A 56616-nucleotide genomic window follows, 5' to 3' on the forward strand; every position below is an offset into this window, starting at 1 on the left:
GATTGTAACAACAATGTGATGCACAGTTGTTTTTAAACCAAAGTGGCTTGGTGTTTGTCCAAATTTCGCCTTCTAAATTATAAAAAGGAAAAGGGTTTTTGTGTGTGTTATAATAGCTCATAATAATTAATCAAAATCAAAGTCAAAATCTTCGTCAAAGTCTCCATACTCAAATGTGTAGGTGATATCCTGTATTTCGTTGAGTAAAAGTTCTAGGTTAAAATTGCAGTTCATTAAATTAAGTTCGGCAGTTTGCACAAATCCCCAACCAAGAGCTGCTCTTATTTGGTCCAATGGGTTAAATAGTTTTATTTGGCTACAAGGCATAATCACATTAAACTTGTCTTGCTTAATAGTAGGAAGTGTACTTTCAAAAACAACGTCTTCGTTATTTAAGTTGCCTTCAGGCAATACCCTAGCATGTCTAAATAATTTATCGTGAAGATGAGCCCAACCTAGAATATTGTTCAAAGATGTGTTAGCTTCAAGAATTCCGTTTTCAAAATATACGTTGTTAGATTGGTCGCATGCTACCAATACAAAACCATCATCTGAAACTAAATCACTTTCAGACTCAGGGTTTTCAAGACAAAACACTATATCTGTTGTAATGTTATTAATAACAGTTTCAGATTTGTTTTCTTCATTATTGTTAGTGCAATTCGAGTCATAAATAATATCTGTGCCAACAAAATCAATAGATCCTGATTCCATAAATTGAAACTTTTCTACATTAGGTAATTTCGTTTCATCATAGGAATATTTTCTAGTGCCTTTTAAATATTTTTCCTTATTGGATGGTGTAGCAAGGTTTAAGCCTAAATTACTCTGAAACCAACTAACATGTTCTATCCTTAAATAATCATCAATAATCGTATACCAACAGTTGAAAATGTTGCAAATTTCCTCTAAAAGCTCAATGAAATTAGTTTCTGCCTTTGTAGCATTGTTTGATGTGTTAGGTCGTTTTACATCTGATTTTTGAAACAGAATTAAGTTTCTGTATTTGTTTGTTTCACCAGTAACATAGTTAATGTTGGTTTCATTTTCTGGGTTCCATTGAAAGAAGTCCGATTGTAAAGTATAGGAGTTGCATGAAACATTTAATAGTTCCTGCATTACTTCTATTAATTTCATTCCATTATCTACTTGGCTGATTGGGTCAAGGTTTATATCTAGAGAAAAATATGATGTACCACCACTTGGATAAGTTTGTTCAAAAGGAACATAACTATAAGTTTTAGCATATTTAATAATACCATTTGTACAGGGTTCAACTACAATCCATTCAGAAGATGCTATATAGTCGCAAGGAGCATTAATTATTTGCCTTAAATAGCTTTTACCACTTCCTAATGTATACCAAAGAACCCATTTATCTTCTATCAATTCTTCATGGTCAATACAATCTCCTCCAACACATAAATATTGTTCAAACTTATATTCAAACCCCAAACTAATTATTTGTTCAGTCAAACCTAAATCTAGAACATTCACATCGTCATCATTATCATCGATACATTGATAACTATCTACAGTATCTACTTTAAATTTAACAGTGCATTTATCCAAATCCCAACTACCATTTGCCATAGAAAAAGTACCAACAAAAAGTTCTGTGTCTTCAGCATCCATTCCACAGTTAATAAGTACTCTTAGAGTTTGAAGATTACATCTACTATCTGATTGTTCTAATGATAAAAAGTATTGAAAATCTTCTTTTATGAAAGTTAAATCCTTAAGTTTTTTTTGAAAATCATATCTAGGCAACTCTTCCTTTTCCCAGGATAATGGCAACTCTAGTCCTGAGTATGGTGTTACATACATTGGATCTATTAGTTCATCATTGGTTAATTCAAATAAAACGTTCATCTATATCTGCTTTTTAAAAGATATTTTTAATTATCCGTTCTTTTTAGGATATTTTTTAGTCACATTCCCTTTCTTTACAAAGAAGAAATTAGAGGTTTCCCAAAACTCTGTTTGATCATCACGCTCTTTTTTGTAGCCTTCAAATTCATTTTTAAAAGCATTCTTAAAGTCTTTAAATTCCTTAAGCATGTTATCATCTGTTTTTGAAGCTTCTTTTTTGGATTGCTCCGCTTCTACATATTTTGAGTTAACACGCTCAATAACTTTAATAGTTGAGCTACCTATTCTAGGTATAGAATAAATATCGAATATGTTGTCTTTTAATTTGCGACCACCTTTTTCCTCTTCAATCATAGCAGCCATTAAACGACCGTATTTTCTATCTTGAGTATTATTGAGTACATACACTTTTTCTTTGTCTTCAAACTCAGCAACACGTTCTCCAGTTTCAGAATTATACACACCAAAACCACCTCTTTCGTGAGTAGGTCCTGAAAGATTAACAGGTCCTTGCTTTAACCCTGTTCTAAAATTTTGACCGCTTCCAATAGCTTGAAACGCTTTTGTTTTGGCAATAGCAAATGCACCAAACATTGTAGCAATAGCAGCAATAGCTACAGGTACACCAAATGGTCCTAAAATATCTGTTGCTACTTTAAAAATGTTTGTTGATGCAGTTATTAAATTGCTCAACTGACTAACAGTATCAATTAAAAACTCTGCCTTAGCTAGTAATGCTTTTCGTTTTTGAGCTTTTTTAAGCTCTTCCTCTTCTTGTCGCTTTTGCTCTTTAAGGTTTTCTAAATCTTGCTGTCTTGCTTCATAATTATTGGCATAACCATCCTCATACAACTGTTTTTCGCGCTCTAGTTCATCTTCAACAGCATCAATAGACTCTTGAAATGAGTTTATTTTATTTCTATGCTCATCAATTTCAGCCTGAAATATGGTAAGTAGAGAATCATAGGTAGTTGTTATAGCAGTAGCAACTCCTTGAGCAAATTCTTCAGCTGCTTCACCTTGTAATCCTAAAGTATCTGCAAGCTGTCTACCAAAGGATTCAACTGAACTGGTCCATGCTCCTATATCATCAACCACAGATTGAAAATCGCTTGTATTTCCTATATCACTAACTTCCTTTTTAACTTGCTTTAATGCTTCAACAGTTTGCAATATTTCATTAGCAACATCTTCACCAAAAGCTTTTCTTAACTCATCAGCTGCTGATTGTATTTCATCTGGATCTACGCTATTTGATAAAGTATCAACCAACTCATTAAATAATCCTTTGTCTTCTAAATTCTTAAATGAATCTTCATAGGTTTGTAATATCTGAAACAGATAGTTCTTTTCAAGGTTTAATAGTTGAAGTTGCTTAACCTTTTCATTTTTTATGATGTCTCTAATGTTTTGCTGTTGAATTGCTAAAACAGTATCTGCAATTTCCTTTTCCCTATCAATACGATCCAAGTTAGTGTTAAGGTCAAAGCTTTGAAGCTCTTTATTCTCTGCTGTATCAACTTCATCAAGAATATTTTTTAAACCTTGCTTTTGAAACTCATCATTAGTTTTATCAATTTGCTCTTGAATATTATCTCTTATGGCATCCCAACGCTCTTGAATTGCTTTTCTGTCATTTTCAGCTTCAGAAACCAAAATAGAATCAATAGCAGATAATGCTTTAAATTGAACATTCTCTAATTCTGCATTGTATTTGTCATCAATTTCAGCAATATCCTTCCTTAATTGTTCATAAGCAGCTCCAGACTCTTCATTGTAAAGTTTATTGAATTCAGCTCTAATTTCGGCCTTTCTTGTTTCAGAAACTTTTAAATCATCTATTTGTTTTTGATAATTAGCCTTTTCTTCTTCTAACCTTTTTTTAAGAATCTCCTTTTCTTTTTCCCTTGTGTTTTCAATGGCTTCAATCCTGTATGCCTCTTGTTGTTTTATGATTGAAGCCATTAAATCTGACATCTTTTGGTATTCATTAATAACATCTTGGTTTACTTCAACTAATGAAATACCTAACTTATTAGCTAATTCCTCCATTTCAGATTCCAATTTCTTCTGTTCATCAATAAAAGCATCAGATTGTTGCTCTAGTTGTTGAGATTGTTTGAAATTATCTATGGTTTGTAAGGACTCTCCGGATAAACCTGGAGTAAAACCTCCTTTGATAAAATTAAATAAACTAACTTCAGTATTATTTCTCTTTTCTAAGGCTTCTTTTGATTTATCAACAGCTAATTGATATGCAGCTTCTGCCTTAGCTTTCAAAGTCAAATATCTTATATAATCTGCTCCTTGTTCAATAAGTTTCCTTTCTAATTCTGTATAAGAACTAACAACACCTAAAGTGTCTCCAAATTCTTTATTATATTCAGAAACTGCCTTTTGTTTTTGGTTGAACGACAATTCCCCTTCTTTAACTTTTTCAATAAGAATATCAAGTTTGGATACTTGGTCTCCAGCAATTTCATTTGATTTTTTGTTTATTTCATTTAGCCTTTCTGTTTCATCGCTAGTTAAGCCTATAAACTTTGATATGTCTTTCCAATGTGTAACAATTAGAGCCAAAGCACCCACTAACAAACCTATACCTATTAGTTTAGTAGCAGCTGCTAATCTTGTAGTTGCTTTTGCGCTGGCATCTGTAGCAACAGCATATTGCGCCTTAACAATTGTCAATGCTTTTCCTGCAACTGTTTCTTTTTTAGATAATTCAGTTTGTACTGCCTGAAGTCCATTAAGTAAAGCAATAGCACCATTTAGTTTAATAAGTGTTTTCTCTAGGTCTTCGTTTTCATCACCAAACAAAGCTGCTGCTCCTTCAGCAGCACTATAAACACCAATAACACCATTAACAGCTCCTATAAGGTTATCCAAGCCCTCAGTTGCTGATGCTTGACGTCTTAATTCAGCATTTGTGCTTGCTATTGCATCATTGTATTTCTCTGCTTTTTCAGTGAGTTCAACCCAACGGTCGCTTCCTCTATCTCCTGCCAATTCTAATTGAACTAATTCATCCTTGACCCTTCTTAATTGAGTGGCCATTGTGACGTTTTCTTCTCTTGCCTTTTTGAGTTGGGATTCATAATCAGCCAAAGCAACTTTTTCTTCTTTCAAGGCTTGAACAGCAGCATTGCGTTCTGAAACTAAATTAGCTTGATCCTGTCCAGGAGCAGTGGTTTTAATTTGCTTGTCAATGTTCTTTATGAAATCCTCAGTTGATTGTATATTAAGCTTTGTTTCATTAATTTTTTCTTTGATTGTATCAAAAGAATCTGAAACCGCTACTGCAGCAGATTTCATTTTGTCTTCAAAAAAATTGACTAAAACAGATAGCGTTTCAAAGTCATCCTCGGCAGAGTTTAATAATTGAAGTAAACGATCATAATCATCAATATTAAGATTGAGTGATTCTAAAGAGGACATGTTTTTAGATAAACTAGACAGTGATTTATCAAAGGCCTCTAATTTTGCATTATCAAATACGTCTTTGTTTTTGCTTCTTAATTCATTGAAGCTTTTTTCTAGGTTTTTTACTGCTTTACCTTCATCAGATAATTGCTTGATATTATCCTTTAGCTTTTGAGAAATCTTCTCATTGGATTTAATAACAGAGTTACCATAATCCTTATAGGCTTTCTCACCTTTGGCAACATCCTTATTGTGCTTATCCCAATATACACTGAAGTCTTGAAAATCTGACTTAAGGTTAGATAGGTCAGCAGATACCTTTACTAAAAGTTCATTATCCATAACGGTAATTTTAAAAGATTGCTACCGTTATTGTTGAGCATCGGTTTTGCTCCTGAGTTATACAAAGATAAAAAAGAAAACTTTGTTTTCGTTAATTATATAATTTAGGGTAAAAGTTGTATATAATTCATCAATAAAATTGTATTAAAAAAGCGACATTCTAGGATACTTCGCTTCAATTTCAACTCGTTTTTCATGATTTTGAAGAAGAAAATAAAACTCTTCCTCAAAGACACCTTTTAATATTTCCATTTCAGATGGTACACCTTTAGACATTTGGTACAATAAATCGTTCCAGGATTTATCAGTTCTAATTTTAGAAATATCAATATAGCTTACTGTTTGCTCTTCGGTTCTTTTTTTATTTGAGTCTTTGAGATTTTGGAGATATCTTCCATGTACTTGACGAAGTCTTTTTTGACGTGAGGTAGCACACTTAGAACTAGCAAAAAAAAACCTGATATCTCAAATCCTGCCTCCTGCCAGTCATTTACCTTTTCTTGAATTCGCTCTTTACTAATAGTCCTACGATCTTCATCTTCACTATTAATATAAAGTGCACAATAGTTCAATATTGGTAAATCTTTAAAATTAAGGTTTTGCTCTAGGTTGTTAACCAAATTATGAATTTTGGTAGCTGCATCAGCAAACTTTACTGTTTTGTCTTTGTTGCTTCCGTTTAAATCATTGTATGCTGAAATGAGCCTACTTTTAATTACTGAAGAACTCATTTCAAAAAGATGAAGCTCGAGTTTTGAAGCTTCAATATGTCTAGCAATAGATAACTTATCCTCTATTATGTAATTTTTGCCATTGGCTTGAAACTTAAAGCCAATTTCTGGTTTTATTGATTTTAGTTCAGTCATTGAATATGTGAGTAATTAGTGAAACGATTAATATAGATATAGCTATAAAGCCAAGGTGTAGAAAAAAATTGTAGTTAAATAGAAAAGGAAAACTCCACATGGCCAACTGACCAGATAAGCATTTTTCACAATTGAAAATGGGCTCATAAAAATAATAGGTCCAATCATTACGTTGTGAAAATTTATTAAATCCAAACAAAAACCATTTTGATAATAGCTTGTCTCTTAAAACGCAATGATACACCCAACTTATTGAGGCAATTAAAAAAGCATAAAAAATGAAATCTAACATTGTACTGGGTTTATTTGTAAATCTGAAATACAACTTTTGCCTATGGAATAATCAACAGTCAAATCCAAACCAAAGGCTTCATAAGGATGCATTAGAAACTTAACGGATTCCATTGGATAGTTATACCTAGAAAATAGCCTTGGTTCATTTTCAATAATTGAAGTTGTACGCACAATTATTTTTTTAAACACTCCAGAGTTAAAATGTCCCTTTTCAAGTGTTGCCCTAATGAGTGTTATTAAAACATGGTTGATACTCAAACATCCAGAGCTGTGTATTTTGTTGTTATTAATCCAACAAACCAATCTAAGCTTTGAGGTGTACTGATAACTGTCGTGTTTTACAGGTCCAGGAGTGGTTCCATTATCTTCAAAGTAAAGTATACCTTTTAGGTTTGAATTAGGTACTAAGTCCTTATAACATCCTGAGCTTATACATTCCTCATAGTTAGAGTCCAAGCTAATAGGAAATTTAGACACCTTGAAAGCGCCTTCAACATCTGTAGGTTGTACTTTTTCTCCTATTGCTACTAAGCCTGCAAGTTTATCAACAAAAAGCAATCCTTGAGGTAAGGGTTGGCTTTGAGCATCTAAACCGTTATCTATTGTAGCTAAAAGGGTTTTTAAAATATTGGCTATTTGTGCTGTCATTTTCTAAAGATGTTATGTTGTAATGACCTAACTACTCGAGGTCTTATTAAATTTTCAATTAAAAGTTTTCTCTCATCTTCATTGACTTTATCAAACTGAGGATATCTAGATTTATTCCATTTTAGTTTATTAATGGTTTCAACATCTACACCTCCAACAGTTCCTGTAACTTTAAGCCCTGTTCTAACTGTACCAGGTCTTTTCCAACCTCTAAACATTCTACCTGTGTAGGTAAGGTTTACAAATCTAATTTCATAACCTTTGGCAGCTCTAAGTTTAACATAGCTTCTTGAAGTATAGCGTCTACCAAAACCTGTATTTTGAACACGCCTAGCTATTAATGCTTTAGCAGTTAAAGCAGCTTCTTCCATTGTTGGTTTTAAATCTTCTACCGTTTTTTCAATGGCGTTTTCAAGGTTTGATATGAAATCTTCTGGTGTCAAATTATATCAATTTTCCGCCCATAGATACCTTCTTTTGAGTATTACAGACAAAGCAATTACTATTATGTATTGTAGAGTTTTCTGCAAGCCACATCACTAAGCTTGAAAAGTTTTTTTCAAATTTTCGCTTTCTTCCATATAAATACTCGCGGTCCGAAAAAGTATCAAAATTTATATCTCTTGAAGCAAATAAATCTTCGATTGTTAGTACTCCCATTTTGTACCACAATGCCATAGCAAAACGCCTTTCAAAAACACTGTCTACCAAGAAATCACAAATAAGACTATCTATTGAACAGCTAATAACTACATCTAAGCTTAAACCAAAAGAATAATTACTTACATTATCTAAGCCTTCTATTGTTGCTCCTTTAACTCCAACAGGTGTTATATACTTTTTCCTAACAGATTCCACTCCACTACATCCACAACTTGTTTTTGTGTTATATGGCTGAAGAGATCCTGTTTCATAAACAAACATGTATTCGTTTTTTTCACCATTCTCTACTATTGGAAGTATCAATGGACTTTCTAGCTCATGTACTACACCACCTACTGCATCTATTGTAATCTCGTAATCATCATCTAGCTTTTCACCGTTTTTATAAACCTCAAGAGTTAAAGTACCTGTATTGGCAAAGTATAACATTACTTTTTTAACTATGATTGAAGCACCTTCAATATGCTTGGTATCTAGCTTTAAACCTGAATAAGTTGATGTTGCTAATGTTTGGCTAAACTTACGTTCTCCTATGCGTCCTACATACGCTTTATGCTTTTGTTGGTAATGGTTAGAAATTTCAACTTGAAGTTCTGACTCTAAGAAGTTAATGGCGTTATTGTATATTTTTTCAAAATTATCAGAAAGCTCTTCGCCACACTTTAAGGCATTTTTAATTACCTCCATATCTATTCCTTCAAGTTCATCAAGCCAAAGACCTTGTGTGCTTTTCGTTAAAGCCTCATCGACTTCATAACAATCACATTCGGTTCTTGATAATCCTACTAGGTTTTCATAACAGTATTTCATGGATGATGTTTTAAAAAAAGGGTGGGCAAAACCCACCCTTTCATAATTAACTATAAAACTAAAATTAAGCTACTTTTGTATAAGAAAGTATACCAGTTACTTGGTCAAATACATCAGGCTCAGTATCTACTAGGATATCACATCCTACTGGGTTAAGTACAAAATCGAAGTTAGCTTCTATGTAGTATTTATGAATAAATCTCTTACCAGAGCATGAGTATTCATAAACCACATCATACTTAAGACCAGGTATGTTTCTCGATGGTATTGTAAACCTTGTTTGTTTACCTTCTTTCGGATGATGGTCTGTAGGTTTATCTGTGAAATAGTTTCTAGAAGCAAAAGCATATGCACTAGATGAAATCAAGAACGTGTCATCAGTAACAGGAGCTGTTGGGAAACCAACTAAATCGAAATATGTATCGAATAACATGGTTCTTTGCTTGTCTCCTTTACCGTCAGAATTACCTTGGTCTAATTGAGCTTTTAAATAATAACGATATAACGCACCATTGTCTACAATAAACGGATCTACTAACTTATTCAGTTTAGCGTCTATGGCCATTTTTACGTATAGATCGTTAGTATAATCAGCAGTTGGTATTTGCAAAGTACTACCACTAAGGGTATACGTTTCTGCATTTTTATTATAACCTGCATTAGCTGATAAGAATAATAATGATTGCGCATTAATCCACTCATCAAGAGCTTTTGTTTTGGTTAATAATTTTTGAGCTACCAACTCTTCAAGAGTATATCGATTTCTCAATAGGTCGTTTTCATTAATTTGAAATGAAGCTGACTTGCACTTTGATAAATTAACATCTTTGTATGCCAATGCAATATCTGATGCAGTAAAATCACATACTTCTTGGCAATCATCATCTAAAGTTTCACCACAAGAATCTAACCAAACAATTCTTACATTGTTGGCTTCTAGCTCTGGGTTTTCTAATTGAGTAATGATTCGAGTACGATCTTTTTGCTTTGTTGCCAAAGCTTTAATAGTTTCCGCATCAGCAGTATACATTTCAGTTTGGTTTTGGCTGTCAGCCCAAACTTCTTCTGCTTTTAATATAATGTCGCCTTGTGTAGCAACGCTTAAATCTGCCATTTTAAATTTTTGGATTTAGATTAAACAATTATCTTAATTCGACATTATTGCTTATTCCAGTCTTCCTTAGCTTTTTGACGGTCTGCCAATGGTATAGATGTATCTGTAACATAGGCAGCATATTCGTCTTCAGATTTAAACTTATGGTTTCCAGAACCACTACCACCTCCAGAGCCACCTCCAGGAGGCGTGTCTCTTTTGTCAGATTGTTTAAAATCATAAAGATCACTTGCAGCACCTTTTACAAGGTCATTAAATGAAATACCATGTCCATGAGCATCTTCAACACGTTTTCCATCTTTTAAAGGGATGTAGTCATCATCATTCTCAGTAGGTTGCCAATCATAACCCTTAAGTCTATCTAAAAGATAGTTTCTTTGGTTATTAGCTACCTTTGGATTTTCAGATAACACAGGATTCATTTCGTCCAATAGCGCTAAGGCTTTTTTAGAAACGTTTCCAAAAACGCGTTCTTTTTTCATTCCAAGAATCACTTGTTCGTTATCTTCCTTGATTTTCTGAATGTCATCTTTGTGAGCCTTTTCTTTTTCTGTTAGTAATTTAATTACTGTTGGATGCGATTTAATCTCATCATCAGAAAGCTTACCAGCCCCTTTTTTAGATGTTTCAGATTTAAGTTCTACAACTTTTTTAACCAAGTCGATACCTATAAGGTCTTCATCAATATCAAAGGTGTCTTTGATTTCTTTCTCAAAGGCAACGCGCTCTTCTTTTTTGGCTTTGTTGTAGCCTTCAGTGAATTTGTCTTTGCCTTTTTGTCCGATTGCTTCAATACGGTCCTTATCTAGTTTAAGGAATGCTTCTAAAAACTTTGTTTCATCAAAGTTTTCTTCATTCTCAGGAAGAATGTTAATAATATCGTCCTCTGAAGTTTTATATGCGGTCTTCAGCCCATCCGCCAGTGTTTTAATTAATTTTACGTATGACATGAGTATTAATTAAGAGTTATTTTTTATTCTCTGAAGCCTTATCCTTTACTTCAGTTTGGGTGTTTTTCCCATCATCAGCAGTATCCTTAGACATTTTGGATTCCTTGTCCATTACATCTTTAGGTAAAACTGCAGGTGCTTTTTCCTTGAAAAGTTTAGGATGTTTTTTTAGCACCAAATCAGGATTTGAACATACATGCTCTTTTCCTGTTTTTTTGTTGATAAGCACTTTCTTAGCCATGATTATTACTTTTTATCAGACTTTGCGGCTGGTGCCTTAGCTTCTTCCTTTTTAGGGACTTCTTGCTTTGGCTGTTCAGCTGGAGTGCCTTTAACATGTTTAGATAATAAGTCGGCTTGCTCCTTTATCTTACCTTCTAGTTCAGTAATTTTGGTGTCCTTCTCTTGTATTTGAGATTTCAAAGAAGTGTTTTCCTCACCAAGCTCCTTTACCTTACCTTCTAGTTCAGTAATTTTGGTTTGTTCAAGTTGCTTGTCTTTGTTCAGTACTTCTTTGTCTAGGTCAGATGCAAGTCTCCATCCATAAGTGGACTTGCTTTTTACCATAGCTTCCCATTGAGATTTTGGGACTTCTTTGGTTTTTCCATTTTTAGATATTTTTACAATATCCTTGGTTTTCTTTGCCATTTGACATTTGAATTAATGATTAATAAATTATGAAATGTCATTTTGTTGAGCCTGACCTAGCTCCTGCAGTGATTACAAATATATAAAAAAGAAAACATAGTTTTCTTTATTTGTTTATGACATGCTTTCTAGAGTGCGTTTGATTGTTGATTTATGACCTCCATCTTTAAGGTCTGGTCTTAAAACATAGGCTACTTCTGAAGCTATAAAATCAATACTATGCCTACAATTATACCCACCTCTATCTATTAGCCAGTTATAGCTTTCTTTACTCGGTATTGCTGTTAGAGTAGGATCGTCTACCCACTTTTCTGCTTCTTCTATACTGAAAACTTTACCATTCTTTTTTTTACAGAATGCTCTAGAGGTTTTTATAACACCACCATTGTAAATGAAATATTGCAAGCCTAAACGATCAGCATATAAAGCTCCAGTGTACGCATCTAATTGTGCGTATACATCAAATGAAAATGTACGATAATGTTTATCAAACAATCCTAATCGCTCATTGTCACCTTCAATAACTGTCTTTAGTGACCTTCTTAAAAGTTCAGGTGTGGTACCTTTAAAAAGTTCTCTAAAAATATGCTTTTGTATTTCGCTTTTTAGAACTGATTCATCAGCTAAGGATTGTAGAAAACCGTTTTTTAATGTTTTACCTTTATCGTCAATACCTAGTCTTCGGTTAACTATTTTACGAATAGCATCGGTATGAGAGGATTTAGCATTAACTGATTTTTTATAAAATGTCTCATTTTCAAATACTATTGTTTGAATGTCTGACATAATAGACTCTAGCAATCTAATTCGTGTAGTATTGGAATAACTTCCATATGCAGCATTGAAAAGAGAAATAGTTTTTTGGTTAAGTTTAGAAAGGATCCTACCGTTTTCTGTTTGGAGTTGGTCCAGGAACATATTGAGCATTGACTTGGTAAGCGATGAGGATGCGTTTTGAATACGTTTTTCAATTTCCTCAATTATCTTATCAATTTTTTTTGCCTTGAGATAGGAAAGGTTTTGTATTTCTTTAGGTGTTGGCATTTACTAATTAATTTTAATCACACCACGCTTTTCCAATTTTTTAAGTAGATTTTTTTTGTTAAGAGCAGATATATAAATACAGTTTTCTTTTTTAATTACTTTTTTTCTTGAAGGTTCAATCGCATCTAGAATTACTCTTTTTAAAGTACCTGTCCTGTTTGTTTGTACTCCAAATCCTTTTGGCTTATCTATATTGGCTGCTTTTTCATAGCTCGCTTCACATTCTTCAAATTGAGCCTCAACAATGGTTTGTTCTTTTACATTAACTTCAAAAAGAGTGTGCCCTTTATGGATACGCTTAGACCCAATTAATGTCTCGCTGGTTTCCTGTTGAACTTGTCTTACGTTTTCAACTTTATCGGTATTGGGTTTTAGTGATGTTAAGTGGTTCATAATCTAATTGTGGGTTTTTCATCTACAATCTCTCTTTCGTTATACCAGTTTTTATCTCCAGTATTAGTCATAGTTTGGTATTCAAACCATTTTGCTAAAAAATTATAGATTATATTAACAACTACTAACTCTTCACCATCTGATATGTTTAACCAAACAGTATCTCCAATATCAAATTTTGATTGTAAATCTACTTTTGCCATTACGCTGTTTTTAAATCAAACTTTGGTGTAGAGCTTCCAATCTCTTCAATAATCACATCTACCTTATCCTTTATAAGTTCTTTTTGCTTTGCTAATGCTAAGCTGTAGAAATTTTCATGTTCACTTTCTAAATCATCAAATATGCTGTCAAAATTTGAGTACAGTATCTGCTTAAACTTAGTAGTGTTATTGTTTAAAATAATGTTGTTGATTTCAACATCGCTTTTACCAGGAAACGGAAAGTGCCTGTTTTTTATCTTAAGCTTTGAAAGCTCGCTTTGATCATCAGCATAAATAATATCTAAAATATCATTGTTGATACTTTCTCTAATGTATGATGGCGCGCTGCTTTCATTTGCTTTTTTCAAATCATCCAATAGCTGATTTAAAGTTTTTAGTTTTAAATCTGATGGAAATTTATGCCATACTGTTGTATCTTTTTCATAACCCATATACAATACAGTAAGGTTAACAAAGAACATCCATACTTCACTATATTTATCACCAAATGGATGTAATGTATCATAGACACTATCCATATCAAACGTAGCCTCTGTTGCAGTATTGAATTGTGTTTGAACTATGCTCTCAGAATTGAACATCATTCTCATGATTTTCTTCTCAAGCTTATCTGCATATTTATCCAAAAAGTCCAAAACACCTTCAGGAAATGGAATGTAGGCTGAAAGTTTTGACACATCAACCATATCCTCTAATCGTTTAGGCATTGGAATTTCTTTGATATCAGCAGCAGAGCCATGATGCTTTTTACCTGTACCATTACACACTGAGCACTCAGCTCCTCCAACTAAAATACCGTTGGCACAACCTTTAGCCTCACATTGTTCTGTATAAGAAATCTGCTGTGGAAACGCATGCAAGGTAATTGATAATTGAAGCTCAGAGGATAGCTTAATAAATTGCTCCATTAATGGTAAGGCTTCATAATGGAATGGATTGACATAAGTTCTAGAGTTTGTCTCAACATCTTTAATATAACCTACTCTCATCAAAGGCACTTGACCTGATTTGTGATTATACTTATTTACATAGTATTTATCCTTAGTATCTTTTGTAGATGTCCACTGAGATGTATGAGCTAAAGGCTCTTTTATGTCTTCAGGAACTTTTATGTACTCATAAGCATCATCCTCTCCATAGATAATGAATCTATCGGTTGTTTTATGCTTATTATCTTTATCAATGTAATCATGCTTAAGTTTTACTATAAGCCATTGTGTTTGGTCGTTTACAATTGAGAAATTAATAACAGATTCGCAAGAATACTCAATAGGAAATGTTTGAGGCTTTTCTTTATTTTCATCAAATGGATTGAAAGCTATATGTAGCCATGCGTTAGGATCAATAAATGTCAAAATCTTAAAACGCTCGTTTAAGAATTGGTCAACCCCATTATTGTCGGATTCTCCATAGAAATTTATTAACGTATCATCAATTTTTTTGGCTTCCTCTAGTTTTTTAGTATCTATCAATTTTACAACTCTGTTAGATCGAACCACTTTATTAAATGGCTTCATGAGTTGTGAACAGATAGATGGCAAATAGTGTTTTGTTAGATTTTTTCTTTGCTCAAACAAATCAGCATCTTCCCTCCTAACAAATTGCCTTAGATAATCATTCAATGGATACTCTTCTAAAGTTTTTCCATCTTTATTTTTAGTTTTACGAGGAGCATTTATTATAAAGGCCTTATACTTATCTGAAAGATTGCAAACGTGTGCATAGTCTGGATGAGTTATATTATTGACTATAGTTTCCTGAAGCTGCTTTTCTAAGTCCATTTGAAATGTTTTCAACAAATATAATGAAAACATTGTTTTCTTGTTTATTTCTGATAATAATCGTCTAAAAGCTCAACTATGAAGTACTCTAATGCATCAGATGTATGACCTAGTTTTTCAAATGATTCTTTAGTTTCTGGGTCCTTTTCTTTTTCTTTAAACTTTCCATCTACTCCTTCTTTAAGCCATTGCATATCATTAATCAATTCTTTACAACTTTCATCAATAATGATAACAACAGTAAGTAATTTACCGTTATACTCTATTTTAAGTTTTAGCTCCAGTATTCTATCAACAAAGTCTCTGCGGTTAAAAACACCTTTATTTTTCTTAGGCACCTTATCTGAAGAAGATGAAATATACTTTTTAAATTTATCTCTTACAGTATCAAACTGTGTATAGTCACCACTACCTGCTTGTCTATAGTCACCAGAGGCATCACCATAGAAAAAAATATGAGGATCATCATCTTCATAGTCTTCTAAAAATCTATCACATACTGCTTCAGTAGAATTAAATGGACTTGACAAACAGTATTCTTTAAAAAACCTTATATGAAATTCCATTTGTTCATACATAGCCTCTACTTGAGCAGCTAGTAAAGTCATGTAAGGTTTTGCATTAAAATCAAATGATAAGTGGATAGGAAGCGTTTCATCGTATAGAACTGGTTTAACATGAGTAAGCTTGCTAAATTTCCTAAAGAATGAGTCTCCTGTTCTTGCAAATGGGTAACCAAAAATATATTTTAAACCTTCATTTTCTGATAAGTTTGAAAGTCTTATTTCAATATAATTATCTGGCAGGTTGTGAGCATTCCAATAGGTTGAATAAATACAAACACATTGACTTCCATTTTCCATGTAAAAGAAGTCTTTAGGATCAATAACCTTGTCATATATTTCCTTTTCATATTCAGGCAAACCAAACATATCTGTAAGCCACTTAACAACACCTACAGCTGGAGATGTATTGATACAACATGGGTTAAATGGAGTAAACCCTGTATGAGATTGAGTTTCTTCTAAAAAAACAATTTCAAGTGTTTGATTGTTATAAAACAGTCCAGGTTGTGAAAGTCTCGCTAGAATGACAGCTTTTAGCGCATCTTCTTTTGTATCCTTGGTTTCATCTAATTCAGCCCAACCAATCTCCTTTCCATCATGAGCCATATAGTTATCAAGCGATGCTAAGAATATAATTGCACCATTTAAGAAACTTATAATTCCTTTATAATTATTGAACTTGTGAATTTTCTTGAAATGACCGGGAGGTTTTTTATCAATAACATACTGGCCGTTTGGATTTCCTTTTGGATCGTACTCTGTTAAAAAAAAATTTTGTTGCCATACTTTTCTAACAGCAACTAATGTCGATTGCGTTAGCTGCATATAAGTATTTGCAGCAATCATACCTTTTATTTTTGGTGCATTTAAAACAAAAAAACCTGATTTTATACCAATAAGGTGAGATTTACCAGCTCTTTGCCCTGCCATATTTAGAGTTAATGGCTTTCGTGATGCAAATACTTTTAACTGTGGAGTATGTAGTTTAATAACGTGCTCATCCATTACATTCTTGAATGATAACTGTTCTAGGAGCCATATCACCACCTACTGTTTTGCCTTTAGTAGTAACATCAACTCTTCTAACAGAATAAGGCTCTAACATAATAATGAGTTTTTCAATAGATGCCTGAGCTCTCAATCCTGCTGGTGTTCCTTTGTATTCTGGTTTTAAGGATCTAATTCTATGTTCAAGTTGAGCAATTTTGTTCTGACGCCTTGTTTCCATATCGGTCTCGCTGTCAACCATCCAAGCTAAACGCGCATCTTTAATATATCTTTTAGCTTGACGTGTACTGATTCCCCACTCAGTCTTCATTTGTTTACGCATTAGGTCCTCTGGAACTCCATCAAGAATCCAATGCTGTACTTTCAATATCCTTTTTTCTTTTTCAAGCTTAGATATTCTCATTTTTTATGGTTTAGGATACATACGTTTAATGACCTCAATATGCCTTTTCAATTCATAAATACGGTCGTTTAACTTAATGCGTTCACGCTCACGCATAACCTTAATCTCTTCGTTAATCTCAGATATTGCTCCAGGTTCATAGGCTTTAAGTGCATCCTCACAAATGCTCTTTTCTTTTTCTAGATACTCAACTATATTATCTCTAAAATCAATATCATTGCTTGTTTTAGCCATTTATAATTGAAATTAATTGTTTATCGAAAAAATTAAATCCTGATTCTTTAACCTGAGTATCTGAAATTCTTAAAACTTTCAATCCTTTGGATTTTAAAAAGGAATCTTGTTTAATATCTATTGCTTTTCTTTCTGGTTTAGTATGCCAGTACTCTCCATCAAATTGAACGACAGCTTGGTGTTTTTCAAAAAACACATCTACAGAAACCGTATCAAACAATAAAACTTGTTCTTTAAAATCTAAATCCAATTTAAAACCTAGTGATATTAACCACTTTCTACCTTTTTTTTCAAAAGAATTAAGACCATATTTTTTAAATTTTATTTTGTTTGCCTTATGAGACTTTTGTTTCATCCTCTTAGTGTCATTGTTTCTGCATATTATAGAACAATACAAAATTTTATGACCTCTTTTAGCTGATTTTTCAACTTCGGATTTACTTCTTCTAAATTCAATACCACACATTTTACATTCAAAAGACAGTTTATTTCTTCCTTGATAATCTATTTGACATTGAGTTGAACAAAAATGATTCTTGCTTCTATTAATTTGGCTTTTTGGTTTGTAAAACTGTTTATTACATTGCTTACAATTTACATTCTTTCCATTCTTTTGAATAAAAGCAACTCCTTTTTTTGAGCTTTTCCAACACTGTTTACTACAAAATTTTCTATTCTCTTTTGCGTAAGCTTTAAATATAGTATTACAAACTTTACAAGTATGTTCTGTTTTAATTACTCTAGATTTTAAAGTGTCGTTTCCCATTTGTAGATTTTTAAAAAGCCAGTCTTTCCTGGCAGTCAGAATTACTATTCAATTCGGTCAGTTCAATCTCCGTAATCAATTCCATCAATGCTACTTTTTCCGCTTTGTCAACAGTCACCTTTTTAGTGCTGTATTTTCGCCTCCCGTCATGTCGGTATTTCTATAACTGTCCATGAAGTCAAACGTCTCGGGCATCATGTAAATCAATACATCTTTGAACATTCGTCTCGGTTCTCTGATTGCGTTGTGGCGAGAAGCGGACTCGAACCGCTGTCCGGATGGATATGAGCCATCCCATCTACCAACTGATTGTATCTCGCTGTTTATATTTTTAGATTATAGGACATACTATGACTTTACAAAAGTAATATAAAATATTACTTTTTGATTAATTTTTTTAAATCTGCTTCCAAATTTTTGTAATTCAATGCTGTATATCTTAATACTTTCCAGCCTTTAATTAAAGCTAAATTATATTTAATGCAATCCTTAGTATAGCCACCAATAGTGGTATGACCGCTTTTTTCACTTATTAAACCTTCGTATTCTATTGCAATTTTTAAATCAGGAATAGCCCAATCAAATCTATACTTACGGTCATTAGCAAACTTATGCTCTTCAACATACTCAGAAATTAATCCTTCGTGACACAACACCCAAAGAATGGTCTTTATAGCCTCTTTTTCGTGCGAAATTTTACCATTTATGAGATATTTAGTGCTTAAAACGTTACTTTTTGGTGTGTTTTCGTGCAAATTATTTCCTAAGTTGAGTTTTTCTATGTCTTTTTTGGACCAGCTTTTCATTGCATAAAAATTAAAACGGTAATTCATCAGGATCATATCCTGTGTTATCTTGGGTTGGTTGCTGTGGTTCATCAAAAGCTTCTTGGGTTGATGCAGGTTCAAAGTCATCAGTCCAATCATCATTTTGTTTATCATTCAAATCGGTAAACCTCATGTATTTTAATTGGCTTGAGTCTAAATACGTTGCTCCAAGCCTTCCCTCTCTAGTTTTTGCAGTGTTTATTTCACATTGTCCTGCTGTTGGTGTTCGTGCTTCATCATCCCATTCTGATATTTTGTAATATTCTGGACGAAGCAAAAACTGAACTACATTAGCATCTTGCTCAATTGCTCCAGACTCCCTAAGGTCTGATAAAACAGGTCGTTTCATTCCTCCTCTAGTCTCTACAGCTCTAGATAATTGTGATAAGGCAACTACTGTTATTTCAAATTCCTTAGCAATAGCCTTAAGCTTTCTAGAAATGTATGAAATCTCCTGTTCGCGGTTTCCATTTTTGTTGTTTACAGATGCTCTCATCAGCTGTAAGTAATCGATGTAAACAATTCTTACTCCATGCTGTCTAACCCATTTTCCTATGATTGTTTTTGCTTCTGTGGTTGTAGTTTCACTACCATCGTGAATGTATAGAGGCAATTTTTTAATTTTATTGGCTTCATTTTTAAGCACAATTTTTTCAGATACTGTGAGCTGGTGCTGCTTAATTCTACTACTTTCAATTCCAAACTCATTGGCAATAATTCTTCCCAACAATTCAACATCGCTCATTTCCAGTGATAAAAACCCAACAGGAAATCCTTTTTCGGCTTGAAATTTTGCTTCATTGAGCACAAAAGCAGTTTTTCCCATACCAGGACGAGCTGCTATAATTACCAAATCGTTGGGATGATAACCGTTTGTCCTATCGTTAAGTTTAGTAAACTTGCTAGGAATACTGGCTATAGGGTTTTCGCTGTTTTTAATTAGTTTATCATAAACCGTGTTTAAATCCTCTGGTTTTTTCCTGAGTAACCATTCCGAAGTATCATCCAATGAACGTTGCGACTCTTCTAACAAGTCAAAAATATCCTTGGTTTCATCGTATGCCTCCTCAATGATTTTACTAGCAACTTTTATGCTTTCTCTCTGTACATATTTTTGCATTACAATACGACAATGCGTTTCAATATGCGCAGATGAAGAAACATGTTGTGTCAACTCAATTAAGTAAAAATCTCCTCCAACTAAATCGAGTTTGGATTGTGATTTCAATTTTTGAGAAACGGTTAAAATATCAACATCAACATCTTCAGAAAAAAGCTCCAGTATTGCTTTGTAAATATATTTATGCGAATCTTTGTAAAAGACATCTTCATTTTCGCTTAAAATTTCAATAGCTTCTAAAAGGCCATTTTTATCAATCATCATTGCGCCAAGAATTGCAACTTCAAGATCAATTGCTTGAGGTGGTATTTTGCCTTTTTCTAAGCTGATAATTGTTGATTTATCAGTTTTAAAATTAGTATTTGGTTTAGGTTGTTGCATTAGTATCTATCTGGTGGGTTTGAGTGTTGCTGAGTTTGTTGAATTGGTTTTTGTTGATTGGTTATCCATGACCTTGTAAATTTTCTTAACCTTGGCATGAGTTGTTCTGGTAGCATTTCAATTTTACCTTGAGAAATTTCGATATCAACAGTATCGTTAAACGAGTCCAAAAGCATATTCCAATCATGGACTTGTTTTTTGTTTTGCATTTCAAAATCTGAATACTCTATTTGTTTTTCAGATTTTAAAAATTGAATCGCGTGTGCGTTATTTACTTTCTCTTTTACTTTATATTTCTCTTTCTCTTTTACTTTCTCTTTATAAAGGTGGGTTTTTTGGGTTATTGGGTTGGGTTTTTTTTCTGGGTTATTGGGTTTTTTTTCATCTGAATTTTTTTGTTGATTTGGAGTTGTTGATTTTTTTGGAGGTCGACCTCCTTTTTTACCATTTTCTCGTGCAGCTTCAGCTTTTGAAATACGCTTTTTTACGGTCTTCAAATACCATCTACCATCATCCATAACTTCAATAAATTCCATGAGCTTTTCATACTCTATATCTGTGAGTTCAATATCAAGGTCATCCATGAGGTATTCTCTATTCATATCAATTGGTCCACTTTCCATATTGATGAGATCAATGATTTCTCTTATAGTATATCTTACCAAAGGAAATCGCTTTAAACGTTTTCTAGTATTGGATGTAAACCAGTCTTTTGGGTAAAATGTATATCCTAATTGTGCCATTATTTAAGTGTATTTTTGTCGATTGCCAATCCTTTTTCTATTAGTCCGAATACGTCGAAGTGATTTTTAAATAATTGATTTAAAACATTCAATGTTCTTGATAATTCAAAAAAGTTTAAATCACAAACATCTCTTAAATAAATATTTCCGTCGTCTGAACTATATTCTATATAAAACTCCTTATCTACATCGTTTATAATATTCCATAAATCAAGTTCTAAATCACTTAAAGGTCTTAGTATTGGTTTGAAATCATTATAGTAATGACTAATCTCTTTGTTTGGTTTTTCTAAAACTTCAAACATTAAATTATTATAAGAGAAAACGCTTCTTTTTAAACAAACACCAATAACAGTATAATTATGACCATCTTCAGGAACATCAATACCATACTTAGTATTTATTTTTAATCCATAAGGCAAATAAGGCGCTATGTGTTTTAATTCTAGTTTATTCATAATCTACTTTTTAAATAAATCAATAATTCCATCAACCATATCCATTTCAACGTTATCGGTTGCTCCAGTTATGGTATTAGCTACATGACGTTTTTGTAGTATGAGTTCATACATACGCTCGTCTATAGTGTGCTGTCCTAAAAAATAGGTGCACATTACATTGTTTTTTTGCCCAATTCGGTGCGCTCTGTCCTCACATTGCACACAATCGGCATACGTCCATGGGTACTCAATAAAAGCCACCCTAGAACTAGCTGTTAGTGTAATACCTACACCTGCAGCTTTTATATTACATACTATTAGTTGCGTGTTTGGATCCTGTTGAAAGGCATCAATACTCTTTTGCTTTTCCCAATCTTTATCTCTACCAGTTACGGTTACAGCTTTAGGAAACTCCTTTAAAAGCTCGTCAACAATTACATGATGAACTGCAAAAACAATGAGCTTTTCTCCTGAGTCTATAACTTCATGTATAAAATCTTTGGCTTCATTTAATTTTCCATAGGCAGAAATCTTTTTAAGCTCTTGCATCTTAACAATGATTTCACCACGCATCTTTTTAGCAATCTCCTTATCGTTTGCACCACTTTCTTCAAGGTATTTCACAAACTCATCTCTTGCTTTGTTGTACTCTTTTCTGGTAGTGATATCACATAGTATGGTTTGACGTTGTTTTTCAGGGAGGTCTTTTGCTACTTCAGATTTTTCTCTTCTAAAAAAGCAGTACTTATTAAGGTAATAATTGAGCTCTTTTAAATTTGAAGCTCCTCGACCACCTTCGCAGTACCTTGAAAAAAACCTGAGCTTACCTCCAAAATCATTTAATCGACTTATAATGGCCAATTGCGGATATAAATCAACAGGTTTGTTAACTACTGGTGTTCCTGTGAGTAGAATAACCCATTCTTTATCTCTTGAAATTCTTAGGATGAGTTTTGCGTTTTGAGTTTGCGGGTTTTTACATCTATGGCTTTCATCTACTATTATGGATTTGAATATTGAAATCCTTTCGTCCATAACGATATCTTTGGACCTGCTCATCTTATTTTTTGGAGGCATATAAGACACAAAGTACTTTTTAAGACTCTCATAATTGGTAATAAATACATCAGCCATATTAATTTGATGGTACCTATGCCATGAGTCTTTAATTTTGTTCTCCAGGATAAGTGGTTTTTTATCGGTCCACATTTCCCACTCACGTTTCCAATTTATTTTAGTGGAAGATGGACAGATCACTAAGCAAGGAAACACATCATGTCCTGATAGTGAAGCTCCATAGATGGTACCTATAGATTGTAATGTTTTACCCAAACCCTGCTCATCTCCATTGATAAATCGTTTTAACTGCAGGCCTCTAGCAACACCTTTAGTTTGATATGGCCTAAAACCAAATCCTTCTGGATGTGATAAAGGAATATCAACAGCTAGTTCAGGTAATGGTTGTATATCACCATATTGTTGTGGAGTTTCAACATCAATCTTATAATATGTAGCCTTAGCGTACTTTTGTAAAGCTATTAATGCATTACGTTGCTGCAAAGGCACTCTCCATGACTTTTCTTTATAATCATACTCAGCTCCAGTAATTTTTTTTACTGCAGCAATATTGCGTTTGCGAAAATGATTATAATCTATGTTCACTCTAAACTCTGTTTTATACTCTAAAATCTGCATAGGTAATATATTATATTACTTTTTAGTTACACTAATTCTTTTTCAGTTTCAGCCATGTCAAACAAAGTTGGTACTGATAGTTGATATTCTATCGATTTCAAATAAAACAACCCATCATCATAGTAATCTGGGTTAAGCTCCATACTCCATGACTTACGTTGCATTTTTAAAGCCATATAAGATGTACTAAACAATCCGCCAAAAGGGTCGCCAACAATTTCACCAGGATTAGAATATTGAAAAATCAATCGCTCAATGATATCCAACTGAAGTGGACAAATATGCTTTTCTTTCTTTCGGTTTTTTTGATTTGCATTTAGCGTTTTTAATCTGCTGATATCATTCATAACATCAGGTCCATTTGGTCTATTCATCAGGCTCATCATTTTCTTTGAGAGCTTTCCTGCTTTGTCCAATGTTTCTGAAGCTTCTATATGTAATTGATAATCATATGGTATAACACGACAATACTCTTTCCACCATGCGTAAATGGTTTTTGGGCTAAAAGCTTCTGCTTGATCTAGCGTTAAAAAACGATTTCCATTACTTTGCCATATAGCATGAGCATCAAGCTGCCAACGTGCCAATGAGTATTCTTCCTTTGTTTTACTTACAGGCAAATCAGCATAGGCATTATTATCATCACTTGGCGGTTTTCTAAATAATAAAATATACTCAGGCAATCCGCATCCCATTTTTGTAGAATCCTTTACCAATTCTCCCCATGTCAATCTATAAGTTTGATTGTTTTCCTGAACTACATCTGTAGGTACTGTTATTTTTCCAATAAGATGAAATCCATGTTTTTTCATACATCTTACCGTTTCTCCTGAAAAATCATCAATAGTACTAAATGAAGTACCGTTTTGATAACTGTATCTAATTCTATCTTTTACATGAATAGCAGCAATGCGTCCAGGCATTAAAGATTTATAAAGTTTAGGAACTAAGTAATCCATCTGCTCAAAAAACTTTTCGTTGGTAGGGTTGTGACCGTAATCATTATAATTGCTTGAGTACTCATAATGATTGCCAAAAGGAATAGAAGTCACAATTAAACCTGTGCTATTTTCTTCAATATAATCCATGGCAATAGTGCAGTCTTGATTCCATACTTTAGCGTTACCTATTGAGTGGTGACGTTCATCTTTAAAAACCTGTCTTTTCATATCACTTGATAATTTATTGTTATTTAGTCCATAATTTCTAACTAGATTAATCATTTCGGTTTGTAACTCAATGTGTCTTTTCCATTTAGATTTTAGGGTTTTTAAAACCTCTCTTTCATTTTGGGTATGGATAATATAGATATGGACTTCTTCGTTTTGTTTAAACCTATAAATACGATGTACAGCTTGAATGAAATCGTTAAACTTGTAATCAATTCCAACAAATATTGCGCGACTGCAGTGATGCTGAAAATTACATCCTGATCCTGCTATTTTGGGTTTAGTAGAAAGTATTTGATATCTGCCTTCAGAATAATCGATTAATAACTTTTCCTTTAAATCGTTAGTTTGAGAACCATACACCGATTTTAAAACAACTTGAGAGCAGCATCTTTTTTCAATAGCTACACGCTCAGCTTCTCGATGATGCCAAAGAATAACATTTGAATATGGAAATTCATTCTCTATGATTTCAAATGCTTTGTTAACACGTAATTCAATGCTTTCTGATTTTTCTCTTGAGGTGTCTACCAAACTTTTAGTTACATCTTTAAACATTACTAAATCTCCATCTTTATTTAGTATTGGCTCATTGGTTAGGTTTTCAACTTCAACTTCATGTATATGCATTTTAGGTAGATCATAACCAGTATCATCATAACCTAAATCACTAGGCTTGTTTATAAATACTGCCCAACTGCTAACCCACTTCCAAAACTCTTCTCGTTGTGTTTCATTAAGCTTTAAGTTACCTGCCTTTTTAGGGTCTCTTTTAAAGAATTGAGTGAGCGCATGACCTCTATCAATTACACCTAAAAACTGAGCATAGTTTAGTATTTCAAGGTAATTGTTAGGAGATGGTGTTGCGGTAAATACGAAACGATAAGGAACTTTTCCAAAATGCTCAAGAACATAATTAGTGGTTTCTGTTTTTAAATTTCTTAAAACTGAAGCTTCATCAAACGATACACCTCCAAATTTTGAAGCATCAATATCACCTTTACGGATCCTTTCGTAGTTAGTCAAGTAAATCATTGGTACAAGACTATCAATTGAATCAGTATCTGTTATGTATTGGATATGTTCATCTTCATCGAGAAGTTTAATATCTTTCTTGAACTCTCCAATTACTCCAAGAGGTAAACCAATAAGAAATGGTTTATTTGTTTTAAAAATAACCTGTCTAGCAATCTCAAGCTGCATAATGGTTTTACCCAAACCAAAAGAGGCAAATACAGCTCGTCTACCTCCTTGCAAACACCATTTAACTATATCCTTTTGATGAGGCAATAAGACATCATTAAGCAATGATATATTTATATCAAAGCCATAATTTTCAGCTATGATAATTTTATTCTCTATGAAAGTTTGATAGTTCATTAGTCGTGTCCAAATTGTTTAAAATACCTATCTAAAACAGTGTCATATAACTTTCTTGCAGTTTTATAATCACCAACAGATATTTCTGAATCAAACAATACCTCAAAATGTTCTTCTCCACATTCATTAGCTACTTCCTTTTTTATTTCATCAATACTTTTCATTAGTTTTTATCTTTAATATTAACATAAGAATTATCAGGGCAACAGGCTAAAGCTGTTGGTTTAATCTCTTCTATATTTAGATGTCCACATCCTGTACAAATTTTAATATTTTCAATACCTACTTCTTTTATTTTTGGTATTAAGGCTATCATTTTAGACCAAAAAGCATCTATTTCATGCGCACTAAAATGTTTATCTCTTAGGTTTTGGTTAATTTTAGAAACAACCTTAACTACTTCTTCGAATTCTATAGTACTATCCATAACTTTAATTCTCTCCTGGTGTTTGAAATGGCGGTTGTGATTCGTTACGTTGTATAAATTCCTTTAAAGCTTTTATCATGTCTTCGCGCTCACAATTACATACATAATTCACCATTCCGTTATTTGTATTTACATCAAAGGTTAATAGTGCAAAACCAACTGTGTTTTTTGCTCTTCCTTTTTCTTCGTGTATGAGATAGCTTAACATTTGGGCTAACTCCTGCATTTCTAATGCGCCTACTTGTATGCTCATTATTGTTAATTAATTAATTTAATTCTTCTTCCATAGAATCAGTTTTTAAACAGCCACTACATTGCTTTTCACAAGGATTATTTATAGCTCCATTAGCTAATAACCTACAGTAATGAGTGGCTGTTTTAGATGTTTTAATTGATTTCATTAGGCTACTTCTTCAGCAGGAATAAAGTCTTTTACACCACCTTCCTCTTCTTGATTTTCTTGAGGGTTAAAGTCATCACCAAAGTCCATAGATTGCTGTTCTCTATCGGCTTCTTTTCCGTCCATATATTCTAGAACTTCATCTTTGATGACTTCAACTTGTTCAATAAGTTTGTCTAAGAACTCATACTTGTCATCTTCAGAGGCTGTTTCTCTAATTTTAGGGGTTGGAAAAGACACTGTTTTTCCAGTATTTAAAATTTTATATCCTGAAATAGTATAAGAAACATCGCCTTTGTTATCATCAATTTGAACTCCTGTTACTTTATACTTTTTTAAAAGCGCTTCAGGAATGCTTTTTAAATCAATGGCCTTAACAACGTCTTGTTTCTTTTTCATTTCGGTTATTAAGACAAAATGAGGCACTAAAGCTTCAAATGCTTGTCTTAAATCGTCGTGAATTGGTGCATCAGCACTAGCTTTAATTTTTGTTTTGCGAAGTCCATCGGTTTGTGTATAATCCCATTTAAGGAATATGCCTGAACCAATTTCTGCTTTGTGAATTTCAATGTTCATTTTTTAAAGTATTAGAATTAATAAAATATTTACTTGAGTTAATAGTAGGTCTAAGTTTAATTTTACCTTGGGCTTCAAGATTATCTAGAATGGGTTGCAAATCATTGAGATGAAACCCACAATTGCCATCACTTATATTGTGTTTTTTTTGGACCAGGAACATAAACATGGTTTCTAGTTTTTGGATTTCTTCAGGTGTGAATGTCATTTTGTATGAGTTCAGGGTTTTCGTAGATATTACCTATCACATGAAAATTTTTATAAAATGAATCATCTAGAGGCTGAAGACCTAATGAAGGATGATTAACACACCATCCCCATATCTCCAGTTCATCTATATTACTAGGATATCCTTTAAGTTTACCTTTAAACTCAGCAAAAACAACCGAAACATTACCAACATCATAATCAGTTTTCAAAATGTCTCCTTCATATATTTCTTTTCCACTCTTATCTTTAAGACCAGTGAATTGCATCATTATAGGATCATTATCACCTTCCAATAGGATATCATAATCTACCCAAATTTTAGATAAGCTATCGGCATATCTATCTTCTTCTTGGTTCATCATCACTCCATTAAAAGTATCCCATATTCTAAATTTTAATTCTCTCATAATTATTCAATTATTAGATTTATTTTTCATTCTAGTAATTACACCTTTTAAGGCTCTGTTTTGATACCTTAATGTTTCAATGTCGCTTGAAAGCTTCCTATACCTGCGCCTTAAATACTCATTGGTTTCCAATAGCTCTTGGTAAGGGTTTTCTATTTTTTCAAGGCTATCTGCAATGCGCTGTAAACAACCAGTATTTAATTGCTCAAGTGAAGCGCTCTTTTGTTCATTTGAGCTACCATAATTCTTTCTAGATTCTTGCTTAAAATTTTCCATATTGCATTGGTTAAAAAGTAAGACCCATTTTAATAGAACTACTATATCTCCAGTAAGGTTCTATATCATTATCCCAAACCTTCCCATCTGTCCTGTATAGTAAATTACCACCCAAACCAAAATAGACTCCATTACTTGTTCCATTAGGATACCATTCAAAATAATGCTCATTTCCAACTAAAGGATGCGGTCCTTTGTCTCGAATAATTAAGCCTAAAACCAAACCAGTTGAAAGACGTAGTTTTTTATGCTCACCTAAATGAACATTGAAACCAAGTGGTGTTCCTGTTATATCTAAGTAATCTTTTCCTCTTAAGTCCGGAAAAGCAAAAAATCCTGCTCTGAAATAAAATAATGTCATTTGATATTCAACATTAAAACCAAAGTTGAAACCATCATCAGCCATAGCTGATATATCGCTTTTTACATTTACAGCAAATCGTACATCTTGAGCTTTTAAGTTTGTTGATAAAATCAAGAAATATAAGACTACTAAAAATTGAATTTTTTTCATTAAAAAGGTGTTTTATTAAAGTTCATATCAAGTCCATTAGATGCCACAGTGCAAGTTTTTCCTGTAGCATTTTGAACTCTCCGTTTAAAGTCAGCTTCATTACTATTGCTATCACTTAAATGAATAAGTACAATGTTGTTTACAGCTGTTAGATCATTGGCTTTTAAAGCATCAATACAAGTATCAATGCTCATATGATTGTTGATAATTCGATTTCGTAGAAACTCCATATCACCAAGCTTATGCTTTGCCAGTAAAGGGTCATAATTGGCTTCAATAATGATATTGTTTAAGCCTTTAAAAGTGTATGCTGAATAAATAGCATCGGTTAAAAACAAGGTGGTACCACATTCAGGATGATTGATTAAGAATCCACAAGGCTCTGCTGCATCGTGTTTGATGTCAAACTTTTTAATCATAAATCTTCCCAAGAGAAAAGCTATATCTGACAATAGAAGAGCTCTATGATGATTTCTTGTTCCACACGCATCATGTGTTCCTGAGGTAGCATAAACATTAATTCCTGCAGCCATTAAGTCATTCATTGACTTTGCATGGTCTCCATGCTCGTGTGTTACTATACAAGCCACCAACTTACTTAAGTCAAAGTTTAGTGCTTGTTTAATGGCCTTGATACCAACACCACACTCAATAAGAAGTGCTTCCTCCTCATTGTAGAGGAGGTAAGCATTACCTTTAGATCCTGTACCTATTACCTTTAACCTCATTATTTATTCCAGTCTGGCATTTCCATAGTAGCCTGTTCAGCCACCTTGTTATCGGTTTTAGGTCCTGATACTACTTCTTCATCTATCACTTCAACATCTTCAGCATCAATACTCATTTCCTTTTTATTGGCGTTCTCATCAATTTGTTTCTGAACATGTTCATCATTAGAAATTGCGATTTGCTCAGCAGGATCATCTAAAACCGCACTATCATCTGAAGAGTTTACAAACATCTTAATAGCTCTATTGGTTACAGTTCTTTTAGCCATTTCACCCTCAAAGTTTTTATGGGCTGGACTGTTTCCTTTAGTAGCTCCTTGCTGCCAAGCTTGTTTAATTTCGGCAATGGTCATGATGTCTGTGTCTTGAACACCATCAGGAAGTGTCACCACACAATAAGCACCAATGATTTTATTGCCTAAATTTTCAAATGGCTGTTTATGTTCAGTGATTACCTTACGACCATCTTCTTCAATCTTGTAATTGAAATCGTCTTTTTCCAGTATCAAATTAGCTTTCACATCTTTTAGTCCTGCACGTTTTGCGATTAGCACCTGACCAAAATAAGATGTCATACAAATAAGGTTATCTCCATAAGGAATGAAATAGCATTGGTTTTTTGCAGGGTTTAATCCCATTTGAACCATTTTGAACAATGACATAGCAATACTATTTTTAGAGCACGCCTCTAATGCCAACTTGTTGTCTCTTGTTTTTACATCTTGCAATAGCAACCAAGCTGATTGAAGTGCGTTTTCAGCAGAGTAATTCGCAGGAAGTTTAAAACCGCCTTGTTGTAACTCTGCAATTCTGTTTTGCACACTAGATAGTGTTTGGTCTTTTATGACCTGTAGTTCATTTTTACTCATAATTTTAGTTTTGATTTATAGTTTTTTTTAATGATTTAATTAAAGCCTGCGACCTTTTAAAAGCCTCAGGAAAATGTTCTCTCAAATAACATTGGTGTGATTCGTGCTCTACAGCAAGCATGTCTTTGTTTAAATCAGTGATAATATCTTCATCTGGTATGTAAGTAAAGTGGTCATCTGATATATTACTCACGCTTTTATGAGCGCAATTTGGTGAGCCCATACCTTGTGTTACTTTATAAAAACCATCTCCATACTTATTGTCAATAATCCAAGTTTCTCCTCCATAGGTTACTTCAATACCTTGTCTCATTGTACCCACATATTGAGCCTGCCACCATGTTTTAATTTCAGGTTCTTGTACTTGATAAAGTACTCCTACAAAAGTGGCAGGTTCTCCGTTCCAATAGCCTTTCATAACCTATGCGCTCATTGATTCAGACATTGAAACTACTCTCAACTTATCGTCAGCTTCAGAAACTATAAGGTTTATAATTTGAGAAGGACTGTAAATAAGCTCTACAACACTTTCTCTGTTGTCGATAAATACTGGAGCTGTAACTCCATAATGATAACAAAGGGTGTTAATGATGTCTAAACCTGCATTTATCTTACTTGCTGTATTAGCATCTGAGAAAGGAACTCCGTTAATCAAGGCTTTACATGTAGGTTCTTCTCCTCCATTAATTAAGGTCTTGAAGAGTTTAAAGTTTACATACTTGAACATGTTGTTAACTGATGTTTCAATACGGTTACTTTTCTCTTTTTCAAATGCTTCTATGGTGTATTGAACTTTCTCCATTTCAGCAATAGACTGTGCTAAATGTTTTTCTTCGTTAGCCAGTTGTTCAATTCGCGCATCTGCTTGTTTAATGCGGTCTTCTTCTTGAAGCTCCATTTTTAATTCATCACGTTGGCGTGATAAGGTTTTATATTCAGCTTGAAGCTCTGTGTTATCAACCTCAGGAACATCTTGAAGTTTAGATTTTAGTTCCTTTATTTTGTTGGAAAGACCATGTAGAAAATCCTGATTTTCAACCTGTAGTTCAGCAAAGATATCTTCCTCCTCTACAGGTTCAGCATTAACTTTATTGAGCAAATTAGAATAATCAGCTCTTTTACTCCAAAGCTCTTTTAGGCTTTCTTTACAATTACCTATTTCTTTAATTAAGGTATGGTTTTGCTCTTGTAAAGATTTTCTATCAGCATCAACAGTATTACCCTTGTTTGTGATAACTTCTAACTCTGAACGTTTTTGGTTGTTGAAATTAATTTCTAGGTATTCCTTTTTTCCTTGAATGTCTTCTTCACTTAACTCACGATTACAAGTAGGACACTTGCATTCGTTTTCGTCCATTACAAAGGTTCTTTTGTTTACATTAGCCCAAGCTTCCTTATAATCTTCCAACTGCTTTTCAAAGGATCTAATTTGAGTCTTATTGAACTCAATTTTCTTTTCTTTGTTAGCGATAAGTTGCTCATTGGTTTTGATATCAGCATCAAGGTTTTTGATTTCATTTTCAATTCGCTTTGGCTCTTGGGTTAACTTATTGAACTTTGCTCTGGCTTCTTGACGAAGTTTATGGTTAGTTGCATTAATTTCGTTTTCAACATCAAAAATTTCTTTTTGAATGCCTCTTTTTTTGTCAACCTCAATTTGATGGGCTTTAGCCTTATCGTTCATTTTAGTATTTACATCTTCAATCTTTTCATCCAATGATTTGATTTCAGATTTAACCTTATCAAAATCTCTAGTTTCTGGCTTACCACGTTCCACTTCGTCAATACGAGTAGGTATAGTCTTGAGTTCTTGTTTTGATTTTGATATTGAAGCTTTAACCTGCTTTTTATACTCGTCAAGTGTTTTGTCTTCGGATACTAAAGTGTCCACAAGATTTTCAAATTCAGAGTAGCCTGAAGCCACATCCTCATCAGTAACATTACCTGCCAAGTCAATTAACACATCTCTTTGATCCTGCCATTTCATACCATTAAAAGCTGCAGTAGATGTTATCATTTTGAAAACATTTTCATCAACTATATTGTTGATTTTAGACGTGTAATCTCCTGCGTTAAGTGGCACACCGTTCCACTCATAAAGTGTTTCATTTCCTGTAAACTCTGGTTCAGTAAAACCTCGTTTGGTTTGCCATTTTTCTTTAAGTGTTTTTTTCAAGACTATTTCAACACCATCTACTTCAATTACTCCAGTAACAATGTGGTCTATTTTTGGAATGACATTGTTGTTTTTATCCAGGGTTTTAATTTCAAAGTCTTTACGATCGGTTGAGTCCTTATTAAACAATAGCCAAATGAATGCATCAAAAAGCGTTGTTTTACCTATACCGTTTTTTCCATAAATGGAAGTCTCGTTTCCTAAGTCATCTAACTTTAAAGACTTAATGCCTTTGAAGTTGATAAGTTCCAGTGATTTAATTCTAATTGTTTTCATTGTGTATTGTGATTTATAGATTTATTATTACCATATTGATACATAAAGCTTTCCGCTTTCATCATCCACACCAACTGACATAGTGTTATGTATTCCTTCTTTAATGTCTTGAAGCTCTCTCAATGTTATACCTCTATCAATGATGGCCTCAATAGCTTCGCATCCATATTTAGATTCTTGATATACTTTAATTACTCCATTGAAATAATCATTGCCAAAGGCTTCTTTAAACCTTTTTTTAGCTTTTTTTGTGTTTTCTAAGCTCAGTCCCATATAATTATTGATTTATAGATTTTAATTTTACTTCTCTAAAAAAGTCATCCATGAACTTCTTTTCTTTAAGGCTAAGGGCCTCATAAGGTTTACCATTAGTAAGCCACCTACCGTTTTTATGTTCAATTTCAATCTTGAAGTAGTCCATAGGTATATTGTATTAAAGGGTTAACATCTTGATTTGTTGAGAATGAAATCATTGCATAGGCTAGGTTTGTAGCTAATCCACTCCCTTCCGTAGCAGATAAAAGCTTATGGTAAAATGCTGCTAAACCTTCATCGGAAGTGATAGAGTTATACTCTTCTAAAAGTTTATTAAGCCCTAAATTGTAAAGTGGGTTTCCCACTTCTATTTTTTTAAGTACATTTGTCTTGTGATTCATTAGAATTGCGATTTATAGATTTAGGCCATTCTTTTAAGAGTGGCTTTTTTTATTTTGCTTTCCAGTCTTCTAGCATCTCCATTGCAAATGCTTTTATCTTTTTTAGTATGGCTTTCAACAGTAAAACCGCCACCACAATCAATGAGATAATTACTAATGTTTTCATCGCTTTTAGAGATTTTAAATAACTGGTTGTCTACTAGATTTTTAAATTGATCCATGATATAGAATTAAGTTATAGGTAGATAAGGGGCTGGTTGCTATCAATCAACTACTCCTAAGTGCTACAGAGCGCCTGTGCTTGAGTAGTTTACTTTTATGCTCTTCAGAAAGCACACTGTTTAAATTAGAGCTGTCCGAACCACCAGACAGCTCCTCTTTTAGTGCCGCAGCTGTTTCTTTTAAACGCTGTGCATTTTCCTGTAAATCCTGAGCATACAGCTCAAGACTTTCAATTTTATTTAACAGTGCTTTATTGCTCATTACTAAACTGCTTGTTTAGGTTCTTCAATAATTTCTTCCTGTTCGTCAATAATTTTTTCAAGAAGCTCAATGAGTTTTTCTTGTACATTGTATCTTTCTGGTATATCAAATCTTGTAAACCAGTTTGTTCTTACACTAACTTTTCTAAGGTTGAATTCCTCTGCAACTTTATCGATCAATTCTTTTTTGTCTATTACCTGATCGTACAGATTTTGGATTTTTTCTATATTTCCCATTATGTCAAATAATTTGTATTGCGTCTAACTGTTCTCGAATTTCTATATCTGTGCATAGAAGATGCTTGTTTAATATCCTTTATATCTGTACAAAAAGTGACAAAACCTTGTGCAGTTATGAAAGCAAAAACAACCATAGCCTTGAAGAATTTTTTAGGCTCATCTAATGAGAGAATGAACTCTCTCACTATGTCAGCTATGTTACTAAGGCTATTCTTTTTCTTGACATTCTTAATGTGAGTGTCAATAGTGTGTGGTGACCTGCACGTCATATCAGCTATTTCTTTAACTTGATATCCCTTGGCCAAAAACCCACAAACCTCTTTTTCTGTTTCACTAAGTATCATCCCTTATTTTCGGTAATTCGATTAAAAGTTTTTACTATTCTAGTTTAATTCGTTATTTTGTGTATTAATACAACACAAATATACAAGTAATTTACAAGTAAACAAATAAATCACAAGATTTTTTCTTGTTAACACAAATATGTTTAAAGAATTATTACGAGAATACATTGATTTTAAAGGCTTTAGTCAAACTGAAATAGCTGAAATAGTAGGCGATTCACAGCAAGCTGTTAGTGATTTTTTGAGTAAAGATGGGAATCCTCATAAAAAAACAAGAGAAAAATACTTTACAAAACTTGTAGGTTTTAAAGAATTCTACAACGAAAAAACAAGCAAAAACACTAATGATATAGCAAACAACTTGTATGTTAATGAGCCTTTATCATACATAAAGAATAAAAATGGGCTTAATTATGAAGAGCTACCTAATGGTAAATGGTTAGTTAAAGTTCCAAAAGTCCCATATAAAGCATATGCATCATTTATTGAAGTATTTGAAGATGAATATAGAATCAAAGAAGCATTTGGTGAAACATATTTTACTGTAGATCATCCAGGTAAAGGAAGATACTTTGCTTTTGTGGTTGGTAATGACAGTATGAATGGAGGAGGTATTAACGACACTCCTAATGGTGCAGAAGTTTTAGGAAGAGAATTACAAAGACATCATTGGAAAGATGGAATAAATGACTGTGATTATGGATGGATTATTATTTCTTATGATGGTATGTTTCATAAAGATATTAATGGACCAAATGAAAATGGCTTCATAAAATGCAAGTCTAGAAATCCATCACCTGAATTCCCAGATTTTGATTTAGATTTAAATACAGTACATACGATTTGGAAAGTAATTAAAAGAACATTTTAAACATGAGAAAATTTTTATTGATAACCACATTATCACTGTTAGTTTTTACTTCTTACTCTCAAGAAGAAGAAACAACTGTTGAAGGAATTGTAACTTATTTTCACAATGAAACAATAGGTAATAGAGCAGATACAGGAAGCATTGTTTATTTTAGACCAGCAAAATACACAGACACAATTAACAATAGCTTCTATAAGCTTAGATATTTTGAAGTGTATTTAAACTCATCTGCTTTAACTGCTAAATACATAAAACCCTCTGATAAAAAACTTGAAGAAATAAAAAGGAATACTGATTCTCTAAATTTTTATGATGAGTTAACAGATAAAGCCATAAAAAATATTTCATCAGAAACATTTAAGACTTCTGTTGATGGTACAGGAAGGTATAAAATTAAACTCCCAAATGGCTTGTATGAGATTATAGTTATATCATCCAACAGGAAAGGAAGAAAGTTGAATAGATTTGTTGAAATAATAGATAACAAACCTGTAGATGTCGATTTTGAATTTGGGAGATTATAATCATGCCTTTTGAGGATGACTTTAGAAATTATGGTATAAGATATTGCACTATAAAGTCTAACGATATTGATGCATTATTGGGTTTTGAATTAAATAAAAAATAGAAACAACTAATGTCCCCTGAAGCTAAAATAATAGGTTTTTTAAAAGAGCTTTTATCAAATAAAGTTATTTCAAAAAAAAAGGAATTCTATGATGCTATAGGAATCTCCAGGCAGCATTTTAGAATGATTGAAAAAGAAGGTAGGCGTTTTACTTCATCACATATAAAAGCGCTTTGTAATGCATACAACATAAATGCAAATTGGATATTAGGAATTGAAGAGGAACAATACAGAACACAAAACAATGAGCAATAAATTTAAATACACAAGTGATGAAAAGATGTTACAATTGATTGACATCCTAAAGGCTTATGGATCTATTCGCTTTGATTCTGATTTTTGTGACACTATTCATTTAAGAAAGCAAAATCTGTACAATATTAGAAACGACAAAACCCATTTTACTTCCAGACATATTGAGCTAGCGGTAAAAGGATTCAAAGTAAATGCCAATTGGATATATGGCATTAGCGACTTGATATTTACAGGTAATATAAAAGGTAATGTAACATTAAAAACTAACAAAACACAAACAAAACCGATTTATTAAAATACTACGTATCAATCTATTACATTTTTCAAAATGTCATAAAACATTCTGAAAATCCTTGTGTCCCTGGTTCGATTCCTGGAGGCACCACCAGCAAAACCTCATAAACTCAATGTTTATGAGGTTTTTGTTTTTTTAAGGGACAACATTAGGGACAATTATTTCTATATTACTACTTTCATTACTTTATAATATAAGCTTAACGAAAAAAAGAAATTCGCTAAAAAGATTTTTTCTATTTAACAACCATTAATAATTATTGAAACCAAAAAAAATTGATAATTGTATTAAATCACCCTACTTTTTCTTAAACCAACAAAACGTGAAATTCTGATTTGTATCAAAAGGCGTTGTATGTGACTTATTAATACATTTTTGTTTAGAAAATGAAACATTAAACAAATCTTCCAAAGATTTTTCAGAATATTGTTTTATTTCTAAACCACTACACTTTTTTGGTCCATTTTCTGAAAATGTACCTATTACTAAATTTCCATTTTTCTCGATATTCTGTTGCACCAGTTGTTCATACTTTATGATTTGAGATTCATCAATTAAAAAATGAAATGACGCTCTATCGTGCCAAAAATGATATTTTTCAGTTGGAACGAAATCTAAAACATCCGATACAATCCAAGTAACATTATCTGCCTGATTTTTTAGTCTTTTTTTAGCTCGTTGAATTGCTGCTTCCGAAATATCTAACACTGTAATATTTGTGTAGCCTAATTTTAACAAATGATCTACCAAAAAACTATCACCACCTCCAATATCAATTATCTTATCTGATTTAGACACATTTGCTATTTCAATAAATGATAATGAGGTTTCTGGTATTGGTTCAAACCAACTTACCTCATTTAGAGATTTTGTTTTAAAGACATTTTCCCAGTGTTCTTTTCTGTTCATTATTAATGGTCGTGATTTGAATGGTCATCAGCTTTTATTTCTCCAGATTGATTCATCATCATTTCGTGGTCATATTGGCAACAACCAGGTAAATTTTTATAGGCTTCTTCATTACCTGCTACTTTTTCAGTATCATACCCTGAAGCTGCGATTGCATTATGAATTGCCATTGCATCTGTTTTAGAACTATCGAAAGATACATCTATTTTCTTTTTGTCTTTATCCCAGTTTGCAGCAGTAACACCTTCAACACTATTGGCTGCTTTTTCAATGGTATTTTTACACATACCGCAATTACCTCTTACGCCAAAAGATAAATCTGTCATTGCGATTTCTTTTGACACTTCAGTTGTTGTAGTTTCTTCAACTTTTTTAGTTTCGTTTTTACAACTTGTCAATCCCATAGCTACTATTACAGCTACACTTAAAATTACTTTCTTCATTTTTAAAAATTTAATTATTATCTGTGTTTATTTATTCTATTGTTTGTTTAACCTCACCACATTTAAGCATTGCATCACCAAAATATGGATTCAAGATTTGTTCTTCTTTACTTAACCAATAGGCTCCGTTATTGTTATCTGCCATAGGGCAAAACTCTACATATACCTTTTCATTTACACCAAATATTTGAACCGCTTTTATTAAATGTGAAGACAAGTGTTTAAAGTGATTTCTTTGGGTTTTAATGTCTTGTGAACCGGCTATTGAAGTTGTAGAAGATTTTATCTCATCTATTAATGACATCCAATGATTGTGTGCTTCATCTTTAAGCAATTTCATATCTGTCTTACTTAAATTTGATAGTAAAGAAGTTGCATTTTGTGAACTACCTTTTGAGTCTTCTTTTACTAAAGCATCTTTTAAATTGATGTAATCATTGTAAATTCCTTTTAATTGCTCTTGAAATTTCTCTGACACTTTTAAGCGTTCATTCATATTAGTATGGTCGCTTTCATTTTTTGAATTATTATCCATACCTAAATGACCTTCGTGACCTGTCATTGTTTTACCACCTTGCTTATTCATCATTGATTTTTTGCCTTGTAGTTGTGCAGCAGCATCTACAGTAAATGTTCCGTTGGTAACAATTTCATTACCTGTAAATAATCCGTCTAATACCTCATAATTATCACCGATTTTATTACCTAAAGCCACTTCTTTCAATTCAAAAACAGGCTCGTTTGGATTTGTTTTGAGATAGACTACAGAACGTTCGCCTGTCCAAAGTACTGCCGAAGATGGTATCATTATTACTTCATTTGAATTGGTTTTAGTGCTTTCAATTTCTGCGGTTACGAACATTCCTGGTTTAAATACATAGTCCTTATTATTTAGTACCACACGCAAGGTTACAGTTCTTGTTTTGGTGTTTAAAACTGGGTCAATAAAATCTACTTTACCTTTAAACTTTTTATTAGGATAAGCATTGGTTGTTATCATCACTTCCTGTCCTTTTTTAAAGCGGTCAATCTGATTTTCATACACATCAAAATTTCCCCAAACGGTGTTGAGATTGGCAATTTTTAATAAGGGTTGTCCTTGTTTGATGTAATCGCCTTGCTCTACCAATTTTTCTGTAACAGTACCCGAAACGGTTGCATAAACAGGAAAGTTTTCTTTTACTTTTCCTGTTTCTTCAATCTGATTGATTTGATTTTCAGAGAGTTTCCATAATTTCAATTTATTACGGACTGCTTTGTATAAAGCAGGTTGAGATTCTTTTAAAGAAGCTGCTGTGATTAATTCTTGTTGTGCTGCATAGAGTTCTGGCGAATAAATGGTTGCCAATAATTGACCTTTACGAACTTCTTCGCCTGTAAAACTCACATTCAAACGTTCAATTCTTCCAGCGAAATAACTTACCTGTACTGCATTGGCTTCTTCGTTTTCAGCAATTTTACCAGATAACTTTATGGTGTTGCCTTCAACATTTCCCTTGCCTACAACAGTTGTTTGAATATTGGCTAATGCCATCGCATTTTCTGTTAGTTTAAATTGGTCTGCCATTAAGCCATCACTTCCGCTTTCCGCAGGAATTAAATCCATACCACAAATGGGGCAGTCGCCTGGCTCTGGTTGCATAATCTGTGGATGCATAGAACACGTCCACATTTGATTGGTTGCTGCAACCGCATCGTGATTATGGTCTATTTCTTCATTTGATGAGCCACCAAAAAGCAACCAGCCCAATAATAATCCAATAGCGAGAATACCTATGTAAATTACTACCTTATTATTTTTCATCTTCTAATCGTTTTATCATTGCTTTCATTTCTTCTATTTCTTTACGTTGTGCTTTTATAATGTCTTCTGCTAATTTTTTAACTTCTGGGTCTTGAATATCTGCTCTTTCACTTGTTAAAATAGCGATAGAATGATGTGGTATCATTGCTTTCATCCAAAGGACATCACCAATAATGGGTGCTTGTGTTCTTACCAACCCTAATGCACCTACAAACAAAATGAAACTACTTGCGAGTATTGCGATATTCTTCTTTTTATCATTATACATTTTTCGCATAAAAAACCACATTATTACTGCCATTGTTGAAATCCCTAAACACGTCATATAGAATCGTGTTAAACTAAACCATACGTGGTCTATGGAATAGGTGTTTAAATACATTGTGATGTACATTGCTACAAATGAGCAAGCCAACATTATAAAGAAGGTTTTGTAATTTCCTTTGTTTGAGTGTTCTTTTGAATTTTCCATATTTTTTGATTTTATAGTTAAACTTTTTACTTACTTAATTTTAATATCCTGAATGCACCTTGTATCACCAATCCAAATACAATGATTCCTATAATTAAATCTGGAATACCAGAATGCAGCCAATTGACTAAAACGCCTGCTGTAATTACGCCAAGATTTATTATAATATCGTTAGAGGTAAAAATCATACTGGCACGCATATGTGCTTCTTGACTTTTAGATTTTTGTAAGAGGTACAAGCAAATGCCATTTGCAATCAAAGCAAATACTGAAACTATAATCATTGTTGAAAATACAGGTAAAGCTTCATAGCCTAAAAATCTACGTATTACCTCAACGATTCCGATAATTGCAAGTGTTATCTGAAAATAGCCTGCATATTTTGCAATCCGTTTCTTTTTTAAAACTGTACCACCAACCGCTATTAAACTCAATCCGTAAACAAATGAATCTGCCAACATATCTAAACTATCAGCAACTAATCCCATTGATTTTGAAATAAGTCCTGTACTCATTTCGATAATAAAAAATGCAAAATTGATGATTAGAACTGTCCACAACAGTTTGGATTGACTCCTTGTAGATTCAGTAATAATTGTGTCTGTATCTTCTGAACTGATTAAACTTTCATTTAATTTTAATTCATTTAAGGCATTACCAATTTCATTTACATTTGAATTATGATATAGTGTTAAGATTCTTTCTTCTAAATTAAAATCAAGTTGTTTGATACCATCTATATCAGATAGCTTCATCTTAATTAGATTTTCTTCAGAAGGACAATCCATTTTTGATATTTTGAAAACTGTTTTCTGCATATAATTAAATGTTTTTTGTTCTTAATCGTAGTGCGTTACCTATTACCGAAACCGAACTAAAACTCATTGCTAAAGCTGCTATCATTGGCGAAAGTAGTATTCCGAAGAATGGAAACAACACACCTGCTGCAATAGGCACACCTAAAGTGTTGTAGATAAGTGCAAAAAATAGGTTTTGCTTAATGTTCTTCATTACAGCATTACTTAAATTTTTTGCTTTTACAATACCGTGTAAATCGCCTTTTACTAAAGTTATCATAGCACTTTCTATCGCTACGTCTGTTCCTGTTCCCATTGCAATACCGACATCACTTTTAGCCAATGCTGGTGCATCGTTAATACCATCACCTGCCATAGCAACCACTTTCCCTTTTTCTTGCAGTTTCTCTACTTCTTTGAGTTTATCTTCTGGTAGCATACTCGCTTTAAAATCTGCGAGATTAAGTTCTGATGCTACTGCTTGTGCTGTATCGTGATTATCACCTGTAAGCATTATAACATCAATCCCTTTATCCTGAAGTGCTTTAATGGCTTTAGCACTTGTTTCTTTTATCTTATCGCCTATAACTACATATCCAACGACGGTTTCATCTATTGACAAATAAGAAACTGTTTTACCCTGTTCTTGGTAAGATTTAGCTTCGTCTTTCATTTTAGAAGTAATATCCGCTTTAGCATATTCCATCATTTTAGGATTACCTAATGCTACATTTTTTCCATCAATTTTAGCTTCAACACCTTTTCCTGTAACAGCACTAAAATCTTCGGACTTTAAAATTTCTGCGTTGTGTTCTTTGCCATATTTAACTGTCGCTTCTGCCAAAGGATGTTCGCTATTTGTATTTAATGACACGATGTATTGTAACACTTCTTTTTCGCTTAAAGCATCATTAAAAGCTCCAACGGTTTCAACTGTTGGTTTTCCTTCGGTAATTGTTCCTGTCTTGTCAACGATAAGCGTATTTACCTTATCCATTTTTTCAAGAGCTTCAGCATTTTTAATCAATACACCATTTTGAGCACCTTTACCCACACCAACCATTACAGACATTGGTGTTGCTAAACCTAAAGCACAAGGACAAGCAATGATTAGTACTGCAATTGCATTGACAAACGCATACACATAAACTGGTTCTGGTCCCCAAATAGACCATACAATAAATGTGATAATAGAAATAAGAACTACAACTGGCACAAAATAGCCTGAAACTTTATCTGCTAAATTTTGAATAGGTGCACGACTTCTACTGGCATCATTAACCATATGAATGATTTGTGATAATAAAGTGTCACTTCCTACCTTTTCTGCTTTCATTAAAAAGGATTGATTCCCATTAATGGTTCCGCTACTTACTTTATCTTCTTGAGATTTGTTTACAGGAATAGGTTCGCCTGTAATCATAGATTCATCAATAGTTGTTTCGCCTTCAGTTATCACACCATCCACAGGAATTTTATCTCCTGGTTTTACTTTTAGAATATCATTAAGTTCTATCTCGTCAATACTAACTTCAACTTCTTCACCATCTACTATTTTTATGGCCTTATTAGGTGCTAATTTCAACAGTTCTTTTACTGCCGAATTGGTTTTACTATGGGCACGAGCTTCTAACAACTGACCTAAAAGCACTAACGTTAGAATAACTGTTGCTGCTTCAAAATAGACGTGAACTGCACCTGACTCGGTTTTAAATTGTTCAGGAAATACATCTGGAAACAACATCCCAAATACACTAAATAACCAAGCCACACCTGCACCGATTCCAATAAGTGTAAACATATTGAGATTCCACGTTTTTATGCTTCTATAAGCACGCTCAAAGAACATCCAAGTGGCATAAAACACTACTGGAATTGATAATGCAAACTGAATCCAGTTCCAATATTTCTGTTCCATTATATCGTACAACGGATTGTTCTTGAGCATTTCGCTCATAGCCATTAAGAAAATGGGCAAGGTAAATGCTGTGGCAATCCAAAATTTCTTTAATAGCTTTTTATACGTTTTTTCTTCTGCTGAACTATCTGCTTCCATTGGCACTAAATCCATCCCACAAATAGGACACGAACCTGCTTCGTCTTTGACAATTTCTGGATGCATAGGACACGTCCATTGTTCCTTTGAAGTTGCTGATAGATTTTGTTCTTCCACCAAATCCATTCCGCAAACAGGACAATCGCCTGGTTTATCATAAGTTTTATCGCCTTCGCAATGCATAGGACAATAAAATGTGCCTGTGCCTTTCCCTTTTTGTTGCTTTTCCTTTTTACCTTTGGTATGATGATGATGATGATGTTCACCTTGATTATGGATAGTGTATCTATCACTATCTTTTTTTAAGGCTTCTTGAAACTTTTCTAGAGGAATATGCGATTCCATTTCTATGATAGCTTCTGCCTTTTCTAAATCGACTGTTGCTTTTGAAACACCTTCTACTTTAGAGAGCGTTTCTTCTACGTGTGTTCTACAACCATTACAGGTCATTCCGTGTATATGATATGTATGTTTCATAGTTTACTGAATTAAATAATTAATAATTGTGCTTTGCACATAGTAGCCCTTAATAGACTCTATTTGGTTCATTTGAAACTTTAATTGTAGTTCTTGAATATCTAAAACATCATTAAAATCAATCGTTCCTGTTTCGTAGCTTTTGATTAAAATGTCTTCTGCATCTTTGGCTTGCTGTAGGTTTTTGGTTTGGGTAGCATAACTTATTCTTGCAGAAATGCGTTCGTTAATCGCTTTGTCTAAAAGCGTTTCCAATGCATTTAAACGTTCCTGTTTTTGAGCAGTAATTTCCTGCTGTTGCAAATCATTTTGTTTGGTTTGGGATTTATATTTCTTATTGAAAATTGGGATAGATACCGAAACCATTGGCATTACAATATCCTTTCCGTTATCGCTGAAATCCATATTTGGTCTTTCAGCAACATTGATATAATCTAATCCAAAACCAATCATTGGACTGCTTTCTTTTTGATTCAATAATTCTGATTGCTCTATGGATTGATAGAGTTTATCAAATTTTAGTAATTCAGGATGTAATACTAATTTTTCAAAAGTAATATCAAAGTCTTCTGAAGGTATCATTAAACTATCTACTACATTCACGGTAACATCATTATCTCTATTCAATAGATTATTGAAGTTAGTTTGTTCTGCTAAAAACTGTTGTTGCAATACATCTTTTAATTGTTGCATTTCGTTCTGACGCATTTGCAATCGCAACACATCTACTGCGAATGCTTTACCAACCTCTACAGAAGTTAATGCCAACGTTTCATAAGTTTCTAATAGTTTGATGTTTTCAGTTAAAACCTCTTGCTTTGCTTTGTTAGCGTATAAATTATAATAGGATTGTGATACCGAAGCCATTAGTTTTCGCTTTGCGATAACAATGTCCTCGTATTTAGCATCTGCCAATGAACTCACGTAATTTTCTCTCGAAGTAATAGTCCCAAACCACGGTAACATTTGTTTAGCAGATACTTTAAAGCGCTGTGCACCTGTTCGTGTTTCTGGCTCACTCACAAAATAACCAACACCAAATTCGGTATTAGGAATGGTGTTGACCTCGTTTACCTTTTCGGAAGCTCTTTTGTATTGTAACTCAAACTTTTGAATTTCTGGATTGTTTGTTAAGGCTTCATCGATAAGTATTTCTAATTGTTGAGCGTTCGCAAAAAGACTCAAGAAACAAGAGCCAAGAGCCAAGACGATTTTTATTTGTATTGATTTATATTTCATTTTGATGTTCTTTTAAGTTGAACTTCTGCTTTCCAGCTATACAATACTGGTACAACAAACAAAGTGATTAAGGCTATAAGCATTCCACCAAAACTTGGTATTGCCATAGGTATCATTATATCGCTTCCTCGACCTGTAGAGGTTAATACTGGTAATAATGCTAAAATGGTCGTAGCTGTAGTCATTAAACACGGTCTGATTCGTTTTTCACCAGCTTCAACAACTGATGCTCTAATTTCCTTTTTATTCTCTGGTGTGTTTCTATCGAATGTTTGGGTTAAATAAGTTGCCATTACTACACCATCATCGGTTGCAATACCGAAGAGGGCAATAAAACCAACCCAAACCGCAACACTTAAATTGATTGGGTGCATTTGGAATAAATCGCGTAGGTTTTCACCAAAGAAATTGAAGTTTAAAAACCATCCTTGACCATACAACCAAATCATAATAAAACCACCTGCAAATGCTACTGCAATACCTGTAAATACCATTAATGACGTACCTACAGAACGGAATTGGAAATACAGAATTAAGAAAATAATTGCTAATGCTAAAGGCACAACAACCGACAAGGTTTTTTCGGCTCGCAACTGATTTTCGTATGTTCCTGTAAATTGGTAGTTAATACCTTTTGGAACTACTAATTCGCCACTATCTATCTTTTGCTGAATTAGAGCTTGTGCGCTTTCAACTACATTGACTTCGGCAAAACCATCTAGTTTATCGAACAATACATAGCCAACTAAAAAGGTATCTTCACTTTTAATGACCTGTGGACCTTGTTCGTAACTTATAGTTGCCAATTCGCTTAAAGGCACAGGACTTCCTTTTTCAACTGGCACATAAATCTGTTGTAAGTCTGTTGGGTTTGCTCGTAATTCTCTTGGGTATCGTACTCGTACACCATATCGCTCTCGACCTTCTACCGTTTGGGTTAAGACCATACCACCAACTGCTACTTTTAATACATCTTGAACATCTTGTATCGAAATGCCATAACGTGCAATTTTCTCTCTATCAATATCAATTAACAAATAGGGTTTACCAACAATACGGTCTGCAAAAACAGCTTCTTTTTTAACACCTTCAGCTTCCTTGATGATGTTTTCTAATTGCACACCAAACGCTTCAATCTGCTTTAAGTCTTGACCTTTTACTTTAATTCCCATAGGTGCTCTCATTCCTGTTTGAAGCATTACCAATCGGGTTTCAATAGGTTGTAGCTTTGGTGCAGAGGTTACGCCTGGCAATTTGGTAACTTTTACAATTTCATTCCAAATATCATCTGGTGATTGTATTTCTGGTCGCCAATTACGGTAGAACTCGCCATCATCGTCTGGAATGAGTTGTTCTTTTGCTTTAAGAGATTGCCACGCTTCACGCTGTTCCGCTCGCAATGACATTCCGTTTTTTAACACATATTCACCATCATCATTGACTTTATAGCGTTGGCGTACTCCGTTTTCATTCAGCATATATTCTGGTTTATACTGAATGATATTTTCATACATCGACAAAGGTGCTGGGTCTAACGCTGATTCTGTTCTACCTGCTTTACCAACTACGGTTTCAATCTCTGGAATACTGGCTACTGCCATATCCAATTGCTGTAAAACACGTTTATTTTCTTCCACGCCAGAATGAGGCATCGAGGTTGGCATTAGTAGAAATGAGCCTTCATTTAAAGATGGCATAAACTCTTTGCCTGTATTTTTCATAATGAAAAAACCTGCAATGACAATTGCTGTTGGGACAGACAAAAAGAGTAGCTTATTATCTAAACACCACCTTAAAATGCGTGTGTAGTATTTTATAAATAATGAGAAAACACCTAATAAACCAAAGCAAATAACACTCACAAAAATAAGATTCCAGAAAATGCTTTTATCAACGCCTAATGGTCTCCAATATTCTGCTAATAAAAATACGATTGCCGAAGCCGAAATGATGATGTTGGCAAAGTTTGCCTGTTTATCTGAAATCTTGCTTTGAAGATTTAATAAAGCTGTGACACCAAAAGCGATGAGTATGATTCCTAACCAATACCCGAAAATTATAGCTGCTATTCCTAATACTATTAAAACACTGTTTAAAGCATATTTAAAATGTTTTTGAATGCTCTTTTTTCGGAATAAAAAGGCTGCAAACGGTGGAATTAAAAATAAGGCTACAATTATCGAAGCTGTTAATGCAAAGGTTTTTGTGAATGCTAATGGTCTAAATAATTTTCCTTCAGCACCAATCATTGTAAATACAGGAATAAAACTGATAATGGTTGTCATTACTGCGGTTACGATTGCACCAGATACTTCTGCTGTTGCGTTGTAAACGACTGTGTTTATTGGTAATTTGTTTTCGTTTTCGTCTAAATGTCTGATGATATTTTCTGAAAGTATGACACCAACATCTACCATCGTACCAATAGCAATAGCAATACCTGATAGTGCTACAATATTAGCATCTACACCAAAGAGCTTCATTGCTATAAATACCATTAACACCGCAACAGGTAATAGCCCTGAAATCAATACGGAAGCACGAAGATTAAATACCATAATGATAATGACCAAAATGGTAATGAGTATTTCTAAAGTTAAGGCTTCGTTTAATGTGCCTAATGTTTCTTGAATCAATTCTGTACGGTCGTAAAATGGTACTATTGTTACTTGTGATGTTCTACCATCTGCTAACGTTTTTGTAGGTAAACCTGCGCTTAATTCGTTTATTTTGGCTTTTACATTATTAATCACTTCCATTGGATTAGCACCATAACGTGCTACTACAACACCACCAACCACTTCTGCACCTTCTTTGTCCAAAATCCCGCGTCTTGTTGCAGGACCTAAAGACACTTTTGCCACATCTTTAATTTTGATAGCTGTGTAATCTTCTGAAGTTACAACTGCATTTTCGATGTCTGCTATGGATTTCACATAACCCAAACCACGTACCAGATATTCGGCTTGATTGATTTCTAATGTTTGTGCTCCAATATCTCGGTTACTTTCTTTAACTGCCTTTACGATATGGTGCAAGCCAATATTATATTGTCGCATCAATTCAGGATTAACATCTACTTGGTATTCTTGAACATAACCACCAATAGATGCTACTTCTGACACACCACTTGCAGATGATAGTGCATATTTTACATAGTAATCCTGGATACTTCGTAACTCTTGTAAATCCCAACCACCTGTTACATTTCCGTTTTCGTCACGACCTTCAAGTGTGTACCAAAATATTTGACCTAATCCTGTAGCATCTGGACCCAAAGCAGGATTAACACCTTCAGGCAATAAACCACTTGGTAATGAATTGAGTTTTTCGAGAATACGACTTCTACTCCAGTAAAACTCTATGTCTTCTTCGAAAATGATATAGATACTTGAAAAGCCAAACATAGACGAGCTGCGTATGGTTTTTACTCCAGGAATACCCAACAATGATGTGGTTAATGGATAGGTAATTTGGTCTTCAATATCTTGTGGTGAACGACCATCCCATTTGGTGAACACAATTTGTTGATTTTCCCCTATATCTGGTATGGCATCTACAGCTACAGGATTACTTGGTAAAAAACCTGTATCCCAATTAAATGGTGCATTAACAGTTCCCCAACCTATGAAAAGGACGAGTAGTAGTACTGCAACGAGTTTATTTTCTATAAGAAATTTGATTGCTTTATTAAGCATAATTTTTGATTATTAAACAGTTAGACATTGGTGTTGAGAAAACACCGAATACAACAAATTATCCACATAGCATAAAGCCATAGGATAAAACAGTCTAATGTTTAAAAATCAAATTAAATAAGTCTCGTCAATCTTGAAGATTTGCCTGACGACGAGTGGTGGTTTGTATTCTTCATAAGAAGATACATTGTTATCTAATCCTTCAAAAAGGTTGATATAGGAGTAAACTAATGAAGCTATGAATACCTGTTGCTCAAACGTAATTTTGTCTAATTGTAGTTGTAGTTCGTCTTGACCTTCAATAGCTAGTTGCTTGTCGTCACAACAATTTTTCTTTGTGATTGAACAGCTTTCAGTTGAAGGTTTTTCCATTTCCATGCCGCAACCTTTGGCTTTTTGAAAGATAGCAGATTCTACTAAAGTATCTCCACAATAATGCATATTCACAGTAAATGACATTGTAGAGAATAACACTACAAAAGTCATTGCTAAAGACATTATTTTATGGAATACTAGCTTCATTGTAATTGCGAAGTTACGAAATTTAAATAACAACCGTTTTGTTTAACAAAAATTTTAAAATCTTAAAACATACAACTCCAATTGCTTACAGAAATTCTATCTGGAGGCACCACCACTAAAAACCCGAACAAATGTTCGGGTTTTTTGGTTTTATTCAAGCATACACAGTCTATACATTTTATACTCTAAATCCTTAAACAGATACTATGTAGGTGAATCTGAAAATGCAACATTAAGGCTAGAACTACATAACAACCACCATTTTAAAAACAGTTTTACTAATGTAGCTTCTGATTGGAAATCATACTCAATTACAAATGCAATTCAAAAGATGATGCTTTATACCTTGAAAGATTCATAAAAAGAATGAAAAGCAAGAAATTCATCGAAAAAATCATTACCAATCCTGAAAAGCTTAAAGATATTCTCAATAAAAGATAATTATGCCTCAACTAAAAAACCCTGACACAAGTGTCAGGGTTTTTCGGTTTTAAAGGGTATGAAACCTAATTACATATCAGCTTTTAAAGCTTTTAGAGAAGCTACCAGCAACTCCTTACTTAATCTCGTTTTATAATTAGGGTTGATGTATTCAAATAAAATATCACCAGATGTATTTAAGATCATAACCGTTGGAACTGGTAAAATCTCAGTTGCTTCCATCTTTGTTTTCTTTTCAATATACGACACTGCCATTCCTGGAGTTTTAAAACCAATTCCTGTTGCTTGAATAAGTTTTGCTTCAGGGTCTGCATAAAGGCTATAACCTACTTTGTTAGTTTCTCCTGTTGGCACTAAATTTTTGTAGTTATCAGGACTTACTGCTACTATTTGGTAACCCAATTCTAAGATTTCTGATTCAGATTCAGCTAAAGAAGCTAATTGTGTGTTACAGTAAGGACACCATCCTCCACGATAAAACACCAAAACAGTTGGTTTTTCTTTAATGATTTTTTTCAGAGCAATTTCTTCACCATTCTTATCAATTAAGTTAGCATTTGGGATTGTTTCCCCTACCAATAAAGGACTTACGTCTTCTGCTTTTTCTGGCACTTGTGCACTAAGGCTAAATGTTGTTAATACAGTTAACAAAACTAAAAGTGTGTTTTTCATTTGTTTTTTTATTTATGTGTTTTACAATGGTGAAATAAAATACCCTAATCCCATTTTGGTTGATTAGCAACCTAATTGTTATGGATATTTCATTATCATTAAGTTTTGCATCTTGGTCCAACGCAATTAATAATCCTTACAATTTTTAAATACATTTCACTTATTTTTGTGTTAACGATTTAAAAACCAATTATGATAAACTATATAAACGAAACCGTTGACTACTTAAAAGATAAAGGATTTATTAATCCTGAAATAGGAATTATCCTAGGCACTGGCTTAGGTATGCTTTTAGATGAAATTACTATTCTTAAAGAAGTAAGCTATAATCACATTCCTAATTTTCCAACAGCAACAGTTGAGTTTCATAAAGGCAAATTAATTTTTGGTGAGCTTGAAGGCAAAAAAGTGATTGTTATGCAAGGTCGTTTTCACTTATACGAAGGCTACACCTTACAAGACGTAACTTATCCAGTTCGTGTTATGGAAAAATTAGGCATCACCACTTTACTAGTTTCTAATGCTTCTGGTGCTATTAATCTCAATTTCAAAAAAGGTGAATTAATGCTTATTGACGATCATATTAATCTTCAAGGTAGCTCTCCTCTAGCCTTTAAAGGCGTGTCGCTTTTGGGCGAACGATTCGCTGATATGAGTGCACCTTATGACGCAACCATAAACAATACTTTTAAATCTATAGCTAAAACCAACAACATTACGTTACACGAAGGTGTTTATGCAAGCGTTGTTGGTCCTCAGTTAGAAACAAGAGCTGAATACAGAATGCTAAAAATTATTGGTGCTGATGCAGTAGGTATGAGTACTGTACCAGAAGTAATAGTTGCTAATCACCTCAACCTTAAAGTTGCAGCGATTTCTGTACTGACTGACGAATGTGACCCTGACAATTTAGAAGCTGTAGCCATTGATGATATTATAGCTACCGCTGCAATAGCTGAACCAAATATGATTACACTTTTTAAAGGTTTAATACAATCGCTTTAGATTTAAAAAAACAGTTTTGCAATAAACATATCAACCACCTCAACAAGAATAAGGATAATAATAATCCATTCTAATTTGCTGCTTTCTTTGTGGTCCATTATATCTTTAAAAAGCTCTAGATTTTCTTTGATAATCTCTATTCTATCATGGATTAATCTATATCTGTCTTTTAAGTCGAAAGATTGCTTTAAATCGTGATTTAATTTGTTTAACTGTTCGTTTTCTAAAGTTATTTCTGGCGAATCGAAAATATATAGGTTTTCTGAAATTTTATTTTTTATGTTGAGTACTTTACCAATAAAGCGCTTTAGCTTGTTTCCAGAAATATCCAACTTCCCTTTATTTTCAAGATAAAGAGTATGTTGGTTGGTTTCAATTAAAAGTTCTTCGGTAATTTCAGAATAGTTATCCAACGCTACAGACTGTGATGCATTCAACATCACCAATCGCACCATTTCCTCATCAATCTCAGGTAAAATGACTTTTTCAAACTCCACTTTTAATGTATTGGGTTGAATTGAGATTTGCACATCTTCAGAAATTTTATCAGAAAAGAAGTCTTTACAAAACGGTTTTATTTCATCTAATGCTGCATTAATTTCGTTGGTAGTCATATTAAAAAAACTCACCATTCCATATTGAAAAATATAGATGAATTTTTCTTTTGAATAGCTATAAAAAAGCTCATCACTATCAGAAAAAAGCAACTCCCATTTAAAGTTATTTTTTCCTTCTCTAACTTGTATTAAGCTAGACACTTGGTAAGCAAAAACGGTATACATTAATATTTAAAAATCTCGCTTGGGTTAGTGAACGATTTAAACTCTACAGTATAATCGTTTGGGTCTTTTAAAAAGAACGAATGATGTTCTCCTACTTTCTCAATTAAAAAATCAACTTCAGATTGAACAGGAACATTTCTAAACTTTAAGGTGTTTAAAAGCGTTTTCCATTTTTGCTGTTCTAAAATAATTCCGAAATGAAAGGATGGTAAAATTTCACCTCCAAAAGAATAGCTTTGACAATCAAAATTAAAAGGACCACTTTTAGTAAATGTAATTTGATTATTGTACAAATTAATATCAACCCAGTTTTGTGCTGATCGTCCTACTTGAGCACCAAGACTATCAACATAGAAAGCCTTTGTCTCACTGATACTTAAGCATGGTAATGCTAAATGAAAATGTGCCGACATAACATTATATTTTACATAAATTTAGTTTATTTTTCAATACGCTCAACTAAGTTTGAAGAAAATGAATTAAGCCTTTTGAAAGATAATTTTGGTGAAGAATTTAAGAAGTCGCCAAAATATGGCGACTTCATTTTTAAGTATATGCTATTTTTCAGACTAAATCTGTTCTAAAACATTAAAACTGTAGTGTGTGACTAATCCTCGTCAGAGTCAGCCTCTTGGTCCATTTCTGGTTCTTGTACTGCTTCTGGATCATCATCGTCATAATCTTCATAATCATCTTCATCATAATTCTCCATTGTTACAGCTAATTTAGTACTTACTTTTACTAAATACTTAGTGTCTTCAGTACTTACTTCTACAGCTTCAACAATTTCGTTATTAGCATTTTTGAAAGATATAACGTGGTCATCATCATAACCATCAGGATATTTTTCAACTAACAATGCTAAAATTTCTGGTGTTAATTTTTTAAAATCAACAATTACGCGCTTAAGATTGTCTTTTTTGTTCATAATTACATATCTAGTAGGTAAGCAAATATAAGTGGTGCAACAATAGTAGCATCACTTTCTATAATAAATTTTGGTGTGTTAATATCTAATTTTCCCCAAGTGATTTTTTCATTTGGGACAGCTCCTGAGTACGACCCATAACTTGTTGTTGAATCGCTTATTTGACAAAAATAACTCCAGAAAGGTGTATCAGTACGTTCCATATCTTGGTATAGCATTGGCACTACACATATAGGGAAATCGCCAGCAATACCTCCTCCTATTTGGAAGAAACCAATTCCTATTTCAGAATTATCAGTGTACCAATCGGCTAAAAATGTCATGTACTCAATACCTGATTTCATAGTACTTGCTTTAAGCTCTCCTTTTAGCACATAACTTGCAAAAATGTTACCCATAGTACTGTCTTCCCAACCAGGAACAACTATTGGCAAATTCTTTTCTGCTGCTGCATACATCCAAGAGTCTTTTAAGTCTATCTCGTAGTATTCTTCAAGTACACCACTCAATAACATCTTGTACATAAATTCATGCGGAAAATAACGCTCTCCAGCTTCTTCGGCATCTTTCCAAATTTTAAAAATGTGCTCTTGCAATCTTCTAAAAGCTTCCTCTTCAGGAATACATGTATCAGTTACTCGGTTTAAACCTCGCTCTAACAAATCCCACTCTTGCTGTGGTGTTAAATCGCGATAGTTTGGTACACGCTCGTAATGAGAGTGCGCAACCAAGTTCATGATGTCTTCTTCTAGATTGGCTCCTGTACAAGAAATAATATGTACTTTATCCTGACGAATCATTTCAGCAAAAATCTTCCCAAGCTCTGCTGTACTCATAGCTCCTGCTAGAGACACTAGCATTTTTGCTCCTGAGTTTAATTGGTCTTCGTAAGCCTTTGCTGCATCAACTAATGCAGCTGCATTAAAGTGCAAATAATACTTTTCAATAAATTGTGATATGTGTCCTTTAGTTGTCATCCTCGTCATTAAATTTAGAAAATTTATTTATTCCTGAGCTGTTATCGCTAAAATTATTGTCATAATCATCATCTACATCTTCATTTAAGAATTTATAGGTTAACATTTTATAATACAGCTTTGCAGCTAAAAAGTCTGATGATTTATCAATTTTATTTGGGCACAACTCAACGATATCAAAACCTACTACGTTTCTCTCAGCAAATACTTGCTTTAAGAACTCTAGTGTTTCGTACCAGAATAATCCTCCTGGTTCTGGTGTTCCTGTACTTGGCATAATTGAAGGATCAAACGCATCTAAATCAAACGTGATAAATACGTTATCGGTCATTTGATCTATTGCAGAATCCATCCAGTTGTCATCTTCAGCCATTTCGTGAGCAAAATAGGTTTTGTCCTCATCCATAACTGTTTTTTCCATAACATCCATTGAGCGAATACCTACTTGAATTAAATTAGTAGTTTGACTTGCTTCATAAACTGCACATGCGTGGTTACATTTTGAACCTTCATACTCTTTTCGCAAATCAGCATGCGCATCAATTTGCAATACTGTTAAGTTATCAAAACACTCGTTAAACGCACGAATACTTCCTATTGAAATAGAATGCTCTCCACCAAAAAGGGTTACAAACTTATTGCGTTTAATATACTTTTTAGTCATTTCATGTACAGCATCAACTACAGCTTCTGGTGATGCGCTTTCAGTAATTGCATCTGCTAAAAACACACCTTGCTTGTAAACCTCAGTATCGGTTTCAATGTCATAAAGCTCCATATTTTCAGAAGCGTCTAAAAAGGCATCAGGACCTTTGTCGGCACCTTTTTGCCAAGTACTTGTGCCATCGTAAGGCACAGGAATTAAAACAATTTTTGAACTGTCTAATTTGGAATATTCTTCTGAAATTCCAGCATACGTTTTATTGCTCATGGTAACCTAAAATTTTAAGTAAGTCTTCACTTTTTTGTTGTTCACTAAATAATTCTGTTGTGATGTTTCCATCGTTGTCTTTATCAATTAAAATATGTTTTGGCGACGGAATCAAGCAGTGTTGCAAACCTCCAAATCCACCAATAGTTTCTTGATATGCTCCTGTGTTAAAGAAGCCAATATACAAGGGTTTTTCTTTGTTATATTTTGGTAAGTAAATAGCATTCATATGCTGTTCACTATTGTAATAATCGTCACTATCACAAGTTAATCCTCCTAACAACACACGCTCATAACTATCGTTCCAACGGTTTACTGGAAGCATAATAAAGCGCTTGTTTATTGCCCAAGTATCAGGCAATGTTGTGATAAATGATGAGTTAATCATATTCCACTTTTCACGGTCGTTTTGTTGCTTTTGGTACAACACCTCATAGATTGCTCCTCCACTTTCTCCTACAGTAAAGCTACCAAATTCGGTAAAAATATGTGGCACCTCAACATCAGCTTCATCACAAGCAATTTTAATTTGGTTGATGATTTCATCTACCATATACTCATAATCAAACTCAAATGCCAACGAATTTTTAATTGGAAATCCGCCTCCAATGTTTAAGCTATCCAAGGTTGGACATATCTTTTTTAAGCTAATGTAAACTTTTAAACATTTTAAAAGCTCGTTCCAGTAATACGCATTATCACGAATTCCTGTATTAATAAAAAAGTGAAGCATTTTCAATTCTACTTTTTTATTATCCTGAATTTGACTTTTATAAAATGGCACAATGTTTTTATAACCTATTCCTAATCTTGAGGTATAAAACTCAAACTTAGGTTCTTCTTCTGACGCAATTCGAATTCCTACTTTGAACTTGCCTTTAATTTCTTCTGAAAGTAAATCTAGCTCTTCATAATTATCAATAATTGGAATACAGTTTTTATGACCATCGTTAATTAGTCTAGCAATATTGGTGACGTATTGAGAACGCTTAAACCCATTACTAATCACATAGGTTTTATCTGTAATCTTTCCAGCTTTCTTTAAGCTTTCAACGATATCAATATCAAAAGCCGAAGAGGTTTCGATATGAATATCATTTTTTAAAGCCTCGTTAAGCACATGCTTAAAGTGAGAGCTTTTTGTACAGTAACAATAGTTATATGTTGCTGGATAATTATGTTTTTTTATCGCATTATCAAACCATGTTTTAGCACGATTGATATTATTTGATATTTGCGGTAAATAGGTAAATTTTAAAGGAGCTCCATAAGTTTCGATTAATTGTTTTAAATCGATATCATGGAATTGTAAATGGTTATTTTCAAGTTTAAACTCCTCTTGAGGAAAATAAAAAGATTGATTGATTAAATCAATGTATTTAGTATTCATGTTTTTGTTTTATTTTTACTCTTTTGAGACAAGTTAATCAATAATGCCATATAAAATAGCAAAATCAATTGGTTACATTATGTTTTAAAATTTAAAAATGTGAATTATTCTGGAATTCGACATTAAGATAACAACAAATTAATGTATATCAAACTTGTATTTGAGGATGGGTTGTAGGAATGAAGCCATACAAATGTTGGCTCATAACGATGTAGTAAGCGGAAGTTAGCTCTAAAATTCGGTTACTTAATCTATAAGCAGTTTTTGAATATGACTTCCTGATGTTCAAAAACCCGAACGTAAAAACAGATTTCAATTTGTTCAGCTAAATGCACTGCAAATGAAATACATTTTTTTTATAAAAAAAGTTTTTTTTTATTTTTTTTAAACTTTTTAACTACAACATCTTTAAGGTGTTGATTTCCTGAATTGTAAGGTGCTTCCAGTGACCGCGAGGAATGTCTTTTTTGGTAAGATGTGCAATCGCTACACAATCAATTTTAATGATATTATATTTTAAATGATCAAAGATGGTTCTTATTACTGTGTTTCCTGTATTTTTAATTTTTAACCCTATTTGATTTTTTGATTCACCTTCAATATAGCTAACTTCTTCAACATATATTTCTTTTCCGTCAA

Annotated in this window: 68 protein-coding genes and 1 tRNA gene (2 of these 69 running past the window's edge); 6 read left to right on the top strand and 63 right to left on the bottom strand. The window is 33.2% G+C overall.

The annotated features are described in order from the left end of the window. The 46 genes from ACQ0RB_RS04495 to ACQ0RB_RS04720 all read right to left on the bottom strand — a co-directional run. On the bottom strand, positions 1–121 hold the 5' end (the start) of the coding sequence (locus ACQ0RB_RS04495) for a hypothetical protein (protein WP_430496764.1). Its footprint begins 1004 nt before the window's first position; only the first 121 of its 1125 coding nucleotides appear in the window; its start codon is at positions 119–121; its stop codon lies off the left edge, out of view. Between the two features lie 5 nt (positions 122–126). Next, positions 127–1872 (bottom strand): hypothetical protein, encoded by a 1746-nt coding sequence (locus tag ACQ0RB_RS04500; protein WP_430496766.1) that lies wholly within the window; start codon positions 1870–1872, stop codon positions 127–129. Between the two features lie 30 nt (positions 1873–1902). Then, positions 1903–5637 (bottom strand): hypothetical protein, encoded by a 3735-nt coding sequence (locus ACQ0RB_RS04505; protein WP_430496768.1) that lies wholly within the window; start codon positions 5635–5637, stop codon positions 1903–1905. A 144-nt stretch (positions 5638–5781) separates the two neighbouring features. Continuing rightward, a complete protein-coding gene (locus ACQ0RB_RS04510; RefSeq protein ID WP_430496770.1) occupies positions 5782–5913 on the bottom strand; it encodes a hypothetical protein in 132 nt (43 codons plus the stop codon). Between the two features lie 59 nt (positions 5914–5972). Beyond that, on the bottom strand, positions 5973–6503 hold the full coding sequence (locus ACQ0RB_RS04515) for a hypothetical protein (protein ID WP_430496772.1): 531 nt from the start codon (positions 6501–6503) through the stop codon (positions 5973–5975). Positions 6504–6788: 285 nt separating this feature from the next. Further along, entirely contained in the window at positions 6789–7445 is a 657-nt protein-coding gene (locus ACQ0RB_RS04520; protein WP_430496774.1) for a hypothetical protein, read from the bottom strand. Then, the gene (locus ACQ0RB_RS04525; protein WP_430496776.1) at positions 7442–7888 is read right to left on the bottom strand and encodes a hypothetical protein; all 447 of its coding nucleotides are present in this window, start codon (positions 7886–7888) and stop codon (positions 7442–7444) included. Before ACQ0RB_RS04525 ends, ACQ0RB_RS04520 begins: the two co-directional genes overlap by 4 nt. A gap of 1 nt (position 7889) precedes the next feature. Then, positions 7890–8918: a hypothetical protein gene (locus ACQ0RB_RS04530; RefSeq protein ID WP_430496777.1), complete on the bottom strand. Its 1029-nt coding sequence runs from the start codon at positions 8916–8918 to the stop codon at positions 7890–7892. A gap of 64 nt (positions 8919–8982) precedes the next feature. Further along, the gene (locus tag ACQ0RB_RS04535) at positions 8983–10032 is read right to left on the bottom strand and encodes a hypothetical protein (RefSeq protein ID WP_430496778.1); all 1050 of its coding nucleotides are present in this window, start codon (positions 10030–10032) and stop codon (positions 8983–8985) included. A 44-nt stretch (positions 10033–10076) separates the two neighbouring features. Continuing rightward, the gene (locus ACQ0RB_RS04540) at positions 10077–10982 is read right to left on the bottom strand and encodes a hypothetical protein (protein ID WP_430496779.1); all 906 of its coding nucleotides are present in this window, start codon (positions 10980–10982) and stop codon (positions 10077–10079) included. A gap of 16 nt (positions 10983–10998) precedes the next feature. Continuing rightward, positions 10999–11223 (bottom strand): hypothetical protein, encoded by a 225-nt coding sequence (locus ACQ0RB_RS04545; protein WP_430496781.1) that lies wholly within the window; start codon positions 11221–11223, stop codon positions 10999–11001. Between the two features lie 5 nt (positions 11224–11228). Then, a complete protein-coding gene (locus ACQ0RB_RS04550; RefSeq protein WP_430496782.1) occupies positions 11229–11630 on the bottom strand; it encodes a hypothetical protein in 402 nt (133 codons plus the stop codon). A gap of 114 nt (positions 11631–11744) precedes the next feature. Further along, a complete protein-coding gene (locus ACQ0RB_RS04555) occupies positions 11745–12674 on the bottom strand; it encodes a hypothetical protein (RefSeq protein ID WP_430496784.1) in 930 nt (309 codons plus the stop codon). A gap of 3 nt (positions 12675–12677) precedes the next feature. Next, positions 12678–13067, bottom strand: a complete 390-nt coding sequence (locus ACQ0RB_RS04560; protein WP_430496786.1) for a hypothetical protein — start codon at positions 13065–13067, stop codon at positions 12678–12680. Then, on the bottom strand, positions 13064–13270 hold the full coding sequence (locus ACQ0RB_RS04565; RefSeq protein ID WP_430496787.1) for a hypothetical protein: 207 nt from the start codon (positions 13268–13270) through the stop codon (positions 13064–13066). The genes ACQ0RB_RS04560 and ACQ0RB_RS04565 overlap by 4 nt, the downstream gene beginning before the upstream one ends. Further along, on the bottom strand, positions 13270–15072 hold the full coding sequence (locus ACQ0RB_RS04570; protein ID WP_430496789.1) for a hypothetical protein: 1803 nt from the start codon (positions 15070–15072) through the stop codon (positions 13270–13272). The genes ACQ0RB_RS04565 and ACQ0RB_RS04570 overlap by 1 nt, the downstream gene beginning before the upstream one ends. Positions 15073–15116: 44 nt before the next feature. Then, positions 15117–16682, bottom strand: a complete 1566-nt coding sequence (locus tag ACQ0RB_RS04575) for a hypothetical protein (protein ID WP_430496791.1) — start codon at positions 16680–16682, stop codon at positions 15117–15119. Beyond that, complete coding sequence (locus ACQ0RB_RS04580; protein WP_430496793.1) at positions 16636–17049, bottom strand: hypothetical protein; 414 nt, start codon at positions 17047–17049, stop codon at positions 16636–16638. Before ACQ0RB_RS04580 ends, ACQ0RB_RS04575 begins: the two co-directional genes overlap by 47 nt. A 3-nt stretch (positions 17050–17052) precedes the next feature. Further along, a complete protein-coding gene (locus ACQ0RB_RS04585) occupies positions 17053–17283 on the bottom strand; it encodes a hypothetical protein (RefSeq protein ID WP_430496795.1) in 231 nt (76 codons plus the stop codon). Continuing rightward, entirely contained in the window at positions 17276–18049 is a 774-nt protein-coding gene (locus tag ACQ0RB_RS04590; protein WP_430496797.1) for a DUF559 domain-containing protein, read from the bottom strand. Before ACQ0RB_RS04590 ends, ACQ0RB_RS04585 begins: the two co-directional genes overlap by 8 nt. A gap of 247 nt (positions 18050–18296) precedes the next feature. After that, positions 18297–18370 (bottom strand) — tRNA-Met (locus tag ACQ0RB_RS04595). 56 nt (positions 18371–18426) lie between these two features. Further along, positions 18427–18855, bottom strand: coding sequence for a hypothetical protein (locus ACQ0RB_RS04600; RefSeq protein ID WP_430496799.1), 429 nt, complete (start codon positions 18853–18855; stop codon positions 18427–18429). Positions 18856–18865: 10 nt separating this feature from the next. Next, on the bottom strand, positions 18866–20377 hold the full coding sequence (dnaB, locus tag ACQ0RB_RS04605; protein ID WP_430496801.1) for a replicative DNA helicase: 1512 nt from the start codon (positions 20375–20377) through the stop codon (positions 18866–18868). Next, positions 20377–21120 carry a hypothetical protein gene (locus ACQ0RB_RS04610; RefSeq protein WP_430496803.1) on the bottom strand — a complete coding sequence of 248 codons (744 nt, stop codon included), beginning with the start codon at positions 21118–21120 and terminating at the stop codon, positions 20377–20379. The genes dnaB and ACQ0RB_RS04610 overlap by 1 nt, the downstream gene beginning before the upstream one ends. Next, on the bottom strand, positions 21120–21578 hold the full coding sequence (locus tag ACQ0RB_RS04615) for a hypothetical protein (RefSeq protein WP_430496805.1): 459 nt from the start codon (positions 21576–21578) through the stop codon (positions 21120–21122). The genes ACQ0RB_RS04610 and ACQ0RB_RS04615 overlap by 1 nt, the downstream gene beginning before the upstream one ends. 3 nt (positions 21579–21581) lie before the next feature. Beyond that, positions 21582–23255, bottom strand: coding sequence for a DEAD/DEAH box helicase (locus tag ACQ0RB_RS04620; protein WP_430496807.1), 1674 nt, complete (start codon positions 23253–23255; stop codon positions 21582–21584). 26 nt (positions 23256–23281) lie between these two features. Next, entirely contained in the window at positions 23282–25804 is a 2523-nt protein-coding gene (locus ACQ0RB_RS04625) for a DNA methyltransferase (protein ID WP_430496809.1), read from the bottom strand. After that, complete coding sequence (locus tag ACQ0RB_RS04630; RefSeq protein WP_430496811.1) at positions 25804–25968, bottom strand: hypothetical protein; 165 nt, start codon at positions 25966–25968, stop codon at positions 25804–25806. Before ACQ0RB_RS04630 ends, ACQ0RB_RS04625 begins: the two co-directional genes overlap by 1 nt. Continuing rightward, positions 25968–26231, bottom strand: coding sequence for a hypothetical protein (locus tag ACQ0RB_RS04635; protein WP_430496813.1), 264 nt, complete (start codon positions 26229–26231; stop codon positions 25968–25970). The genes ACQ0RB_RS04630 and ACQ0RB_RS04635 overlap by 1 nt, the downstream gene beginning before the upstream one ends. Positions 26232–26235: 4 nt before the next feature. Further along, a complete protein-coding gene (locus ACQ0RB_RS04640) occupies positions 26236–26484 on the bottom strand; it encodes a hypothetical protein (protein ID WP_430496815.1) in 249 nt (82 codons plus the stop codon). Between the two features lie 13 nt (positions 26485–26497). After that, on the bottom strand, positions 26498–26632 hold the full coding sequence (locus ACQ0RB_RS04645; protein WP_430496817.1) for a hypothetical protein: 135 nt from the start codon (positions 26630–26632) through the stop codon (positions 26498–26500). Beyond that, entirely contained in the window at positions 26632–27207 is a 576-nt protein-coding gene (locus ACQ0RB_RS04650; RefSeq protein ID WP_430496819.1) for a hypothetical protein, read from the bottom strand. Before ACQ0RB_RS04650 ends, ACQ0RB_RS04645 begins: the two co-directional genes overlap by 1 nt. Positions 27208–27398: 191 nt before the next feature. Beyond that, the gene (locus ACQ0RB_RS04655) at positions 27399–27824 is read right to left on the bottom strand and encodes a YopX family protein (protein WP_430496821.1); all 426 of its coding nucleotides are present in this window, start codon (positions 27822–27824) and stop codon (positions 27399–27401) included. 6 nt (positions 27825–27830) lie between these two features. Further along, positions 27831–28100, bottom strand: coding sequence for a hypothetical protein (locus ACQ0RB_RS04660; RefSeq protein ID WP_430496823.1), 270 nt, complete (start codon positions 28098–28100; stop codon positions 27831–27833). A 10-nt stretch (positions 28101–28110) separates the two neighbouring features. Continuing rightward, on the bottom strand, positions 28111–28614 hold the full coding sequence (locus ACQ0RB_RS04665; RefSeq protein WP_430496825.1) for a hypothetical protein: 504 nt from the start codon (positions 28612–28614) through the stop codon (positions 28111–28113). Continuing rightward, on the bottom strand, positions 28614–29342 hold the full coding sequence (locus tag ACQ0RB_RS04670) for an MBL fold metallo-hydrolase (protein WP_430496827.1): 729 nt from the start codon (positions 29340–29342) through the stop codon (positions 28614–28616). The genes ACQ0RB_RS04665 and ACQ0RB_RS04670 overlap by 1 nt, the downstream gene beginning before the upstream one ends. Further along, on the bottom strand, positions 29342–30211 hold the full coding sequence (locus ACQ0RB_RS04675) for a recombinase RecT (protein ID WP_430496829.1): 870 nt from the start codon (positions 30209–30211) through the stop codon (positions 29342–29344). The genes ACQ0RB_RS04670 and ACQ0RB_RS04675 overlap by 1 nt, the downstream gene beginning before the upstream one ends. 4 nt (positions 30212–30215) lie before the next feature. Beyond that, positions 30216–30629: a hypothetical protein gene (locus ACQ0RB_RS04680; RefSeq protein ID WP_430496831.1), complete on the bottom strand. Its 414-nt coding sequence runs from the start codon at positions 30627–30629 to the stop codon at positions 30216–30218. A 3-nt stretch (positions 30630–30632) separates the two neighbouring features. Further along, positions 30633–32663, bottom strand: a complete 2031-nt coding sequence (locus ACQ0RB_RS04685; protein WP_430496833.1) for a hypothetical protein — start codon at positions 32661–32663, stop codon at positions 30633–30635. Between the two features lie 27 nt (positions 32664–32690). After that, positions 32691–32936 (bottom strand): hypothetical protein, encoded by a 246-nt coding sequence (locus tag ACQ0RB_RS04690; RefSeq protein WP_430496835.1) that lies wholly within the window; start codon positions 32934–32936, stop codon positions 32691–32693. A 4-nt stretch (positions 32937–32940) separates the two neighbouring features. Next, positions 32941–33084 (bottom strand): hypothetical protein, encoded by a 144-nt coding sequence (locus ACQ0RB_RS04695; RefSeq protein ID WP_430496837.1) that lies wholly within the window; start codon positions 33082–33084, stop codon positions 32941–32943. Next, on the bottom strand, positions 33065–33319 hold the full coding sequence (locus ACQ0RB_RS04700; protein WP_430496839.1) for a hypothetical protein: 255 nt from the start codon (positions 33317–33319) through the stop codon (positions 33065–33067). The genes ACQ0RB_RS04695 and ACQ0RB_RS04700 overlap by 20 nt, the downstream gene beginning before the upstream one ends. Before the next feature lie 20 nt (positions 33320–33339). Beyond that, on the bottom strand, positions 33340–33540 hold the full coding sequence (locus ACQ0RB_RS04705) for a hypothetical protein (RefSeq protein WP_430496841.1): 201 nt from the start codon (positions 33538–33540) through the stop codon (positions 33340–33342). 46 nt (positions 33541–33586) lie between these two features. Then, positions 33587–33802 carry a hypothetical protein gene (locus tag ACQ0RB_RS04710; RefSeq protein ID WP_430496843.1) on the bottom strand — a complete coding sequence of 72 codons (216 nt, stop codon included), beginning with the start codon at positions 33800–33802 and terminating at the stop codon, positions 33587–33589. A gap of 2 nt (positions 33803–33804) precedes the next feature. Then, positions 33805–34038, bottom strand: coding sequence for a hypothetical protein (locus ACQ0RB_RS04715; protein ID WP_430496845.1), 234 nt, complete (start codon positions 34036–34038; stop codon positions 33805–33807). Continuing rightward, the gene (locus tag ACQ0RB_RS04720; protein ID WP_430496846.1) at positions 34038–34385 is read right to left on the bottom strand and encodes a helix-turn-helix transcriptional regulator; all 348 of its coding nucleotides are present in this window, start codon (positions 34383–34385) and stop codon (positions 34038–34040) included. The genes ACQ0RB_RS04715 and ACQ0RB_RS04720 overlap by 1 nt, the downstream gene beginning before the upstream one ends. A 139-nt stretch (positions 34386–34524) precedes the next feature. Between ACQ0RB_RS04720 and ACQ0RB_RS04725 the strand changes: the two genes are divergently transcribed. From ACQ0RB_RS04725 to ACQ0RB_RS04740, 4 genes are all read left to right on the top strand, one after another. Beyond that, positions 34525–35256: a hypothetical protein gene (locus ACQ0RB_RS04725; protein WP_430496848.1), complete on the top strand. Its 732-nt coding sequence runs from the start codon at positions 34525–34527 to the stop codon at positions 35254–35256. Positions 35257–35258: 2 nt separating this feature from the next. After that, the gene (locus ACQ0RB_RS04730) at positions 35259–35780 is read left to right on the top strand and encodes a hypothetical protein (protein WP_430496850.1); all 522 of its coding nucleotides are present in this window, start codon (positions 35259–35261) and stop codon (positions 35778–35780) included. A gap of 113 nt (positions 35781–35893) precedes the next feature. Continuing rightward, complete coding sequence (locus tag ACQ0RB_RS04735) at positions 35894–36139, top strand: helix-turn-helix domain-containing protein (protein WP_430496852.1); 246 nt, start codon at positions 35894–35896, stop codon at positions 36137–36139. Next, the gene (locus ACQ0RB_RS04740) at positions 36129–36434 is read left to right on the top strand and encodes a hypothetical protein (RefSeq protein WP_430496853.1); all 306 of its coding nucleotides are present in this window, start codon (positions 36129–36131) and stop codon (positions 36432–36434) included. Before ACQ0RB_RS04735 ends, ACQ0RB_RS04740 begins: the two co-directional genes overlap by 11 nt. Positions 36435–36731: 297 nt before the next feature. Here the strand turns inward: ACQ0RB_RS04740 and ACQ0RB_RS04745 are convergent, their stop codons facing one another. The 9 genes from ACQ0RB_RS04745 to ACQ0RB_RS04785 form a co-directional block, all read right to left on the bottom strand. Continuing rightward, on the bottom strand, positions 36732–37343 hold the full coding sequence (locus ACQ0RB_RS04745) for a class I SAM-dependent methyltransferase (protein WP_430496855.1): 612 nt from the start codon (positions 37341–37343) through the stop codon (positions 36732–36734). 2 nt (positions 37344–37345) lie between these two features. After that, complete coding sequence (locus ACQ0RB_RS04750; protein ID WP_430496857.1) at positions 37346–37786, bottom strand: heavy-metal-associated domain-containing protein; 441 nt, start codon at positions 37784–37786, stop codon at positions 37346–37348. Between the two features lie 31 nt (positions 37787–37817). After that, positions 37818–39590, bottom strand: coding sequence for an efflux RND transporter periplasmic adaptor subunit (locus tag ACQ0RB_RS04755; protein ID WP_430496859.1), 1773 nt, complete (start codon positions 39588–39590; stop codon positions 37818–37820). Continuing rightward, on the bottom strand, positions 39580–40062 hold the full coding sequence (locus tag ACQ0RB_RS04760; RefSeq protein ID WP_430496861.1) for a DUF305 domain-containing protein: 483 nt from the start codon (positions 40060–40062) through the stop codon (positions 39580–39582). The genes ACQ0RB_RS04755 and ACQ0RB_RS04760 overlap by 11 nt, the downstream gene beginning before the upstream one ends. A gap of 26 nt (positions 40063–40088) precedes the next feature. Beyond that, complete coding sequence (locus tag ACQ0RB_RS04765; RefSeq protein ID WP_027879802.1) at positions 40089–40880, bottom strand: cation transporter; 792 nt, start codon at positions 40878–40880, stop codon at positions 40089–40091. Positions 40881–40884: 4 nt separating this feature from the next. Beyond that, positions 40885–43392, bottom strand: coding sequence for a heavy metal translocating P-type ATPase (locus ACQ0RB_RS04770; RefSeq protein ID WP_430496863.1), 2508 nt, complete (start codon positions 43390–43392; stop codon positions 40885–40887). A gap of 3 nt (positions 43393–43395) precedes the next feature. After that, entirely contained in the window at positions 43396–44631 is a 1236-nt protein-coding gene (locus ACQ0RB_RS04775) for a TolC family protein (protein WP_430496865.1), read from the bottom strand. Next, entirely contained in the window at positions 44628–48329 is a 3702-nt protein-coding gene (locus ACQ0RB_RS04780; protein WP_430496866.1) for an efflux RND transporter permease subunit, read from the bottom strand. Before ACQ0RB_RS04780 ends, ACQ0RB_RS04775 begins: the two co-directional genes overlap by 4 nt. Before the next feature lie 108 nt (positions 48330–48437). After that, the gene (locus ACQ0RB_RS04785; RefSeq protein ID WP_430496868.1) at positions 48438–48851 is read right to left on the bottom strand and encodes an HYC_CC_PP family protein; all 414 of its coding nucleotides are present in this window, start codon (positions 48849–48851) and stop codon (positions 48438–48440) included. Positions 48852–49026: 175 nt separating this feature from the next. Between ACQ0RB_RS04785 and ACQ0RB_RS04790 the strand changes: the two genes are divergently transcribed. After that, positions 49027–49212, top strand: coding sequence for a hypothetical protein (locus ACQ0RB_RS04790; protein WP_262732523.1), 186 nt, complete (start codon positions 49027–49029; stop codon positions 49210–49212). Between the two features lie 149 nt (positions 49213–49361). On the opposite strand, the gene ACQ0RB_RS04795 is transcribed toward ACQ0RB_RS04790, so the two are convergent. Continuing rightward, positions 49362–49964 (bottom strand): peroxiredoxin-like family protein, encoded by a 603-nt coding sequence (locus ACQ0RB_RS04795; protein ID WP_262732182.1) that lies wholly within the window; start codon positions 49962–49964, stop codon positions 49362–49364. A 192-nt stretch (positions 49965–50156) separates the two neighbouring features. Between ACQ0RB_RS04795 and ACQ0RB_RS04800 the strand changes: the two genes are divergently transcribed. Then, positions 50157–50969 (top strand): purine-nucleoside phosphorylase, encoded by an 813-nt coding sequence (locus tag ACQ0RB_RS04800; RefSeq protein ID WP_129759353.1) that lies wholly within the window; start codon positions 50157–50159, stop codon positions 50967–50969. 2 nt (positions 50970–50971) lie between these two features. Here the strand turns inward: ACQ0RB_RS04800 and ACQ0RB_RS04805 are convergent, their stop codons facing one another. From ACQ0RB_RS04805 to ACQ0RB_RS04835, 7 genes are all read right to left on the bottom strand, one after another. After that, the gene (locus ACQ0RB_RS04805; protein WP_129759354.1) at positions 50972–51751 is read right to left on the bottom strand and encodes an RMD1 family protein; all 780 of its coding nucleotides are present in this window, start codon (positions 51749–51751) and stop codon (positions 50972–50974) included. Continuing rightward, entirely contained in the window at positions 51751–52164 is a 414-nt protein-coding gene (locus ACQ0RB_RS04810; RefSeq protein WP_129759355.1) for a VOC family protein, read from the bottom strand. The genes ACQ0RB_RS04805 and ACQ0RB_RS04810 overlap by 1 nt, the downstream gene beginning before the upstream one ends. 194 nt (positions 52165–52358) lie before the next feature. After that, on the bottom strand, positions 52359–52679 hold the full coding sequence (locus ACQ0RB_RS04815) for a hypothetical protein (protein ID WP_129759356.1): 321 nt from the start codon (positions 52677–52679) through the stop codon (positions 52359–52361). A gap of 2 nt (positions 52680–52681) precedes the next feature. Beyond that, positions 52682–53656 (bottom strand): deoxyhypusine synthase family protein, encoded by a 975-nt coding sequence (locus tag ACQ0RB_RS04820; protein ID WP_430496872.1) that lies wholly within the window; start codon positions 53654–53656, stop codon positions 52682–52684. Beyond that, on the bottom strand, positions 53646–54587 hold the full coding sequence (speB, locus tag ACQ0RB_RS04825) for an agmatinase (protein WP_129759358.1): 942 nt from the start codon (positions 54585–54587) through the stop codon (positions 53646–53648). The genes ACQ0RB_RS04820 and speB overlap by 11 nt, the downstream gene beginning before the upstream one ends. Further along, entirely contained in the window at positions 54577–55977 is a 1401-nt protein-coding gene (locus tag ACQ0RB_RS04830; protein WP_129759359.1) for an arginine decarboxylase, read from the bottom strand. The genes speB and ACQ0RB_RS04830 overlap by 11 nt, the downstream gene beginning before the upstream one ends. A 397-nt stretch (positions 55978–56374) precedes the next feature. Then, positions 56375–56616: the end of a pseudouridine synthase gene (locus tag ACQ0RB_RS04835; RefSeq protein WP_131506071.1), read on the bottom strand. The gene runs 628 nt beyond the window's last position; the window shows 242 of its 870 coding nt (coding positions 629–870); its start codon lies beyond the right edge, outside the window; the stop codon is at positions 56375–56377.

The organism is Gaetbulibacter sp. PBL-D1 (assembly GCF_050509525.1).
GTDB classification, from domain to species: Bacteria; Bacteroidota; Bacteroidia; order Flavobacteriales; family Flavobacteriaceae; genus Gaetbulibacter_B; species Gaetbulibacter_B jejuensis.

Coding starts and splice junctions, on each gene's coding strand:
- ACQ0RB_RS04500 (WP_430496766.1), bottom strand. CDS start 1,872: ATGAACGTTTTATTTGAATTAACCAATGATGAACTAATAGATCCAATG.
- ACQ0RB_RS04505 (WP_430496768.1), bottom strand. CDS start 5,637: ATGGATAATGAACTTTTAGTAAAGGTATCTGCTGACCTATCTAACCTT.
- ACQ0RB_RS04510 (WP_430496770.1), bottom strand. CDS start 5,913: ATGTCTAAAGGTGTACCATCTGAAATGGAAATATTAAAAGGTGTCTTT.
- ACQ0RB_RS04515 (WP_430496772.1), bottom strand. CDS start 6,503: ATGACTGAACTAAAATCAATAAAACCAGAAATTGGCTTTAAGTTTCAA.
- ACQ0RB_RS04520 (WP_430496774.1), bottom strand. CDS start 7,445: ATGACAGCACAAATAGCCAATATTTTAAAAACCCTTTTAGCTACAATA.
- ACQ0RB_RS04530 (WP_430496777.1), bottom strand. CDS start 8,918: ATGAAATACTGTTATGAAAACCTAGTAGGATTATCAAGAACCGAATGT.
- ACQ0RB_RS04535 (WP_430496778.1), bottom strand. CDS start 10,032: ATGGCAGATTTAAGCGTTGCTACACAAGGCGACATTATATTAAAAGCA.
- ACQ0RB_RS04540 (WP_430496779.1), bottom strand. CDS start 10,982: ATGTCATACGTAAAATTAATTAAAACACTGGCGGATGGGCTGAAGACC.
- ACQ0RB_RS04545 (WP_430496781.1), bottom strand. CDS start 11,223: ATGGCTAAGAAAGTGCTTATCAACAAAAAAACAGGAAAAGAGCATGTA.
- ACQ0RB_RS04550 (WP_430496782.1), bottom strand. CDS start 11,630: ATGGCAAAGAAAACCAAGGATATTGTAAAAATATCTAAAAATGGAAAA.
- ACQ0RB_RS04555 (WP_430496784.1), bottom strand. CDS start 12,674: ATGCCAACACCTAAAGAAATACAAAACCTTTCCTATCTCAAGGCAAAA.
- ACQ0RB_RS04560 (WP_430496786.1), bottom strand. CDS start 13,067: ATGAACCACTTAACATCACTAAAACCCAATACCGATAAAGTTGAAAAC.
- ACQ0RB_RS04565 (WP_430496787.1), bottom strand. CDS start 13,270: ATGGCAAAAGTAGATTTACAATCAAAATTTGATATTGGAGATACTGTT.
- ACQ0RB_RS04570 (WP_430496789.1), bottom strand. CDS start 15,072: ATGGACTTAGAAAAGCAGCTTCAGGAAACTATAGTCAATAATATAACT.
- ACQ0RB_RS04580 (WP_430496793.1), bottom strand. CDS start 17,049: ATGAGAATATCTAAGCTTGAAAAAGAAAAAAGGATATTGAAAGTACAG.
- ACQ0RB_RS04585 (WP_430496795.1), bottom strand. CDS start 17,283: ATGGCTAAAACAAGCAATGATATTGATTTTAGAGATAATATAGTTGAG.
- ACQ0RB_RS04590 (WP_430496797.1), bottom strand. CDS start 18,049: ATGGGAAACGACACTTTAAAATCTAGAGTAATTAAAACAGAACATACT.
- ACQ0RB_RS04600 (WP_430496799.1), bottom strand. CDS start 18,855: ATGAAAAGCTGGTCCAAAAAAGACATAGAAAAACTCAACTTAGGAAAT.
- dnaB (WP_430496801.1), bottom strand. CDS start 20,377: ATGCAACAACCTAAACCAAATACTAATTTTAAAACTGATAAATCAACA.
- ACQ0RB_RS04610 (WP_430496803.1), bottom strand. CDS start 21,120: ATGGCACAATTAGGATATACATTTTACCCAAAAGACTGGTTTACATCC.
- ACQ0RB_RS04615 (WP_430496805.1), bottom strand. CDS start 21,578: ATGAATAAACTAGAATTAAAACACATAGCGCCTTATTTGCCTTATGGA.
- ACQ0RB_RS04620 (WP_430496807.1), bottom strand. CDS start 23,255: ATGCAGATTTTAGAGTATAAAACAGAGTTTAGAGTGAACATAGATTAT.
- ACQ0RB_RS04625 (WP_430496809.1), bottom strand. CDS start 25,804: ATGAACTATCAAACTTTCATAGAGAATAAAATTATCATAGCTGAAAAT.
- ACQ0RB_RS04630 (WP_430496811.1), bottom strand. CDS start 25,968: ATGAAAAGTATTGATGAAATAAAAAAGGAAGTAGCTAATGAATGTGGA.
- ACQ0RB_RS04635 (WP_430496813.1), bottom strand. CDS start 26,231: ATGGATAGTACTATAGAATTCGAAGAAGTAGTTAAGGTTGTTTCTAAA.
- ACQ0RB_RS04640 (WP_430496815.1), bottom strand. CDS start 26,484: ATGAGCATACAAGTAGGCGCATTAGAAATGCAGGAGTTAGCCCAAATG.
- ACQ0RB_RS04645 (WP_430496817.1), bottom strand. CDS start 26,632: ATGAAATCAATTAAAACATCTAAAACAGCCACTCATTACTGTAGGTTA.
- ACQ0RB_RS04650 (WP_430496819.1), bottom strand. CDS start 27,207: ATGAACATTGAAATTCACAAAGCAGAAATTGGTTCAGGCATATTCCTT.
- ACQ0RB_RS04655 (WP_430496821.1), bottom strand. CDS start 27,824: ATGAGAGAATTAAAATTTAGAATATGGGATACTTTTAATGGAGTGATG.
- ACQ0RB_RS04660 (WP_430496823.1), bottom strand. CDS start 28,100: ATGGAAAATTTTAAGCAAGAATCTAGAAAGAATTATGGTAGCTCAAAT.
- ACQ0RB_RS04665 (WP_430496825.1), bottom strand. CDS start 28,614: ATGAAAAAAATTCAATTTTTAGTAGTCTTATATTTCTTGATTTTATCA.
- ACQ0RB_RS04670 (WP_430496827.1), bottom strand. CDS start 29,342: ATGAGGTTAAAGGTAATAGGTACAGGATCTAAAGGTAATGCTTACCTC.
- ACQ0RB_RS04675 (WP_430496829.1), bottom strand. CDS start 30,211: ATGAGTAAAAATGAACTACAGGTCATAAAAGACCAAACACTATCTAGT.
- ACQ0RB_RS04680 (WP_430496831.1), bottom strand. CDS start 30,629: ATGAAAGGCTATTGGAACGGAGAACCTGCCACTTTTGTAGGAGTACTT.
- ACQ0RB_RS04685 (WP_430496833.1), bottom strand. CDS start 32,663: ATGAAAACAATTAGAATTAAATCACTGGAACTTATCAACTTCAAAGGC.
- ACQ0RB_RS04690 (WP_430496835.1), bottom strand. CDS start 32,936: ATGGGACTGAGCTTAGAAAACACAAAAAAAGCTAAAAAAAGGTTTAAA.
- ACQ0RB_RS04695 (WP_430496837.1), bottom strand. CDS start 33,084: ATGGACTACTTCAAGATTGAAATTGAACATAAAAACGGTAGGTGGCTT.
- ACQ0RB_RS04700 (WP_430496839.1), bottom strand. CDS start 33,319: ATGAATCACAAGACAAATGTACTTAAAAAAATAGAAGTGGGAAACCCA.
- ACQ0RB_RS04705 (WP_430496841.1), bottom strand. CDS start 33,540: ATGGATCAATTTAAAAATCTAGTAGACAACCAGTTATTTAAAATCTCT.
- ACQ0RB_RS04710 (WP_430496843.1), bottom strand. CDS start 33,802: ATGAGCAATAAAGCACTGTTAAATAAAATTGAAAGTCTTGAGCTGTAT.
- ACQ0RB_RS04715 (WP_430496845.1), bottom strand. CDS start 34,038: ATGGGAAATATAGAAAAAATCCAAAATCTGTACGATCAGGTAATAGAC.
- ACQ0RB_RS04720 (WP_430496846.1), bottom strand. CDS start 34,385: ATGATACTTAGTGAAACAGAAAAAGAGGTTTGTGGGTTTTTGGCCAAG.
- ACQ0RB_RS04725 (WP_430496848.1), top strand. CDS start 34,525: ATGTTTAAAGAATTATTACGAGAATACATTGATTTTAAAGGCTTTAGT.
- ACQ0RB_RS04730 (WP_430496850.1), top strand. CDS start 35,259: ATGAGAAAATTTTTATTGATAACCACATTATCACTGTTAGTTTTTACT.
- ACQ0RB_RS04735 (WP_430496852.1), top strand. CDS start 35,894: ATGTCCCCTGAAGCTAAAATAATAGGTTTTTTAAAAGAGCTTTTATCA.
- ACQ0RB_RS04740 (WP_430496853.1), top strand. CDS start 36,129: ATGAGCAATAAATTTAAATACACAAGTGATGAAAAGATGTTACAATTG.
- ACQ0RB_RS04745 (WP_430496855.1), bottom strand. CDS start 37,343: ATGAACAGAAAAGAACACTGGGAAAATGTCTTTAAAACAAAATCTCTA.
- ACQ0RB_RS04750 (WP_430496857.1), bottom strand. CDS start 37,786: ATGAAGAAAGTAATTTTAAGTGTAGCTGTAATAGTAGCTATGGGATTG.
- ACQ0RB_RS04755 (WP_430496859.1), bottom strand. CDS start 39,590: ATGAAAAATAATAAGGTAGTAATTTACATAGGTATTCTCGCTATTGGA.
- ACQ0RB_RS04760 (WP_430496861.1), bottom strand. CDS start 40,062: ATGGAAAATTCAAAAGAACACTCAAACAAAGGAAATTACAAAACCTTC.
- ACQ0RB_RS04765 (WP_027879802.1), bottom strand. CDS start 40,880: ATGCAGAAAACAGTTTTCAAAATATCAAAAATGGATTGTCCTTCTGAA.
- ACQ0RB_RS04770 (WP_430496863.1), bottom strand. CDS start 43,392: ATGAAACATACATATCATATACACGGAATGACCTGTAATGGTTGTAGA.
- ACQ0RB_RS04775 (WP_430496865.1), bottom strand. CDS start 44,631: ATGAAATATAAATCAATACAAATAAAAATCGTCTTGGCTCTTGGCTCT.
- ACQ0RB_RS04780 (WP_430496866.1), bottom strand. CDS start 48,329: ATGCTTAATAAAGCAATCAAATTTCTTATAGAAAATAAACTCGTTGCA.
- ACQ0RB_RS04785 (WP_430496868.1), bottom strand. CDS start 48,851: ATGAAGCTAGTATTCCATAAAATAATGTCTTTAGCAATGACTTTTGTA.
- ACQ0RB_RS04795 (WP_262732182.1), bottom strand. CDS start 49,964: ATGAAAAACACACTTTTAGTTTTGTTAACTGTATTAACAACATTTAGC.
- ACQ0RB_RS04800 (WP_129759353.1), top strand. CDS start 50,157: ATGATAAACTATATAAACGAAACCGTTGACTACTTAAAAGATAAAGGA.
- ACQ0RB_RS04805 (WP_129759354.1), bottom strand. CDS start 51,751: ATGTATACCGTTTTTGCTTACCAAGTGTCTAGCTTAATACAAGTTAGA.
- ACQ0RB_RS04810 (WP_129759355.1), bottom strand. CDS start 52,164: ATGTCGGCACATTTTCATTTAGCATTACCATGCTTAAGTATCAGTGAG.
- ACQ0RB_RS04815 (WP_129759356.1), bottom strand. CDS start 52,679: ATGAACAAAAAAGACAATCTTAAGCGCGTAATTGTTGATTTTAAAAAA.
- ACQ0RB_RS04820 (WP_430496872.1), bottom strand. CDS start 53,656: ATGACAACTAAAGGACACATATCACAATTTATTGAAAAGTATTATTTG.
- speB (WP_129759358.1), bottom strand. CDS start 54,587: ATGAGCAATAAAACGTATGCTGGAATTTCAGAAGAATATTCCAAATTA.
- ACQ0RB_RS04830 (WP_129759359.1), bottom strand. CDS start 55,977: ATGAATACTAAATACATTGATTTAATCAATCAATCTTTTTATTTTCCT.